Origin of the sequence: Xanthomonas sp. JAI131, from assembly GCF_013410075.1 — a bacterium.
Lineage (GTDB): Bacteria > Pseudomonadota > Gammaproteobacteria > Xanthomonadales > Xanthomonadaceae > Xanthomonas_A > Xanthomonas_A bonasiae.
Map to the genome: position 1 here is coordinate 916,988 of NZ_JACCCN010000002.1, position 57,671 is coordinate 974,658.

The 57,671-nt window shown below is 69.5% G+C and carries 43 protein-coding genes and 1 riboswitch (2 of these 44 running past the window's edge); of the genes, 19 read left to right on the forward strand and 24 right to left on the reverse strand.

Annotated features, from left to right (window positions below):
• Nucleotides 1-948 carry the 5' portion of a glycosyltransferase gene (locus HDC36_RS10640; protein WP_179567000.1) on the reverse strand. 228 nt of this gene lie to the left of the window's left edge, so the window shows 948 of its 1,176 coding nt (coding positions 1-948); the start codon lies at nt 946-948; its stop codon lies beyond the left edge, outside the window.
• Nucleotides 949-1,480: 532 nt separating this feature from the next.
• Between HDC36_RS10640 and HDC36_RS10645 the strand changes: the two genes are divergently transcribed.
• On the forward strand, nt 1,481-2,353 hold the full coding sequence (locus tag HDC36_RS10645) for an ion transporter (protein WP_179567001.1): 873 nt from the start codon (nt 1,481-1,483) through the stop codon (nt 2,351-2,353).
• A gap of 4 nt (nt 2,354-2,357) precedes the next feature.
• On the opposite strand, the gene HDC36_RS10650 is transcribed toward HDC36_RS10645, so the two are convergent.
• From HDC36_RS10650 to HDC36_RS10675, 6 genes are all read right to left on the reverse strand, one after another.
• Entirely contained in the window at nt 2,358-2,780 is a 423-nt protein-coding gene (locus tag HDC36_RS10650) for a VOC family protein (protein ID WP_179567002.1), read from the reverse strand.
• Nucleotides 2,781-2,941: 161 nt separating this feature from the next.
• Complete coding sequence (locus tag HDC36_RS10655) at nt 2,942-4,015, reverse strand: ROK family transcriptional regulator (RefSeq protein ID WP_255432732.1); 1,074 nt, start codon at nt 4,013-4,015, stop codon at nt 2,942-2,944.
• A 383-nt stretch (nt 4,016-4,398) separates the two neighbouring features.
• On the reverse strand, nt 4,399-5,214 hold the full coding sequence (locus tag HDC36_RS10660) for an NAD(P)-dependent oxidoreductase (RefSeq protein ID WP_179567003.1): 816 nt from the start codon (nt 5,212-5,214) through the stop codon (nt 4,399-4,401).
• A gap of 338 nt (nt 5,215-5,552) precedes the next feature.
• The gene (locus HDC36_RS10665) at nt 5,553-6,701 is read right to left on the reverse strand and encodes a GGDEF domain-containing protein (RefSeq protein WP_179567004.1); all 1,149 of its coding nucleotides are present in this window, start codon (nt 6,699-6,701) and stop codon (nt 5,553-5,555) included.
• 77 nt (nt 6,702-6,778) lie between these two features.
• A complete protein-coding gene (locus HDC36_RS10670) occupies nt 6,779-7,441 on the reverse strand; it encodes an OmpW family outer membrane protein (RefSeq protein WP_179567005.1) in 663 nt (220 codons plus the stop codon).
• A 301-nt stretch (nt 7,442-7,742) separates the two neighbouring features.
• A complete protein-coding gene (locus HDC36_RS10675) occupies nt 7,743-8,417 on the reverse strand; it encodes a serine/threonine-protein kinase (protein ID WP_179567007.1) in 675 nt (224 codons plus the stop codon).
• A gap of 48 nt (nt 8,418-8,465) precedes the next feature.
• On the opposite strand from HDC36_RS10675, the gene HDC36_RS10680 reads away from it, so the two are divergent.
• Nucleotides 8,466-10,481, forward strand: a complete 2,016-nt coding sequence (locus HDC36_RS10680; protein ID WP_179567009.1) for a bifunctional DedA family/phosphatase PAP2 family protein — start codon at nt 8,466-8,468, stop codon at nt 10,479-10,481.
• 511 nt (nt 10,482-10,992) lie between these two features.
• On the opposite strand, the gene HDC36_RS10685 is transcribed toward HDC36_RS10680, so the two are convergent.
• From HDC36_RS10685 to HDC36_RS10695, 3 genes are all read right to left on the reverse strand, one after another.
• The gene (locus HDC36_RS10685) at nt 10,993-11,574 is read right to left on the reverse strand and encodes an LON peptidase substrate-binding domain-containing protein (RefSeq protein WP_179567017.1); all 582 of its coding nucleotides are present in this window, start codon (nt 11,572-11,574) and stop codon (nt 10,993-10,995) included.
• Between the two features lie 28 nt (nt 11,575-11,602).
• Nucleotides 11,603-13,090 (reverse strand): UDP-N-acetylmuramate:L-alanyl-gamma-D-glutamyl-meso-diaminopimelate ligase, encoded by a 1,488-nt coding sequence (gene mpl / locus HDC36_RS10690; RefSeq protein WP_179567019.1) that lies wholly within the window; start codon nt 13,088-13,090, stop codon nt 11,603-11,605.
• A gap of 1,404 nt (nt 13,091-14,494) precedes the next feature.
• On the reverse strand, nt 14,495-15,058 hold the full coding sequence (locus tag HDC36_RS10695) for an adenylate kinase (protein WP_179567021.1): 564 nt from the start codon (nt 15,056-15,058) through the stop codon (nt 14,495-14,497).
• 145 nt (nt 15,059-15,203) lie between these two features.
• Here HDC36_RS10695 and HDC36_RS10700 point away from each other — a divergent pair, with 145 nt between their 5' ends.
• Nucleotides 15,204-16,463: a 6-phosphofructokinase gene (locus HDC36_RS10700; protein WP_179567023.1), complete on the forward strand. Its 1,260-nt coding sequence runs from the start codon at nt 15,204-15,206 to the stop codon at nt 16,461-16,463.
• Between the two features lie 147 nt (nt 16,464-16,610).
• On the opposite strand, the gene HDC36_RS10705 is transcribed toward HDC36_RS10700, so the two are convergent.
• Entirely contained in the window at nt 16,611-17,186 is a 576-nt protein-coding gene (locus tag HDC36_RS10705) for a TetR/AcrR family transcriptional regulator (protein WP_179567025.1), read from the reverse strand.
• Nucleotides 17,187-17,322: 136 nt separating this feature from the next.
• Here HDC36_RS10705 and HDC36_RS10710 point away from each other — a divergent pair, with 136 nt between their 5' ends.
• Nucleotides 17,323-17,862: a hypothetical protein gene (locus tag HDC36_RS10710; protein ID WP_218848141.1), complete on the forward strand. Its 540-nt coding sequence runs from the start codon at nt 17,323-17,325 to the stop codon at nt 17,860-17,862.
• A gap of 141 nt (nt 17,863-18,003) precedes the next feature.
• Nucleotides 18,004-18,231, forward strand: a complete 228-nt coding sequence (locus HDC36_RS10715) for a DUF6434 domain-containing protein (protein WP_179567029.1) — start codon at nt 18,004-18,006, stop codon at nt 18,229-18,231.
• Nucleotides 18,232-18,426: 195 nt separating this feature from the next.
• Here the strand turns inward: HDC36_RS10715 and HDC36_RS10720 are convergent, their stop codons facing one another.
• Complete coding sequence (locus HDC36_RS10720) at nt 18,427-19,755, reverse strand: hypothetical protein (RefSeq protein WP_179567031.1); 1,329 nt, start codon at nt 19,753-19,755, stop codon at nt 18,427-18,429.
• Between the two features lie 94 nt (nt 19,756-19,849).
• On the opposite strand from HDC36_RS10720, the gene HDC36_RS10725 reads away from it, so the two are divergent.
• Complete coding sequence (locus HDC36_RS10725) at nt 19,850-20,077, forward strand: DUF6434 domain-containing protein (RefSeq protein WP_179567033.1); 228 nt, start codon at nt 19,850-19,852, stop codon at nt 20,075-20,077.
• Nucleotides 20,078-20,366: 289 nt separating this feature from the next.
• On the opposite strand, the gene HDC36_RS10730 is transcribed toward HDC36_RS10725, so the two are convergent.
• Entirely contained in the window at nt 20,367-20,906 is a 540-nt protein-coding gene (locus HDC36_RS10730; protein WP_241094155.1) for a hypothetical protein, read from the reverse strand.
• Between the two features lie 256 nt (nt 20,907-21,162).
• On the opposite strand from HDC36_RS10730, the gene HDC36_RS10735 reads away from it, so the two are divergent.
• A complete protein-coding gene (locus tag HDC36_RS10735) occupies nt 21,163-23,190 on the forward strand; it encodes a sodium-translocating pyrophosphatase (RefSeq protein WP_179567035.1) in 2,028 nt (675 codons plus the stop codon).
• A gap of 59 nt (nt 23,191-23,249) precedes the next feature.
• On the opposite strand, the gene HDC36_RS10740 is transcribed toward HDC36_RS10735, so the two are convergent.
• Nucleotides 23,250-23,735, reverse strand: coding sequence for a hypothetical protein (locus HDC36_RS10740; protein WP_179567037.1), 486 nt, complete (start codon nt 23,733-23,735; stop codon nt 23,250-23,252).
• Between the two features lie 194 nt (nt 23,736-23,929).
• Between HDC36_RS10740 and ppa the strand changes: the two genes are divergently transcribed.
• The gene (gene ppa / locus HDC36_RS10745) at nt 23,930-24,463 is read left to right on the forward strand and encodes an inorganic diphosphatase (protein WP_179567039.1); all 534 of its coding nucleotides are present in this window, start codon (nt 23,930-23,932) and stop codon (nt 24,461-24,463) included.
• Nucleotides 24,464-24,624: 161 nt separating this feature from the next.
• Nucleotides 24,625-25,740, forward strand: coding sequence for an HDOD domain-containing protein (locus tag HDC36_RS10750; protein ID WP_179567041.1), 1,116 nt, complete (start codon nt 24,625-24,627; stop codon nt 25,738-25,740).
• Between the two features lie 458 nt (nt 25,741-26,198).
• Here HDC36_RS10750 and HDC36_RS10755 read toward each other — a convergent pair whose 3' ends face one another.
• The 6 genes from HDC36_RS10755 to HDC36_RS10780 form a co-directional block, all read right to left on the reverse strand.
• On the reverse strand, nt 26,199-29,051 hold the full coding sequence (locus HDC36_RS10755; RefSeq protein ID WP_179567043.1) for a TonB-dependent receptor: 2,853 nt from the start codon (nt 29,049-29,051) through the stop codon (nt 26,199-26,201).
• 49 nt (nt 29,052-29,100) lie between these two features.
• A complete protein-coding gene (locus HDC36_RS10760) occupies nt 29,101-29,997 on the reverse strand; it encodes a helix-turn-helix transcriptional regulator (RefSeq protein ID WP_179567045.1) in 897 nt (298 codons plus the stop codon).
• 121 nt (nt 29,998-30,118) lie between these two features.
• Complete coding sequence (locus HDC36_RS10765; RefSeq protein WP_179567047.1) at nt 30,119-32,449, reverse strand: winged helix-turn-helix domain-containing protein; 2,331 nt, start codon at nt 32,447-32,449, stop codon at nt 30,119-30,121.
• Between the two features lie 253 nt (nt 32,450-32,702).
• A complete protein-coding gene (locus HDC36_RS10770) occupies nt 32,703-33,368 on the reverse strand; it encodes a two pore domain potassium channel family protein (RefSeq protein ID WP_179567049.1) in 666 nt (221 codons plus the stop codon).
• 69 nt (nt 33,369-33,437) lie between these two features.
• A complete protein-coding gene (gene thiC, locus HDC36_RS10775; RefSeq protein WP_179567051.1) occupies nt 33,438-35,315 on the reverse strand; it encodes a phosphomethylpyrimidine synthase ThiC in 1,878 nt (625 codons plus the stop codon).
• Between the two features lie 110 nt (nt 35,316-35,425).
• Nucleotides 35,426-35,526, reverse strand: a riboswitch (TPP riboswitch).
• Between the two features lie 217 nt (nt 35,527-35,743).
• Nucleotides 35,744-37,594 carry a methyl-accepting chemotaxis protein gene (locus HDC36_RS10780; RefSeq protein WP_179567059.1) on the reverse strand — a complete coding sequence of 617 codons (1,851 nt, stop codon included), beginning with the start codon at nt 37,592-37,594 and terminating at the stop codon, nt 35,744-35,746.
• A 462-nt stretch (nt 37,595-38,056) separates the two neighbouring features.
• Here HDC36_RS10780 and HDC36_RS10785 point away from each other — a divergent pair, with 462 nt between their 5' ends.
• A complete protein-coding gene (locus HDC36_RS10785; protein WP_179567061.1) occupies nt 38,057-39,634 on the forward strand; it encodes a BCCT family transporter in 1,578 nt (525 codons plus the stop codon).
• Nucleotides 39,635-39,716: 82 nt separating this feature from the next.
• On the opposite strand, the gene ggt is transcribed toward HDC36_RS10785, so the two are convergent.
• From ggt to HDC36_RS10800, 3 genes are all read right to left on the reverse strand, one after another.
• Entirely contained in the window at nt 39,717-41,432 is a 1,716-nt protein-coding gene (gene ggt / locus HDC36_RS10790) for a gamma-glutamyltransferase (RefSeq protein WP_255432681.1), read from the reverse strand.
• Between the two features lie 136 nt (nt 41,433-41,568).
• Nucleotides 41,569-44,319: a serine/threonine-protein kinase gene (locus tag HDC36_RS10795; protein WP_179567063.1), complete on the reverse strand. Its 2,751-nt coding sequence runs from the start codon at nt 44,317-44,319 to the stop codon at nt 41,569-41,571.
• On the reverse strand, nt 44,316-44,951 hold the full coding sequence (locus tag HDC36_RS10800) for an ECF-type sigma factor (protein ID WP_179567065.1): 636 nt from the start codon (nt 44,949-44,951) through the stop codon (nt 44,316-44,318). Before HDC36_RS10800 ends, HDC36_RS10795 begins: the two co-directional genes overlap by 4 nt.
• A 522-nt stretch (nt 44,952-45,473) precedes the next feature.
• On the opposite strand from HDC36_RS10800, the gene ilvC reads away from it, so the two are divergent.
• The 9 genes from ilvC (at nt 45,474) to leuB (ending at nt 54,680) form a co-directional block, all read left to right on the forward strand.
• Entirely contained in the window at nt 45,474-46,484 is a 1,011-nt protein-coding gene (gene ilvC, locus HDC36_RS10805) for a ketol-acid reductoisomerase (protein ID WP_179567067.1), read from the forward strand.
• A gap of 43 nt (nt 46,485-46,527) precedes the next feature.
• On the forward strand, nt 46,528-48,249 hold the full coding sequence (gene ilvG / locus HDC36_RS10810) for an acetolactate synthase 2 catalytic subunit (RefSeq protein WP_179567069.1): 1,722 nt from the start codon (nt 46,528-46,530) through the stop codon (nt 48,247-48,249).
• A complete protein-coding gene (locus tag HDC36_RS10815; protein WP_179567071.1) occupies nt 48,233-48,481 on the forward strand; it encodes an ACT domain-containing protein in 249 nt (82 codons plus the stop codon). The genes ilvG and HDC36_RS10815 overlap by 17 nt, the downstream gene beginning before the upstream one ends.
• Before the next feature lie 195 nt (nt 48,482-48,676).
• On the forward strand, nt 48,677-49,783 hold the full coding sequence (locus HDC36_RS10820; RefSeq protein ID WP_179568015.1) for a threonine dehydratase: 1,107 nt from the start codon (nt 48,677-48,679) through the stop codon (nt 49,781-49,783).
• Nucleotides 49,780-51,339, forward strand: a complete 1,560-nt coding sequence (locus HDC36_RS10825; RefSeq protein ID WP_179567073.1) for a 2-isopropylmalate synthase — start codon at nt 49,780-49,782, stop codon at nt 51,337-51,339. Before HDC36_RS10820 ends, HDC36_RS10825 begins: the two co-directional genes overlap by 4 nt.
• 84 nt (nt 51,340-51,423) lie before the next feature.
• Nucleotides 51,424-52,839 carry a 3-isopropylmalate dehydratase large subunit gene (leuC, locus tag HDC36_RS10830; protein ID WP_179567075.1) on the forward strand — a complete coding sequence of 472 codons (1,416 nt, stop codon included), beginning with the start codon at nt 51,424-51,426 and terminating at the stop codon, nt 52,837-52,839.
• Nucleotides 52,839-53,021 carry a hypothetical protein gene (locus HDC36_RS10835; RefSeq protein ID WP_179567077.1) on the forward strand — a complete coding sequence of 61 codons (183 nt, stop codon included), beginning with the start codon at nt 52,839-52,841 and terminating at the stop codon, nt 53,019-53,021. Before leuC ends, HDC36_RS10835 begins: the two co-directional genes overlap by 1 nt.
• Entirely contained in the window at nt 53,021-53,599 is a 579-nt protein-coding gene (gene leuD / locus HDC36_RS10840; protein ID WP_179567079.1) for a 3-isopropylmalate dehydratase small subunit, read from the forward strand. Before HDC36_RS10835 ends, leuD begins: the two co-directional genes overlap by 1 nt.
• On the forward strand, nt 53,589-54,680 hold the full coding sequence (gene leuB / locus HDC36_RS10845) for a 3-isopropylmalate dehydrogenase (RefSeq protein WP_179567081.1): 1,092 nt from the start codon (nt 53,589-53,591) through the stop codon (nt 54,678-54,680). The genes leuD and leuB overlap by 11 nt, the downstream gene beginning before the upstream one ends.
• A gap of 187 nt (nt 54,681-54,867) precedes the next feature.
• Here leuB and HDC36_RS10850 read toward each other — a convergent pair whose 3' ends face one another.
• Nucleotides 54,868-57,671, reverse strand: partial view of a ligand-binding sensor domain-containing diguanylate cyclase gene (locus tag HDC36_RS10850; protein WP_179567088.1) — the 3' portion only. 214 nt of this gene lie beyond the right edge of the window; only the last 2,804 of its 3,018 coding nucleotides appear in the window; the start codon falls outside the window, past its right edge — the gene reads right to left on this strand; its stop codon occupies nt 54,868-54,870.

Below are 57,671 nucleotides of genomic sequence, written 5' to 3' on the forward strand. Positions count from 1 at the left end.
CATCGCCATGCCGTGCAGCAGGCGCATGCCGCTCAGGCGCCGATCGCGGAAGGTCAGCAGGTTGTTGCACTGGAAATTCCAGCCCATCGCCGTACAGATCGCCAGCAACTGCGCCAGCCAGAAGGTCATGCCCAGCATCAGCAACGCGCCCAGCAACAGCAGGTGCACGCCCATGCCGCTGAGTCCGACCGCGAAGAACAGGCTCATGCGCGCCGGCAGCCAGCCGCGCGTGCGCTTTTCCAGCAGCAGTGCGGCCAGTTCGGCGACCACCCGCGTGTCGAGCTTGGAGGCGCCGCCGCGGCGGCGGCGCAGCTGCGTCGGCACCTGCACCGTGTAGGGACGCCGCCGCGCCGAGGCCAGCACGTCGACCAGGATCTTGAAGCCGACGCCGGACAGCTGCGGCCGCACCTGCCGATACCAGGACCGGCGCATCAGGAAGCAACCGCTCATCGGATCGGCCACGCCCAGCCCAAGCAGCGCCTGGCTCAGGCGCACGCCGACGCGGCTGAGCGCATGCCGGTGGCGGCACAGGCCGGAACCGCTCGCGTCCAGATAGCGGCTGGCGACCACCACCTCGGCCTCGCTGTCGCGCATGCGCCGCAGCATGCGCGCGATCAGCGCCGGATCGTGCTGGCCGTCGCCGTCCATGATCGCCAGGCAACGGCCGCGGGCGCTGTCCCAGCCGGCGATCGCGGCCGCGGCCAGGCCGCGGCCGCCGCGGCGGCGCACCAGGCGCACCGCCGGATTGTCGGCCGCATACGCGGTCACCGCCTGCGCGGTGCGCTCGTCGTCGGAGTCGTCGACCACGATCGCTTCGTAGTCGACGTGCTGCAGATGCGCGGCGAGTTCGCGCAATACCGGACCGATGGCCTCGTGTTCGTTCAAGGTACAGATGACGACGGAGACCGTCGGCGCGGCCTGCAACGCGGCGGGCGAAGACGAGGGCATGGACAGATCCAGGGGCGCGGGGGCGAGCGCCGAAGGGTCTGCAGCGGATGTGGCGGCGGATTGCCGTCGCATGCCGGTTTCGTGCATGCATGCGCATACGCTGCAACGCAACGTCACGCGCTGACGCAGAAAATGGCGAAGGCCTGCAAAGGCAAGGACGGCGAGCGTCGCCGCCCGGCTTGATCGGTGATGAACGGCCGGCGCGCGCGGATCGCGGTGGCGATGCCTGCGCAGCGTCTGCCGGTCGCGCGGCTGTGCATTTGCGCAGCCGCCGCCAGCGCAAAGCCGACTACCCTGCTTTCGATGCGCCCGGCGCGCCCCGGAGCGGCGCCTGCGACAGACTGCGCCCACGGCTGCGACCGTCCGCCATCTCCGCGAGCGGCGCCGCCTGCCGCGCTGCCCTGCCGTCGCCCCCCACCGGGGCCGCTGGCGCGTCCACGCCACCACCATGCCGGCGCCGCGCAAGGCTCCCACCCGCGGCCGCGCACAGACGGCGGGTCCGCCGAAGCCGGCGTCGGGTTAGCATGCGCGGATGCGACTGTTCACCGATCCCCAGCTCGCCCCCGCACGCGAGCACGGCTGGCGGCGACGCTGGTTCGACATCATCTATCGGCACGACACCCGGCCTTCGCGCAATTTCGACCTGCTGCTGGTCGCGGCGATCGTGGCCAGCGTCGCGGTGATCATGGCCGACAGCGTGCCGGCGCTGCACGCACGCTACGCCAGCTCCATGTACGTGCTGGAATGGGCCTTCACTGCGCTGTTCACCGCCGAATACGCGTTGCGACTGATGACGGTGAAGCGGCCGTTGCGCTATGCGCTGAGCTTCTGGGGCGTGATCGATCTGCTATCGACCCTGCCTACCTACATCTCGTTCCTGCTGCCCGGCGCGCAGACGCTGCTGGTGGTGCGGGTGCTGCGGGTGCTGCGGCTGTTCCGCATCCTCAAGCTGACCCGCTACGTCGAGGAGAGCAGCCTGCTGGTCGACGCGCTATGGCGCAGCCGGCGCAAGGTGTTCGTGTTCCTGTTCACCGTGATCACCCTGGTGGTGATCTTCGGTGCGCTGATGTACGTGGTGGAAGGGCCGGCCAACGGTTTCACCAGCATCCCCACCGCCATGTACTGGGCGGTGGTGACGATGGCCACGGTCGGTTTCGGCGACATCGCGCCGCTCACGCCGCTGGGCCGCGCCATCACCTCGGTGCTGATCCTGATCGGCTACAGCATCATTGCCGTGCCTACCGGCATCTACACCGCCGAACTGGCCAACAGCCTGCGCGACGCCGACCGCAGCCGCGTGCCGGATCAACGCACCTGCGCGCACTGCGGCCTGCAAGGCCACGACCGCAGCGCCGGCTACTGCCGGGGCTGCGGCCAGGCGTTGCCCGATCCCGCAGCGCCCTGAGTCCTCACCACACGCCGGTGTTGGGCATCGATGCCCACGGCTCGGCCGGGGCGAGCGCCTCGCCCTTCTGCAGCAGTTCGATCGAGATCAGGTCCGGGCTGCGCACGAAGGCCATGCGCCCGTCGCGCGGCGGGCGGTTGATGACGATGCCCTGCGCCTGCAGGTGCGCGCACAGCGCATAGATGTCGTCGACCTCGAACGCCAGGTGGCCAAAGTTGCGTGCGCTGCCGTAGTCCTCGTCCGACCCCCAGTTGTAGGTCAGCTCGACTTCGGCCTCCGGGTTCTGCGGCGCGCCGAAGTACACCAGGGTGAACTTGCCGGCTTCGTTGTCGATGCGCCGGGTTTCGCTCAGGCCCAGGCCCTCGGTGAAGAATTTGCTGGTCTTCTCCAGATCGTGGACGCGGATCATGGCGTGCAGGTATTTCATCGCGACAACTCCAGTGGATGGGGGAATGGGCAGGACCGCCGCGCCTTGCGGCGTTGCCGCCACGCGCAGCGCGACAGCGGAGTCCTTGCACAGGCGCATAGGGTAGCGCCCGCGGCGTGCAGGCGCAGGCAAGCCGCAGACGCCGCCGCTGCGCCCGCCGCTCAGCGGAAGTAGCAGGCCTTCAACGGCAGCGTGGCCGCGCCGACCGCGCTGGCGTCGGCCATCGCCGCGGCCGGCAGCAGCACCGGCAACGGCCGCGCCTGGCCGCGGCGCGGCTGGTTGTCGATGCGTAGCTGCGGGATCAGGCGCAGCGCCAGATCGCGCGGAATGCGTCCGCCGAACACCACCGCCTGCGGATCGAAGACCGCGGTGATCGCCGAGACGATCAGCGACAGGCCCGGCACCGCGCGCGCGATCCAGCGCTCGATCGTCGGCCAGGACGGGTCGTAGGCCGCCACCAGCGCGCTGACGTCGGCCAGCACCACCCCGTCCTCGCTTAGCATCTGCCGCAGCAGCTCCAGCGTGCCGCGCTCCAGGCCCGGCCCCGGCAGCATGCCGGCGAATTCGCCGGCATTGCCGTGCGCGCCGCGCAGGCAGGCGCCGTCGATCACCACGCCGCCGCCAAGACCGTAGCTGAAATACAGATAGGCGAAGTCGCGATACTGGCGGCCGACGCCGAGCAGGCTCTCGCCGACCGCGGCGACGCTGCCGTCGTTGTCCACCCACACCGGCAGGCCCAGCGCGTCGGCGAGCCAGTCGCCGATCGGCAGTTCGCCCAGCGCGCGCAGCGGATCGGGCGGGTTCATGCGCTCGGCGCCATCGACGAAGAACCCGGTCATCGCCACGCCCGCGCCCAGCCGCGGCCCGAGTCCGCGTCCGGCCTCGGCCAGCAGCGCCGCGTCGGCCTCGCGCAACTGCGCCAGCAAGGCCGCCGGCTCGGTCGAACGCAATGGGTGCTCGGCGGTGGCGCGGACCTGGCCGCTGAAGTCCAGCAGCGCCAGCGACAGCGCATCGGTGGCGATCGAATAGCCGACGGTGTGGCCGTGCGCGGGATTGAGCGCGATCGCCGCACCCGGCTTGCCGCGGCCGCCATGCGCCAGCGAGGCGCCGATCAGCACCAGCCCGCGTTCGGCCAGGCCATCGATCAGACGCACCGCCGATTGCACGGTCAAGCCGGTGATGCGGCTGAGATCGGCACGGGTGACGGTGCCGAACAGGCGCAGGCTGTCGAGCATGCGCCGCTCGTTGTCGCTCAGATCGGCATGCGTGGCATGGGCAGGGCGGGAAGCGCGCGGCAGCGAGACGGCGACGGGAGCGGGCATGAGCGAGGATCGGCGGAAGGTCGGGAAAGCATAGCGGGCAATGGTGAAATATTTAATTCACCCTTAGTTATTAGAATCCGGCCATCGCCATGGAAGATCGCCTCTTCGTAACGTGGCCGACGCTCCAGAAGACCGGCGCTTCATCGGTCCCCGGCCGCACCTTGCAAGGAAAGCCGCTCTGCGGCGACCAAAGCAATGGGAGTTTCCAGTCCGGGAACACGATCGGAGCTGAAACCCTTCCTGCGGTCACCGGCGCGAAGAACGCATCGTCGCCGCGCGACCGGCGCCTGCCCCGCTCAATCCAGGAACAGATCCGGCAACAACGGCTGCGCCGGATCCAGCGCGTAGCCGGACAGGTCGGTCACGCCGGCCGCGGCCAGCACCTCGTCGTCGATCAGGAACTGCCCATGGAACCCGGCCGCGGTGCGCGTCAGCACCGCATGCGCCGCATCGGCCATGATCTCCGGACGCCGGCCGTTGCCCGCATCGACACCGGGAATCATGTTCAGCGCCTCGGTGGCGATCAGCGTGCGCGGCCACAACGCATTGACCGCCACGCCCTGCGGGCCGAATTCGCCGGCCAGGCCCAGGGTCACGAAGCTCATGCCCATCTTCGCCAGCGTGTAGCCGGTATGCGGCGCCCACCATTTCGGATCCAGCGACGGCGGCGGCGCCAGGGTCAGGATGTGCGGATTGGCGCTGCGCAGCAGATGCGGCAGACAGGCCTGCGCGCACAGGAAGCTGCCGCGCGCATTGACCTGCTGCATCAGGTCGAAGCGTTTCATCGGCGTGTCCAGCGCGCCGCGCAGCCAGATCGCGCTGGCGTTGTTGACCAGGATATCGATGCCGCCGAACGCCTCGACCGTCGCCGCCACCGCCGCGCGCACCTGCTCCTCCTCGCGGATGTCGCACTTCAGCGCCAGCGCGCGGCCGCCGGCCGCCTCGACCGCCGCCGCGGCGCTGTGGATGGTGCCGGGCAACTTCGGATTGGGCACCGCCGACTTGGCCGCGATCGCCACATTGGCGCCATCGCGCGCCGCACGCAGCGCGATCGCCAGACCGATCCCGCGCGAAGCGCCGGTGATGAACAGGGTTTTGCCTTTCAGCGTCATGGAAATCCCGAAGAGAACGGCGATCACGTAGCTTAGCAAGCTGTTGGACTGCGCTGCGCATACGTTTCGCGCAATGCCGCTGCCCACATCCGGCTGCAACTGCCGGTCAACCCGACTCGACTTCAGCTATTTGCCCATACGGGCGTCCGCATTGCCCGATAGCAGTGCGGGGGGATGGCTCGCGATCGCTGTCTTCCATCTTGGCCGCAACGGCACTGCACCGCGTCGATGCCTGGTACGGCGCCCACTCCATGCACTCGTCGAAGCGCGCTGTGTCCGATTGTGCGGAACGCTTGTGTTGAACTCCGGCGAATTGACGCGTTACCGGCGCGCCGCCTTCATTCGAGCGGACCGGCAGACCGGCACACCCGGTTGCGCCCCTCGCGCTTGGCTCGATAGAGCGCCCTGTCGGCACGCAAGATGACCGCGTCGAAGCTGAGGTCGGCGGGATCCATTTCGGCAACGCCCAGGCTGAGCGTGATCGCAAGCTGTCGCCCCTCGACCTTGAAAGGCTCTGCCTCCATCAGCGCCCGCAGACGCTCTGCAGAATTTTCAGCGTCGTCGATGCCGGTATCGGGCAGCACGACCAGAAACTCCTCGCCGCCCCAGCGCACCGCCTCGTCGCGCTTGCGCAGGCCACCGCTCAAGCGTTGCGCGATGGACACAAGCACAGCGTCGCCCACGTCATGCCCAAAGCCGTCGTTAACGTGCTTGAAGTAGTCGACATCGGCGAGCAGCACGCTGCACCGCCTTCCCGAGGCCAGCCGCGCGTGTAGCCGCTCCAGCATCCGGCGGCCGCCGCGCCGGTTGGCCAGATTGGTCAGCGGATCGCTCTCCGCCTGCCGTTTCAAGCCGAGGTTGGCGCGTTCGCCGGCCATGGCGATGTAGCCGAAGTAGACCAGGATGCTGCTGGCCTGGTCGAAGATGATAGGTATCCTTTCGCTCTTGCGGATGTCCAGCACCAGACCGAACGTCATCAATGCGGCCGGCACGGCAAGCGTCAGGAAGTAGCAGCCAAACGCCAACGCAACAACGTACTGCGAGAGCAGCCGACGGTCGGGAGCGATCAGGATTTCGTAGAGCACCAGGGCGGCCGGCAAGGCGGCGCTGAAATAGATGAAGGGCAGCGTTATCCGCTCGGTTACGCCGGCAACGGCGGCGGCGGCATAAAGCGCGCTCGGCAGCACAGACAGCAGCAAGAGCGTGCGGACGGACACCGTTCGTCCGTAGAACAGCCTCATGCCGCTCCACGACAATGCGAGGCTCGAAATGAATAGCGTGTAGACCAACAACGCCATCAACGGTGGCAGCGCGTCGCCATGGCGAGTGATCGTCAGCAGCGATCCGAAGGTGGACGCGAGCAACGCAACGGTCCAGTGATGGAGATAGCGCTCCTTGGGCCGGCTCAACACGGTGACCACGAAAATCACCAGAAAGGCTGCACGACTCACCGTGCTGCTGAAGTAGAGTGTTTCGATGTCGAGCATGGCGATCGGCTCTCCGCGAAGCGATGCTTAGACGCCGGACGCCTGGTTTGTCGCACTTGCGGAAGTAACGGTCTTATTCAAAATCGATACCCCACCCCAAGACCCAACACCAGCGTGCTCACCTTGACGGTGGCATTGAAACCCTGACCCTCGAAGCGGTAGGCCGGGCTGATCACGTAGCGCACGCTCGAACTGAAGTACCAGTTTCCTGCCAAGCGGTAATCGAATCCCAGGTTCGCGATGCCGCTGGCGATGGCATCGACCCGAAAATCGGGAATCCCGGCGGCAGGGCGGACCTTGTGCTCCCACGCGTAATTGACGCCCAGCCCTATATACGGATTGAGCGCGGCATGGGGGCGGAAGTGGTATTGGGCGGTCAGCGAGACGGCACCGCTTTCGACGGTGCCCACGTCGAAAGCGCCGATGCTCGACTTCGAGATCCGATACTCCCGCGCGAACAATCCGCCTTGGAACTCGATCGCCCAGTGATCGGTGACGAAGTAACTCAGATCCAGACCTGGCACGAAATCGCTGGGCGTATCGACTTCGCCGCCGATGTAGGAGATCTCCGAGTCGAGATTGAGCGGAACAATCTCCAGCGCCATTGCGCGAATCAACCAATTGCCTTGCCGCGGTGCCGACAACAGGACCTCTGCCGCCATCGCACTCGCCGGAGCCAGCGCGACAATGCCAGGCACCGCCAGATACACCGGCCAGATTCGCCCCAATTCACGCATCATGGGTTGTCCTATCTGATCCGGCAGGAATGGACCGTGTGACGCACATGGGGTATCGGCCCCGGCGAACACAACTTTAGGCGCCATGGCGGAGTGTTCTTGGGCGTAGCGACGCGCCTGGACATGCGGCCCATCGACGGTCGGCAGAAGCCATCGGGTCGCGGGACAGGATCGAGCCGATAGCCGGATCGCTGCGCGAAACGCCTTCCCGTCACGCCGTCGCACGTCAAGCCCGCGACCGCGTTCCCCCTCCCTATCCAACATCCCTGCCTTCAACAGCCGAATGGCCGGCCCTACCGACCTCTCAAGGCTTAGGCCCCTGCCCTTCGTTGTCTTCCCACTTCAGCAGGCGCCGGGTCACGAACCGGTAGACCGGCTTGCCGGTGGCGAACCACAGTTCGCGCACCCAGGAGTGGCGCTTGAGCAGGCGCAGTTCGATCGGGGTCAGCGCCTGCCGGCAGTACATGCGCTTGTGCTTGAGCAGGTGGCGCAGGTCCTCGCGCGCCAGCAGCCGCATCCAGCGCGAACGCGGCGCGCCGCGCACCGCCAGCTGGAAGTCGATCAATGCCGGGCTGCCATCCTCCAGCACCAGCCAATTCGCTTCCTTGGCCAGATCGTTGTGCGCCACGCCGCGCCGGTGCACCTGTTGCAGCAGGCGCCGTGCGGCACGGAAGTAGGCCAGGTCGCCGCGCGGCGGGCGCTGGTACATGGCGTCGCCGGCCAGGTAGCTGCGGTCCAGGAAGGTGCCGTCCCAACCGCGCAGCTGCGGCGTCGCCGCCATGCCCGACAACTGCTGCAGCGCCCGCGCCTCGCGCCGCGCCAGCCACCAGGCCGGCAGGCGCAGCCACCATGGCGCGGCGGTCAGGTCGCGGCGCACGAACACGTGCTCGCCGTCGCCGTCGGCTTCGCGTACCAGCAGGATGCGTCCGAAGCTGTCGGACTTGAGGATCTGGGTGGAAGCGGCCGGCGCGCGTGTCATCGCGCCAGTTTAAGCGGAACGCCATGCTCGCCCACTTATAATCCCCCCATGAATGCATCATGGATCGACGCCACGCTGGAGTGGGTCGCAACGCATCCCATCCTGGCCGGCGCGGTCATCTTCGCGATCGCGTTCTGCGACGCGGTCATCGTGCTGGGCACCATCGTGCCGGCGTTGCCGCTGCTGTTCGCGATCGGCGTGCTGATCGGATTGGGTCAGATCTCCGGCCCGTACGCGGTGGTCAGCGCCGCCCTCGGCGCGCTGGCCGGCGACGCGCTCAGCTACTGGGTCGGCCATCGCTGGGGCCACCAGCTGCGCAACTACTGGCCGTTCCGGCGCTATCCGCAGCTGCTGGATCGCGGCGAGGCGATGTTCCGCCGCAATGCCTTCAAGAGCATCCTGGTGGCGCGCTACGTCGGCGCGATCCGCCCGTTCGTGCCGGCCGTGGCGGGGATGATGAAGATGCCGCTGCGCCGCTACTTCGTCGCCAGCGGCGTCGCCGCGGTGACCTGGGCGCTGCTGTTCCTGGGCCCGGGCTGGCTGCTCGGCCAGGCCTACGATGCGGTGGCCGCGGTCGCCGGGCGCCTGTTCCTGGTGCTGGGCCTGCTGGTGCTGGCGCTGGGCCTGGTCTGGGCGATCGTGCTGTACGGCTATCGCTGGTCGGCCGGGCACATGGACGCGCTGCTGGCGCGCGGTCTGGACTGGTCGCGCCGGCACCCGGTGCTGGGCCGCTATTCGATCGCGGTGTTCGACCCGCAACGGCGCGAGTCGGTGCCGCTGGCGATGCTGGCGGTGATGCTGCTGGCGCTGGGCTGGGGCTGGTTCGCGCTGCTGATGGTGGTGGTCGGCCACGGCGAGCCGCTGCGGCTGGACCTGGCGGTGCACGACCTGATGCTGGCGCTGCGCAATCCGCTGGCCGACTACCCGATGACCGCGCTGGCCTCGCTCGGCGACTGGCAGGTGCTGGTACCGGCCACCGCGCTGGGCCTGGTCTACCTGATCTGGCGCCAGCGCTGGATGGCCGCGGCGCACTGGCTGGCGGCGCTGGCCTTCGGCCTGGCGCTGACCAAGCTGCTCGGCACCACCGTGCACGTGGTGCGCCCGCCGGCGGCCAGCAGCGGTTTCGGCTTCCCGTCGGTGGCGGTGACCATGGCCACGATCAGCTTCGGCTTCTTCGCCGTGCTGATCGCGCGCGAACTGCCCGGGCGCTCGCGGGTGTGGCCGTACCTGCTGTCGGGCGTGGTGGTGACCCTGATCGGCTTCGCCCGCCTGTACCTGGGCGCGCACTGGCTCAGCGACGTGGTCGGCGGCATGCTGTTCGGCATCTTCTGGCTGCTGGTCCTGGGCATCGCCTACCGCCGCCGCTTCAACCGCGCGTTCTGGATGAAGCCGCTGGCCTGGCTGTTCTATGGCGGCTTCGTCGCCGCGGCGCTGTGGTACGCGCCGCGCAACCTGGAGCAGAAGCTGGCCAAGTTCGAACCGCCGCCGCCGGTGCTGATGGATCTGGCCGCCGCCACGTGGTGGCAGGACGAATGGCGGCTGCTGCCATCGCGGCGCAACGAGTTCGACGACGACCAGCGCTGGCCGCTGGACCTGCAGGTGGCCGGACCGCTGGCGCCGCTGCAGCGTCAGCTCGAAGCCGCCGGCTGGCGCGTGCAGCCGCAAGCCGGCTGGCAGCAGGCGCTGCAGTTGCTCGACTACAAGACCCAGGCCGAACGCGTCCCGGTGCTGCCGGCGACGCTGGACACCCGGGTGGAATCGCTGCTGATGCTGCGCAGCGGACCGCGCCCCGGCGAACTCTATGCATTGCGCCTGTGGCCGGCCCCGGCGCGGCTGCAACCGGGCAACGTGCCGCTGTGGCTGGGCAGCGCGCAGAGCCTGCGCTACGAACGCCACTTCAACCTGATCGGCCTGTGGCGCCCGCTGCGCGGCGCCGATCCCGCGCTCAACGCGGTCACCGACGCGCTGCACGCGCTGCCCACGCGCAAGGACATGCATCGCCCGTCGGATGTGCCGGTCTTGCTGGTGCGCAGCGAGGGCGAGGCGCCGGTCGAGGCGCCCTGAGCGCTTTCGCGGTCGGCCGAAGACCAAGGCCACCCGGTGTGCCGTGCCGCCCATCATGGCCAGGAGCACCCGCTCCCAGCCATGTGGGCGAACGGCGATGCATGCAGGAATGCATTCGATTGGCCTCGTGCCATCGGCCCGCGACGCTTGCGCGACCGCGCAATCCCATACGTCGTATATCGCATCCGGCTCCCGACCCCCGGCTCCATTCCGGACCGCAGCGCAGTGCTACGTCCAACTCCACGCCGCAGCAGACACGCGAACACACAGCGAGACGCGCCCTCGTGCTCCGAGTCAGATGCCGTCGAGACGACGGCCGGCTTGCGCGCTGTTCATGGCCAGAGCGGCCTCGATCGCGACAGATAGTCCAGGTAGAGCGCGTCGCGACTGAAGTCGCTCCCACAAACGGGCATTACCGGACGAACATGCTGCTGTAAACCGCAGGCTGCCCTCAACGCATCCGCCGCCAGCACTCCTGCGAATCCCGAATCCCGAATCCCGAATCCCGGCTTCAAGGAATCCACCCCAGCAACTGCTCCAGCCGCTCGTGCGGATCGTCTTCCTGCAGCAGCGCCAGGCGCTGGCGCTCGTCCAGCGGCAACAGTTCGGCCAGGCGCCAGCCGACCCAGGCGGCCTGGTCGAGCAGGCGCGGGCCGACCACCGGATACACATCGGCGGCCTGGTCCAGAATGCTGTCCAGCACGGTCGACAACAGCGCGTGCTGCGGCTGCAACTCGTCGTCCTCGTCCGGCTCGCGCCAGTGCACGTCGCCGACCACCAGGCCGTTGTCGCGGACCCGGCTGCGCAACACGTGAAAGCGGCGTTCGCCGCGCAGGCTCAGCACCAGCACGCCGTCGGCACCGACATCGAAATCGACGATGCGCGCCTCGGTGCCGTACGCCGCCGGCACGGCCGGGACGCCGGTCTCGGCGCCCTCCAGAATCAGACACACACCGAAGCCGCTGCCGCTGCGACCGCAGTCGCGCACCATGTCCAGGTAGCGGCGTTCGAACACGCGCAGCTTGATCGACGCACCCGGCAGCAGCACCGCATGCAGCGGGAACAGCGCCAGCGTGCTGCGCTCCTCGCTCATGCAGGCGCCCCATTGCACGGCACGACGCTCATTGCAGCGCCGCCAGGAAGCGCCGCGGCGCACCGTCGAAGCCGCCGTTGGACATGAACACCACATGGTCGCCGGCACGCGCCTGCGCCTGCAGCGCCGCCAGCAGCGCATCCACGTCCGCGGCGGCGCAGGCCTGGCCGCGGACCGCGGCGATCACCTTGCCGGCGTCCCAGGCCAGCTCCGGCCGCTGCAGGAACACCACCGCATCGGCCGCCTCCAGCGCCGGCGCCAGCGCTTCGGCATGCGCGCCCAGCCGCATCGAATTGCTGCGCGGCTCCATCGCCACCACGATGCGCGCCGCGCCCACGTTCGCGCGCAGCCCTTCCAGGGTGGTGCGGATCGCGGTGGGGTGATGCGCGAAATCGTCGTAGACGGTGATGCCCTGCGCCTGGCCGAGCACTTCCAGGCGCCGCTTGACGCTGCGGAACTGCGCCAGCGCCGGCATCACCTGCGCCGGCGCCACACCGACCGCGTGCGCGGCGGCCAGCGCCGCCAGCGCGTTCATCACGTTGTGCCGGCCGAGCAGCGGCCAGCGCACTTCGCCCAGTTCCTGGCCGCGGTGCAAGACAGCGAAATGGCTGCCGTCGGCGGCGAGCGGACGCGCGCTCCATTCGAACGCCGGATCGAAGCCGAAGCGCTCCACCGGCGTCCAGCAGCCCATCGCCAGCACCTCGCGCAGATGCGCGTCCTCGCCGTTGACGATGAGCCGGCCGCGCCGCGGCACGGTGCGCACCAGATGGTGGAACTGGCGCTGGATCGCGGCGACGTCGGGGAAGATGTCGGCGTGGTCGTACTCGAGGTTGTTGAGGATCGCCACCAGCGGCCGGTAGTGCACGAACTTGCTGCGCTTGTCGAAGAACGCGGTGTCGTACTCGTCGGCCTCGACCACGAACAGCGGCCGCTCCTGCGCGGCTGCGGCTGCGGTTTCGCTGACAAGCGCGCGCGGGCCGGTGGCGACCGCTGCGTGCTGGCGCGCAGCGACGGCCTCGGCGACCGGATCGCGATGCGCACCGCCGGCCGAAGACGCCGTGCCGCCCAAACGTGCGGACACGCCGAAATCCTCGGCCACGCCGCCGATCAGGAACCCCGGCTCGCGGCCGGCCGCCTGCAGCAGCCAGGTCAGGATGCTCGTCGTGGTGGTCTTGCCGTGGGTGCCGGCCACCGCCAGTGTGTCGCGCCCGGGCAGCACCCGCTCGCTCAGCCACTGCGCGCCGGAGGTATAGGCACGGCCGGAATCCAGCACCGCCTCGACCGCGGCATTGCCGCGCGACAGCGCATTGCCGACGATCACCTGCGCGCAGTCGGCCCCGATGTGCTCGGGCAGGTAACCCTGCTTCAGCGCAATGCCCAGGTGCTCCAGTTGCGTGGACATCGGCGGGTAGATCGCCTGGTCGCTGCCTTCGACCTCATCGCCGAGTTCGCGCGCCAGCGCGGCGACACCGCCCATGAACGTACCGGCGATGCCGAGAATATGGATCTTGCTCATGGCGCGATTGTCGCCGATCCCCCGACGCGCGCAAACCGGCACGCTGCGGCCGCCGGCCCGCGGCGCGGCGCCGCCGAAGGGCGAACGCCCACGCCCGGCCCTCGAAACGGCGGCCACGTCAAGTTAGGAAATCCCCCACACCCACCGAAGAAAGTTCCCGATAGGCAAGTCGGGAGCCAACATCGAAAATGAACAAGCCAGCCGCAACACCCTACGGTCCTACTCCCCAAGAGGCCATCCCCAAGGGAGCTCATGTTGTGGGGCCCTGAGCAAGCCCGTTCGCTGGCACCTAACGTTTCCGGCCTCCCGCCCGCGCCCACGCGTGGCGGGAGGCATGGTTTTGTTTTGCCCTGCCCGCCCTTGGCGACGGATATAGCTAAACCCTGGCGCAGAACGCGGCTCGCCGACCAGGTGGCACGGACGCGCGGCAGCCGGAGTGGGTCGACGCCCTGGCGGGCTTGAGCCCTGCGCGCGCGCCGCACACGCCGGCCTTGCGTCCCTTTATCCCTTGCAGCAGCGGTTTCAACCCCGACAAGCGCAGTGTGAGAGGTACGGACTTCGGACACAGCCTGTCGGGGCTGAAGCCCCTCCTACAGTGCACCCAGTCAGCTTGCCACAAGTCCCTGTAGGAGCGGCTTCAGCCGCGACGAACGAAGCGGCGTGCTTTCCGGCAGCGCAATGCGTCGGGACTGAAGTCCCTCCCACAGTGCACCCAGTAAGCAGGCCGCAAGTCCCTTAGGGAGCGACTCCGCTGGCCTCGCTATCAGTCGCGACGAACGAAGCGGCAGACCTGACACGGCGTCGGGCAGTGCGGGGGCCGAAGCACTCCCCACAACGCACCCAACCACCAAGCGCATTTTTTCCCTGTAGGGGCGGCTTCAACCGCGATCAGCGCAGCAGCGCGCCTTCCGAGGTCGGAAACCGTCGGGGCCGAAGCCCCCCCTACAGTGCACCCAGTCAGCTTGCCGCAAGTCCCTGTAGGAGCGGCTTCAGCCGCGACGAGCGAAGCGGCGTGCTTTCCGGCGGCGCAATGCGTCGGGAATGAAGTCCCTCCCACAGTGCACCCAGTAAGCAGGCCGCAAGTCCCTTAGGGAGCGACTCCGATGGCCTCGCTATCGGTCGCGGCGAACGAAGCGGCAAACCTGACACGGCGTCGGGCAGTGCGGGCCGAAGCACGCCCACTACGCACCCAACCCACCAAGCACATGTTACCTGTAGGAGCGGTTTCAACCGCGATCAGCGCAGCAGCGCGCCTTCCGAGGTCGGAAACCTCCGAGGCCGAAGCCCCTCCTACAGAGCGCCCAGCACGATGGCGGCAGGCCTGCGAAGCAGGGGCTACGGATGCGTCGGACCAGCAGGCGCGCCGAGCGCCGCAGCGAGGCGGCCGCTCGACGCAGGGCCTGCTCAGCGGCCGATCGCCGCCAGGATGCGCGTCAGCACGTCGTCCAGCGAACCGACGCCGTCCACGCGCGCCAGGGTGCCGCGCTTGTCGTAGAAACCGATCACCGGCGCGGTCGAATCGTTGTACACCTGCAGGCGCTTGCGCACCGACTCGGGGTTGTCGTCTTCGCGGCCTTCGGCCTTGGCGCGGCCTGCGATGCGCTCGACCAGCAGCTCGGTGGCCACGTCCAACTGCACCACCGCGTCCAGCGGCTGGCCGATCTTGGCCAGCAGTTCGTCCAGCGCCGAGGCCTGGGCCAGGTTGCGCGGATAGCCGTCGAGGATGAAACCGTTGGCGACGTCGTCGCGGCCGAGCCGCGATTCGAGCATGCCGAGCAGGATATCGTCGGAAACCAGGTCGCCGCGCGCCATCACTTCCTTGGCCTGCACGCCCAGCGGAGTGCCGGCGGCGACTTCGGCGCGCAGCAGGTCGCCGGTGGAAATGTGCGGGATCTGCAGCTTGTCCTTCAGGCGGCTCGCCTGCGTGCCCTTGCCCGATCCGGGCGGTCCCAACAGAACCAATCGCATCAACCTGACTCCTCGAGGAAATTACCGTGCGCGGCCGGCGGCGTTAGACTCGGGGGCCACGCCTGCGCTGTACCGCAAGGCCCCCAGCTTAACGCATCCGGGCAATGTCCCGGCAATGTCCCCACCCCAGGAGCGAGTCCCGACCATGGCCCAAGGCACCTTGCTGTATGCCCAGTCCGGCGGCGTCACCGCCGTCATCAACGCCAGTGCCGCCGCCGTGATCGGCGAGGCGCGCGCACGCAAGGTCAAGGTCCTGGCCGCGCGCAACGGCATTCTCGGCGCGCTGCGCGAGGAACTGATCGACACCTCCAAGGAGTCGGCCGCGGCGATCCGCGCGCTGGCGCACACCCCCGGCGGCGCGTTCGGCTCGTGCCGCTACAAGCTCAAGTCGCTGGAGGCCGACCGCGCCAAGTACGAGCGCCTGCTGCAGGTGTTGCAGGCGCACGACGTGCGCTACTTCCTCTACAACGGCGGCAACGATTCGGCCGACACGGCGTGGAAGGTGTCGCAGTTGGCCGACGCATTCGGCTATCCGCTGCACTGCATCGGGGTGCCCAAGACCATCGACAACGACCTGGCGGTCACCGACACCTGTCCCGGCTTCGGTTCGGCCGCCAAGTACACCGCGGTCTCGGTGCGCGAGGCGGCGCTGGACGTGGCGGCGATGGCCGAGACCTCGACCAAGGTATTTGTCTACGAGGCGATGGGCCGCCACGCCGGCTGGCTGGCCGCCGCGGCCGGCCTGGCCGCGCAGTCGCCCGACGACGCGCCGCAGATCATCCTGTTTCCCGAACGCGCCTACGACGAAGCCGCGTTCCTGGCGCAGGTGCGCAAGGTGGTGGACAAGGTCGGCTGGTGCGTGGTGGTGGCCAGCGAAGGCATCCAGACCGCCGACGGGCGCTTCGTCGCCGATGCCGGCGGCGGCACCGACGCGTTCGGCCACAGCCAGCTCGGCGGCGTGGCCTCGTACCTGGCCGGCAAGGTCAAGGCCGAACTCGGCTACAAGGTGCACTGGACCCTGCCCGACTACCTGCAGCGCTCGGCCCGCCACATCGCCTCCAAGACCGACTGGGAACAGGCGCAGGCGGCCGGCAAGGCCGCGGTGCAGTTCGCGCTGAAGGGCATGAACGCGGTGATGCCGGTGATCGTGCGCAGCAGCGATGCGCCGTACCGCTGGAAGATCGAGGCCGCGCCGCTGAGCAAGATCGCCAACCACGAGAAGAAGATGCCGCCGGCGTTCCTGCGCAAGGACGGCTTCGGCATCACCGAGAAGGCGCGCCGCTACCTGCAGCCGCTGATCCGCGGCGAAGCCTATCCGCCCTACGACCGCAGCGACGGCCTGCCGAAGTACGTGGCGCTGAAGAACGTGGCGGTGAAGAAGAAGTTGCCGGCCTGGGAGGGGTGAGGCATGGCGCGGGTGCCGGGGCGCGGGCCCCGGCGTCCAGCGCGCTTCGGTCATGGCCGCCGGGACAGTGCCGCTTTCGCTGCGGCCGGGTCCCCGACGCCACATCTCCTGCACCCGACGCGCTGTGCCGGTTGAGCGCCGGGCGGATCACCCTGGCGGGCGCAGAAGCTTCTTCAGACCGCTTTGGACGATCTCCGCGAACACCTTCGGTTCGCCATAGGCGCGCGCGGTGAGCATCGCGCCGTACACGATCGACATGAACGCTTCCGCCTCCAGGCGGGCGGAGCCTTGCAGCTGGAACCGGCCCAGTTGCGCGCCCTTGGTCAGTACGATTTCCAGCCAGTTCGACAGGTCGCGGAAGTGCGCGCGCACATGCTCGGCCAGATCGTCGGGCAAGGTGGGCAATTCGCTGGCAAGCATGCCGGCGACGCAAAAAGGGGCGGACGCGTCGGCGATGCACCGCTCCCAGTAGCCGGTATAGAAGCCGAGTTGCTGCTCGGGATCGAAGACGCCGCTCTCCAGCATCCGGGTCTGTGCAACGATCAGGGCGCGGGATTCCTCCACGACCGCACGCGCCAGATCGGCCTTGGCGGGAAAGTGGTGGTGGATGCTCGCCTTGCGCACCTGTACCTGTTCGGCGACATCGGCGTAGCTGAAGCCGTTGTAGCCCCGGGTCTGGATCAGGTAACGGGCCGAATCGATCAGTTTCTGCTGTGTGGTCATGGCTGGATTCTACCACCTGGTAGGTAGCCACTCGATCCATCAAGCCCTGTATGGCCTTAGATCAAGGGATCTCAGGAATGCGTTGACTATTTGCCTACCAACTAGTAGGTTGATATCTCTTCCGAGGATGTCCTCCATGAACGCACTTCGCAATTTCTACTTCCTGCGCGCCGCCGCCGCCTTTGCCTGGGTTGCCGCGGTCCTCCTTTCCTCGCCCGGATCCGCGGCGCTCGCCGGGACACTCCTGGTGCTTTACCCGGCCTGGGACGCGCTCGCGAACGTTCTGGATGCGCGGCGCAGCGGCGGACTTCAGGCCAACCCGGGGCAGACGTTCAACGCGCTGGTCAGTGCCGTCACCGCCGTCGCCATGGCCATCGCGTTCGCGCTGCACGGCAACCCGGGCGGCGTCCTGGTCTTCGGCGCATGGGCGCTGCTCGCCGGACTGTTCCAGCTCGCCGTCGGCATCCGCCGCCGCAAGCTCGGCGGCCAGGTCTTCATGATGCTCAGTGGCGCCCAATCGGCGCTCGCCGGTGTCTTCTTCGTCGTCCAGTCATTCGGCGCCGCGCCGACCCTCGCCCAGCTCGCGCCCTACGCTGGATTCGGCGGCCTCTACTTCCTGCTTTCCGCTCTGTGGCTGAGCTTCCGGAAGCCGCGTCCGGCGCCCTCGACTTCCTGAGGCGCCTGGCGAGAACACGCTCCCCGCCTTGGATAATGGTTGTCCAGGCGCAAGGGTGCTGCGGATTCACGGCGCAGGAGGCGGTTACGCTATCGCACGGCAACCGGCATCCGTCCTGCAAACCCGCGACAAGGAACCGGAATGGGCGTCGATTGGCACAACGGTCCGATCACGCACGCAACGCCGGTGGACGAGACCTACCGCAAGACGCAGGCCGTGCGCCGGTTCCTGGCCGGCGCGTGCGGGGCCGGGTTCAAGTTCGATCGCGCCTTCATGGCATGGATCATGGACGGCGCGCCCAAGAACATGGGCGACGTTGCCGCCGAATGGCTGCGCCGGCAGCGGGCAGGACTGTCGCCAGCTCGATAGCTGCGTGGGTTCGCGTGGCCTATATGTTCGACCACGCGTGCGTGGCCTGTGCGTTCGATTAAGAACTGGCGACAAAGAACGCAGTGGCATCAGTTCTCCAACCTGCTGCCAAGTGCGGCTGCGCAGCGCAGCCTCGCGACTGCCCAGGACCTGGCGACGCGATTGGGCCAGGCGGTGCCGATCGCGTTGCAGGCCTTAGCGCGCGTCGCGTTCCTGCACGGCATAGCGAACCGGCAGCGACGGCAGCATCAACGCGGGAGCTGCGGTTCCCGGCGCGACCAGCACCTGGTCCAGCGCGATCGCGTCGTCGCCCTCGCGCGCGACGAAAGCCTGGACCAGGCGGGTGCCGGCGGTCGGCAACAGCGCCTGCGGGATCGGACTCGGCGTGCGGCCCATGCCCGCCAGCCATTGCGGACGCCCGGCGACGAGCGTCGTGCGCGGGTGCACGACCTGCAGATCGACCGAACCCGCTAGCAGGCCCACCGTCAGCGGCTTGCCGTGCCGCATCAAGACCACGGAGCGGCCATGTGTCTTGGGTTCGGCGATGGCGTACAGGTCGGCGTCGGGCCGATTCATCGGGATCGGCGACAGGCCCGCCTGGTCGATCGTCAGCGGATCGATGCCCGTGGCGCGCTTGAGCCGCTGCGCCATCATCTCGACCTTTCCGCCCTCTGCGGCGATCGGCCGTTCGGCGGCATGGTGTTCGCCGGCATAGATCAGGATCTTGCTGGCGGGAGCGTGCTTGAGCGCGCGCCGGATGAGGTTGTCGGCCTGGTCCTGCTCCCGCTGCGCCTGGGCCTCGCCGGGATCGGCGGCGTAGTCCGTCCGCGTGGTTTCGTACGACACCAGACGGTAGCCCAGCGCGAGCGACTGGCGCAGGAAATCGGCGAAGACCGGATCGTGCAGGTAGTAGCCGCTCGTCTGCCGTGGGTAGCCGTCCTTCGAGAGCGCCGCCATCTTGTCGCGCGAGACCGCATCGTCGGCATCGCGCTTCAACGCCTCGGCCGCCAGCACGGTGTAGCCGAGCGGGCGCAAGGCGCGCGCGACCTCCAGCCCGAACGCGCGGCCGCGCGGATCGAGATGGTTCTCGTCGAGGATCACGATGCTGGTGCGGCGCGCGCGGCGCACGATCTCCGCAAGCGCGGAAACGCCGTGCGCGGCGCGCAGGTCAGCGAGCTGTTCTTCGGGCACGTGGAAGTCCGCCGCCTTCGCCGGATTGAACGTCGGCATGCCGGTCATGCACGACATCACCTGCGCCCATTGGTCGAACACATCCGCATCCTGGATATCGCCCGCCGAGGCGACGCCGAGATGCGCCAGCAGGCCGAACGAGGCATCCAGATAGCGGCCATGCATGGCGTCCTGAACGGACTGGTCGTTGGCGGCCTGGACGCGCGCCGCCGCATCCGGCGCGGGCGCATCCGGCACGGCCGGCGAGGCCGTGGCGGAAGGCATCGCGGCCGTACTCGCAGCCGTCGCCGCCATCAGCCACAACAAGCCGCCGACAATCGATTGAAACCGCATGGATGCTCGGACCTTTTAGCGCGTGCAGGAGTATTGCCAGGAGCGCGACGAAAGACAAGATCGCGACCGGCGCGCACGATCGGCAAGGAACGAGATGAGCTTCGACTGGCAAAACGGCCCGATCACGCGCGCGACGCCGGTCGACAAGACCTATCGGAATACGCAGGCAGTACGCCGCTTCCTCAGCGGCACATGCGGCGCCGAGTTCAAGTTCGATCGCGGCTTCATGGCGTGGATCAAGGACGGCGTGCCCAGGAGCATGGGCGAGGTTGCCGACGAATGGTTGCGACGGCGGCGACAAGGGCCGGAAGCGGCGCGCTAGGCCTGCACCGGCTCGAATGCGCCCACGCGCCGAACTGCACACCTGAAACAACGGCAGCGCGCATCGGCGGCGGGGCGCGACAGTCCGAGACAGCCGCCAGCGGCGCTGGACGCGATGAAGCTTGCGAGCATGCGCATCGCACCAGGCGAGGACGCGCCGCACCCGCCGATGTCCATGCATGGCATCGGCGGCGGCGTGTGAGCGGGCGCGCAGCGGGCGACGTCCCGCAAATCTCGCCGGAACCAATTGGGGATGCCGCGCGCGGCGAAATACCGCTCCGCACCCCGACTCAGCGGCAGGCCTTGCCTTCCAGCGTCATCTGCGCGGCGAACTGCGGCACCTGCGCGATCGCGCCGGCCGCCGCCTGCTTCTTCGCCTCTTCCAGATAGATCCGCGACTGGCCCTGGCCGTCGAGCTCCGCCTTGGTCGCCACCGGCTTGCGCCACACCCGCACCACCGCCTGCTGCGACGGACAGGCCGCGCTGGGCACGCGGATCACGTCGTTGAACTTCCAGCCGGTGGCTTCGCTGGGCTTGGCCTGGTCGAACTCCACCAACTTGGCGCGCGGCTGGCAGGTGGGGCTGCTGCGCACCGCGGAAAACTTGTAGGGCTGTGCCGCATCGCCGGTGTAGACGCCTTCGAAGCGCACGCAGGCCTCGGGGATCTGCCGGATCGTGTGCACCACGCCCACCGCCTGAGGCGCGCCGGGCTGGCGCTGCAGTTCCGGGACCGGATCGGCGGCCAGCGCCGCCAGCGGCGCGCAGGCGCACAGGCCGAGGGCCAGGGTCGAAGCGAGTGCGCGCACCCGCGCCGGGATCGTCGATTGCATGGGCTTGCTCCTTGGAAGCGATGCGCAACGCTGCCACGCGCCGACTGAACGCGGCGCCAAGACAGCGCAGGCGCCTGCCGCTGGCGATGCGTAGGACCCGGGCGCATACTCGGGCCGTTCAGGCCAGGTCGCACATTGCGATACGCACCACCGGCGCGTTGCGGCCGCGGAGTCGTTGCATGCCTCAGGCTCCTTTCGGTGTGATCCCGTTGTACGTCCCACCGCTTGGGCGACATCCACATCCTTGGGAGGGGTCATGCTGGAACGATATGCGGTCACCGTGGCACTGGCGTGCGCGGTCTTGGCAGTACTCTACGGCGTCGTGTCCACGCGCTGGATCCTGGCGCAGCCCGCCGGCAACGAACGCATGCGGCAGATCGCCGATGCAATCCAGGAAGGCGCACGCGCCTACCTCAACCGCCAATACCAGACCATCGCCATCGCCGGCGTGGCGCTGTTGCTGCTGGTCGGGTTCTTCCTGAGCTGGTACACCGCCGGCGGCTTCGCGATCGGCGCGGTGCTGTCCGGCGCGGCCGGCTACATCGGCATGAACCTGTCGGTGCGCGCCAACGTGCGCACCGCCGAGGCGGCGCGGCGCGGCCTGGGGCCGGCGATGGACGTGGCGTTCCGCGGCGGCGCGATCACCGGCATGCTGGTGGTCGGGCTGGGCCTGATCGGCGTGGCCGGCTATTACGGCGTGCTGCAATGGCTGGGGCGCAGCGTCGAGGAAAGCCTGCATGCGCTGGTCGGCCTGGCCTTCGGCAGTTCGCTGATCTCGATCTTCGCGCGGCTGGGCGGCGGCATCTTCACCAAGGGCGCCGACGTCGGCGCGGACCTGGTCGGCAAGGTCGAGGCCGGCATCCCCGAGGACGATCCGCGCAACCCGGCGGTGATCGCCGACAACGTCGGCGACAACGTCGGCGACTGCGCGGGCATGGCCGCGGACCTGTTCGAGACCTACGCGGTCACGGTCATCGCCACCATGCTGCTCGGCGGGCTGATGGCGGCCGAGGCCGGGCGCAACGCGGTGCTGTATCCGCTGGTGCTCGGCGGGGTGTCGATCGTCGCCTCGATCGTCGGCACCTTCTTCGTGCGCGTGCGGCCCGGCGGCTCGATCATGGGCGCGCTGTACAAGGGCGTGATCGTGTCCGCACTGCTGGCCGCGGCGGCGTTCTGGCCGGTGACCCAGCAGCTGATGGGCGACACCGCCGCCGGCGCGACCAAGCTGTACGGCTGCGCGCTGATCGGCCTGGTGCTGACCGGCCTGATCGTGTGGATCACCGAGTACTACACCGGCACCCAGTACAAACCGGTGCAGCACGTGGCGCAAGCCTCGACCACCGGCCACGGCACCAACATCATCGCCGGGCTCGGCATCTCGATGAAATCGACCGCACTGCCGGTGATCGCGGTGTGCGCGGCGATCTGGGGCGCGTTCGCGCTGTCGGGCCTGTACGGCATCGCCATCGCCGCCACCGCGATGCTGTCGATGGCCGGCATGATCGTCGCGCTCGACGCCTACGGGCCGATCACCGACAACGCCGGCGGCATCGCCGAGATGGCCGAGCTGCCGCCGGAGGTGCGCGCGGTGACCGACCCGCTGGATGCGGTCGGCAACACCACCAAGGCGGTGACCAAGGGCTACGCGATCGGTTCGGCCGCGCTGGCCGCGCTGGTGCTGTTCGCCGACTACACACACAACCTGCGCGCCGCGCATCCGGGCGAAACCTTCGCCTTCGACCTGTCCGACCACACGGTGATCATCGGCCTGCTGCTCGGCGGCCTGATTCCCTATCTGTTCGGCGCGATGGCGATGGAGGCGGTGGGCCGCGCCGCCGGCGCCGTGGTCGAGGAAGTGCGGCGCCAGTTCCGCGAGATCCCCGGCATCATGGAAGGCACCGGCAAGCCGCAGTACGACCGCGCGGTGGACATGCTGACCCGTTCGGCGATCCGCGAAATGATCGTGCCGTCGCTGCTGCCGGTGGCAGTGCCGGTCGTGGTCGGGCTGCTGCTCGGCCCGCGCGCGCTCGGCGGCCTGTTGATCGGCACCATCGTCACCGGGCTGTTCGTGGCGATCTCGATGACCACCGGCGGCGGCGCCTGGGACAACGCCAAGAAGTACATCGAGGATGGCCACTTCGGCGGCAAGGGCAGCGAGGCGCACAAGGCCGCGGTCACCGGCGACACGGTCGGCGATCCGTACAAGGACACCGCCGGCCCGGCGATCAACCCGCTGATCAAGATCATCAACATCGTCGCCCTGCTGATGGTGCCGCTGCTGTAGCGGCACGCGCCCGGCACCGGCGCTGGCGATCCGCCGGCGCCGGGCCGCACGCAGCGCCACTACAGGCAATCGATCAAGCCGTCGTTGACGCTGCGCTGGCTGTGCGGCAGCGCCGCGAACAACGGGTGCTCCCCTGCCAGCGCCTGGTACAGCGCGACCAGCCGGGTCTGCGGCAGCAACGGCGTGGGGCACTGCCACAGCTTCGCATCCACCTGCACCTGGCCGGTGGCCGGGTCGATGCTGGCCTCGCTGGCCCCGAAGGTCCACACGCACTGGCCGATCGCCCCATCGCGCTGGCGCACCGAGCAGCGGTAGCGCAGCGGCTGGTAGTCGCTGTACTCGCCCTCGCAGAAGGTGTCGCCGCAGCTCTGGTCGAAGTCCTCGGCCAGCCGCCGCTCCAGGTCGTCGAACGCCTCCCAGCCCGCGCCCGCGGTGGGATAGTCGACCGCATCCACGTAGACCTGCTGCGCCTGCGCCCGGGATGCGCCACAGGCCAGCAACACGACCGCCAGCAGCGGGCCCATCGAATACCGGATTCCTTTCATCGCCTTGCTCCTTGGGTGGACTGTGGACACAGGGTCGCCCCGCAGGCGGCCGGGCACTATCGGACACCTGCCCATGCGCAGCGGTACGGAGTCCGAAAGCCTTGTAGGAATAGGCTTAGCCGCCCGCGCTGCATTGCAACAGCCAACCGACTAGAATGCAGGCCTCTTTGAAGCCACTCCACTGGAGCTAGCGCATGGGTCTGGAACTGGTCACCTCCGGCAAGAATCTCCCGGAAGAAATCAACGTCGTCATCGAAATCCCCAAGGATTCGGAGCCGGTCAAGTACGAAGTGGACAAGGCCAGCGGCGCGATCTTCGTCGACCGGATCCTGTCCACGCCGATGCGCTACCCCTGCAACTACGGGTACGTGCCCAACACCCTGTGCGGCGACGGCGACCCGGCCGACGTGCTGGTGGTGCTGCCGCTGCCGCTGGTGCCCGGCTGCGTGGTGCGTTGCCGCCCGGTCGGCGTGCTCAAGATGAGCGACGAGGCCGGCAGCGACGAGAAGATCCTGGCGGTGCCGGTGGCCAAGGTGTTCGAGGGCTACGGCCACATCGAGGACATCGCCCAGGTGTCGGGCCACTGGATGGAGCGCATCGGCCACTTCTTCGAGCACTACAAGGATCTGGAGAAGGGCAAGTGGGTCAAGCTGGACGGTTGGGGCAACGCCGCCGAGGCCAAGCAGATCCTGCTGGACGCGGTCGAGCGCTACAAGGCCGGCGCCTGACCCGACCAACCGACGCCGCGGCGGGGGGAGCAACCGCCGCGGCTGACTCGCTTCACGTTTTACGAATGCGGACGCTGCCGCATTCTGGGGTTTAGAGTACATTGCTGAACGAATGTCCGGGCCGGTCGAGCGTGAACCGGCCCCTCTTGGGGGGTAGTCTCTTGCGTATCCTGTTCGTCGGCGACGAGGCGAGCCTGCCGGCCGAAGTCACCGAATACATCCGCGAATTGGGCGAGGACTGGCAGGTCCAGACCGTGACCGACGGCAATGCCGCCATCGCCGCCGCGGCGACCGTGCACCTGGATGCGGTGATCGCCGCGCCGGCGTTGCCGGACCTGACCACGGCCACCCTGCTCGGCCAGATCCGCACGCTGAGCCCGGAAACCATCCGCATCGCGCTGATCGACGCCGAACAGAGCAACCGCGCGCCGCCGGCACGCATCATCGGCGTGGCGCATCGCTTCCTGCCGCTGCCGCTGTCGCCGGAAATGCTGCTCGAGGCGGTCACCAGCATCGAGGAACTGCAGGAGCTGCTCGGCGATCCCAGGCTGCGCGCCAGCATCGGCCGCATCGAGAAGCTGCCCTCGCCGCCGCACCTGTACCTGAGCCTGATGCATGCGTTGGAACAGGACGACGGCAGCAACGCCGCCGACCTGGCCAAGCTGGTCTCGGCCGATCCGGCGATCGCGGCCAAGGTGCTGCAGCTGTGCAATTCGGCGTACTTCTCCAACGGCCGCACGATTTCCGACCTGCGCACCGCAGTGACGCGGCTGGGCATCGCCACCTTGCGCGACCTGGTCCTGGCCAGCGAAGTGTTCTCGGTGCAGGCGCTGTCCAATGCCGAACGCAACGCGTTGCAGCAGCGCTCGCTGCTGGCGTCGAAGCTGGCGTCGAAGATGCTGCCGTCCTCCAGCGCCGAACTGGGCGCGACCGCCGCGCTGCTGGCCGACATCGGCCTGCTGCTGCCGGGCATCCGCAACGAGCGCGAGCCGGCCGTCGAAGGCGACGAGGAACGTCCCGGCCATGCCGAGGCGGGCGCCTACCTGCTCGGTCTGTGGGGCCTGCCGATGCCGATCATCGAGGCGGTGGCGTTCCACCGCGAGCCGCAGCGGTCCAGCACCCGCAGCTTCTGGGTCACCGGCGCGGTGCACGTGGCGATGGCGCTGGCCAGCGGCTCGGAGATCGACGAGGACTACCTGGCCAAGACCGGCACGCTGAACAAGCTGCCGACCTGGCGCGAACAGGCGGAAAACCTGATGGGGCTGACCTCGGCCTAGCCGGGGCGGCGCTGCCCTCGCAGCGCAGGGAGGTGATGGGAAAGCGGTTCTCTTCCGCGAGAGCCGGCCCCATCGCGCATAGGATCGAAAGGAATGAAATGCGCAGCGCCCCATGCGGCGCTGCCGCTGGCGGCTTGCCGGCAATCCGGCGATGCATCGCCGGCACAGGCCATCCAGGTAGAAACAACATGGGTGCAGCCTCGCTGCGCCCGGCCACGCTGTGCGCACCACCGCCATGACGGCTGCGCAGGGGGCAACAGGGCGTCGGCACTGCTGCCGGTTCTGCGGGAGCGACCTCGGTCGCAACACGCATTACCGGGAAGGCCGTCGCGACTGAAGTCGCTCCCACAAAAAAAGCGACTCCTCGCCTCCTGGCCGCCGCAACGTTCGGCAGAAGTGGCAAACAAAAAAAGACGGGCCTTGCGGCCCGTCTTGTTTCTTGCTCAAACGCCGGTGGATCAGAAGCGCTGGGTGTACTTCATGTACATGTAGCGACCGATATCGAAGCCGCCGTAGTAAGCGAAGCTGCTATCCGGCGCCGAGTACATCAGCGGACCACGGTGATCGAACACATTGTTCGCGCCGATGGCGATCGTCGCATCCCACGGCGCCTTCCAGTTGACCTGCAGGTCGTGGAAGGTGTTGGAGCCGGTGTGACGCAGCGGATCGGACTCGCCGTTGGCGAAATGGTCCGGAGCGTCGCAGTAGCCCTGCGCCAGGGTGATGCAGCTTTCCTTCATGCCCGAGTAGTAGCGCAGGGTGTAGTTCACACCGAAGTCGCCCATCGACCAGTTCACGCCCAGGTTGGAGCGCACGCGGAAGATGCCCGGCTCGCCGACGCGGCCGATCATGATGTTGTCGCCGGCGCTGTTCTGGCCCGCTTCGTCGTACTTGCTGACGTAGCTGCTCTGCCAGTCGATCAGGATGTTGCCGATGCCCATTTCCGGCAGACGGTACTTCACGCCCAGGTCGTAGCCTTCGGTTTCCATCTGGCCGAGGTTGGCCACGCCGTAGGTCATGGCCGAGATGTGGCCGTCGGCCGCACGCGTCACGCCCGCGCAACGCGAGGCGTCGCCCAGCACGTAGCAGTCGCGCAGGATGCGGTCGACGCTGTCGGCGATGATCATGTCCTTGATCTCGTAGCGGTACCAATCCAGCGAGATGTCCAGGCCCTGCACCCAGCGCGGGCTCCACACCAGACCGGCGGTCTTGCTGGTGGAGGTTTCCGGCTTCAGGTTGGCGTTGGCGCCGCTGATGAACTCGTCGGGGGTCTGGCACGGATAGGTCGTGCACGGCACGTAGCCCTGGCCCAGCTGGGTGTAGCCGACCGGCACGCCGGCCGCGCCGCACGCCGCGTTGCCGTTGACGCTGTTGGGAGCGCCCACGCCGCATGGATCCACATACGACTCGAAGCTGCTGCTCAGGCCGCCGTACAGATCATGGATGGTCGGAGCACGGAAGCCTTCCGCGTAGGTGCCACGCACCAGCAACTCGTCGATCGGCTTCCAGGTGAAACCGAACTTGGAATTGACCGTGTCGCCGAAGTTGCTGTAGTCCGAATACCGGCTGGCGGCGTTGATGGTCAGTTCCTTGGCGAACGCCATGTCGCTGAGGATCGGCACGTTCAACTCGAGATAGAACTCGTCCAGCTTGTAGTTGCCGGCCGTGGTCTTGGACCCCAGGCCGGTGCTCTCGCCCGACTGCGCGAACGCGTCCGGCGCGAAGCGGCCTTCTTCCTTGCGGTGCTCATAGCCCACCGCGATGCCCAGGTCGCCCGCGGGCAGGGTCGCCAGCGTGCCGCTCAGGTTGGCCGTGTAGCTGTTGGTCTTGGTCAGGCCGGTATCGGTGAAGTCGGGGAACAGGAAGCTCTGCAGATCGGGATCCGCCAGCGAGCCCTGCCCGGCCACGCCGTACGGCAGCAGCGGGTTCCACGGACGGCACGCGCTCAGCGGCACCGGGTTGGCGGCGGTGCCGCACTGGGCGACGCCGTTGGCGTTGATGAAGGACGAGCCCAACGCCTGACGCGAGCCGATCAGGCTCATGTCGCCATGACCGATCTTGGTGCTTTCGTTGCGGTTCCACAGGGCGCCGACGTCCCAGTCCCAGGTCTTGCCGGCGAATTCGAAGTAGCCGCTGACGGTCGGCGCGAAGCGCGTGGTCTTCAGCTTGCTTTCGGTGGTGCGCGGCACTTCCCACAGGCGGCGGCGGAAATCGATGTCCTGGCCGATCGGGTTGAACGCGCTGTCGCCGGCCAGCGGCGTGTCGAAGGACGCGGACTGGTACGGATAGCCGGCGATCTGCTGATCGGTGGTGCGCTCGTTGTAGAGCACGTCGGCATTGAACACGATCGCATCGGTCAGGTCGTAGTTCGCGTTGGCGAACACCGACTTACGCTCGATGCCGGTCTGCGTCATCATCTGCTGGTTCGAGTTGGAATACTCGGACGGGGTCAGCGTGTGGTAGTCGGCCGGATTGTTCGGATTGCCGCCCCGATTCAGGGTCTGCCACACCGCCGTGTCCGGATCGGTGCAATCGACCGCGAGCGGGTTGCACCAGGAGCCGTTCTGGCTGATCGGGCTCCAGCTGTTCGGGGTCGAGTTCGGACCACGGCTGCCGTCGCGGCTGAACCAGCGGTTCTTGGCGAACACCGGATCCTGCTTGGAGTATTCGGCCGACAGGGTCACGCCACCGCGCTCGCCCTGCGAACCGATGGTGAGCGAGTACTGCGAGGTGCCGCCGTCGCCCTCGCCGAACTGGCCGTACTCGACCGAGGCCTCGGCGCCGTCGAAGCGCTTGCGGGTGATGACGTTGACGACGCCGGCGATGGCGTCGGAGCCGTAGATCGACGAGGCGCCGTCCTTCAGCACTTCGATGCGCTCGATCGCGGCCATCGGAATCTGGCTGAGGTCCTGCAGGCCGTAGGTGGTTGCACCAAGGCGCTTGCCGTTCACCAACACCAGGGTACGCTCGGCGCCCAGGTTGCGCAGATCCACGTAGTAGCCGCCGACGTTCTCGCCGGAAGCCAATGCGTCGGCACGCGAGATGGCCGGGGAGCCGGCCGAGGTCAGGTTCTGCAGCACGTCGGCGACCGACGTGTAGCCCTGGCGCTCCAGTGCCTGGCGGTCAAGGGTCAGGATCGGCTGCTGCGTCTCGACGTCGGCACTGCGAATGCGCGAGCCGGTGATCTCGATGCGGTCCAGGGTGGTGGTCGACGCGGCGGCTTCTTGCGCGCCGGCCATGGCCGGCGTCAACGCGATCGCGATGCTGGCGGGCAACAGGCCCAGCCGCACTGCGGAAGTGCGAAGGTTCATTCATCTCTCCAGGGGTAACGTTAGGGGCGTGTTAAGCGCCCTGGGCACGTTACGTTCCGGTGAGCACCGGCGCTTTGCTGCGGCCGTTCGCAGACTTTGCCGACTCTGGCGGCACGGTCGCCGCCTGCCGATATTGCGAAGCGGACACGCCGAAGCGCGCACGGAAGGCGCGGGCGAAGCTGCAGCAATTGTCGAAGCCGCTGGCCGCGGCGACCTCGCCGATCATCATCGCCGTATCGCGCAGCAGATCCGCGGCGCGCTCCAGGCGCAGCCGCGCCGACAGCGCCTGCGGGCTTTCCTCGTACAGGCACTGGAAGGTCTTGGACAGATACCAACTGGAGAAGTTGGTCAGCTCGGCCAGTTCGCTGATCCGCACCACGCGGTCGCGGTGCCCTTCCAGGTACAGATGCGCGCGCTGCATGCGCCCGAACACCTGGCGCTTGCGCACCCGCGAACGCCCGGGGCAACGCTGCACGCGGTGCGACAGCTCGCCCTGCATCGAGGCCAGGTGCAGCAACACCGGACGCATCGCCAGCACATCGCCCGGCCGCGCCGCCGCCTGCCGCCACAGCCGCAGCGCGATCCGCGCCTCGCGCGGCGGCAGCACGCCACGGCCGGCATACAGGGTCGCATCGGCCATGCGCCCCAGCGCCTTCAATGCGTCGGCATCCAGGCTCAGGCCGATGCACAGCCCGTCGCGATCGGCCTGCACCAGCGGCCGCGAATCGCGCTCAAAAGCCAGCCACTGGCCGCGCTGCAGTTCGAAACGGCCCTCCTTGGCTTCGATCCAGGCGCTGCCGCGCAGTTGGATCCAGACCGTGAACGCGGCGGCCGAGGCCTGCAGGCTACCCAGGCGCGCCGCGCCCAGGCAGGCCGAGCCGGCGGGCGCGTCCTCGTTGTCCAGCATCCGTTGCTGCCCACGATCGGCCAGGAAGACTTGTCGCATCCGATGCACCCACTTTGCGTTAACCGGCGCGCAGTGTTGCCGGATGTGGCGGCAGGGTCAGGACGATGTGGCGATATTTGTCCGAAATCGGCACGAAGCCGTCACGAATGACTTACGAAGCTCATTTTCCCTTTTTCAACAGCCACTTGGAGGCGATCACCGAGAACCAGCCGGTGCTCTCGGGCATGCGCATGAAGCCGATGTCGCTGCCGTCCTCCACCGCCAGCGACGCGTACACGTCGCCGCTGCGCCGATCGATGCTGAAGCCGTTGACCGCGCTGAGCCGGTCGCGATCCAGGCATACGCTGTCGCCCAGGCCGCCGCCGATCCGCGCCAGCCGGCTGGCGCACTCGCCGGTCGGGAACAGGTAGCGCACCTCGCCGTCCGTCCCGAGCGCCCAGGTGCGGTAGCGCCACAGCGATGGCACCGCCGCGTCGACCGCCGCCACGCTGGCCGGGTCCAGGGTCGCGTCGGCGCGCCACAGGCCGCTGCGCGCCAGGCGGGTGAACAGCACCCGCCCGCTGCCCGGGTCCACGCGCAGTTGCGAGACATCGTCCAGCGACGCCAGCCGGCGCCACGGCAGGCTGCGCCGGTCGTACAGCTGCAGACGGGTGCGGCCGTTCTCGCCGAGCAGCACCAGCAGTTGCGCCGGATCGCCGGTGTACTCCGCCTGCAGCGGTTCGCCGGACGGCACCGGCAAGGGCACGACGCTGCCCGACTGCGGCCGCACTTCGTAGATCACCGAGCGCCCTTGCGCATCGCGACCGCTGACCAGCAGCGACTGGCTGTCGGCCGACCAGGCCGGCGCCTGCCCGGTTTCCGGGCGCACGCCCTCGATCAGGCGCAGCGACTGCGGCCGGGTCACGTCGCCCCACCACAGCGCAAAGCTGCCGGAGCGGTCGGAGGTGAAGACCAGCTGGCGGCCGTCGGGCGCGATCACCGGCTGGCTGTCGCGCCCGGTCGAGGCGAACAGGCGCTGGCTGTCGCGCTTGCCGGAACGGTCCGCGGCGGAGATGCGATACAGCGCGAACTGCGGGCGCCGGTGCACGAACGCGAGCCGCTCGCCGTCGCGCGACAGGGTCGGCGACTGCGCGTCGCCCAGGTCCAGGTCGCGCAGGCGCTGCGAGGCGGCATCCAGCCGGTACAGGCGCGTCTCGCTGTCGACCCGGCGCCCGAACACCAGGCCGCGGCCGTCCTGGGTCCAGTCCCAGCCACGGATCTCGGCGAACTCGCGGGTCAGCGGCTCGGCGCGGCCGCCGCCGGCCGGCATCCGCCACAGGCCGCCCATCTGCGGGTTGCGCACGAACGCGATCCACTGGCCATCGGGCGAATAACGCGGCGCGTAGTCGAAATCGCCCGCCGCGAGCGTGTAGGGCAGCGCGCGCCAGTGGCCGCTGGCCAGGTCCAGCACACGGATCCCGCGGCTGGGCTGGCGCCCGGTCATGCTGCCGAACAGCAGGCCGCGCCCGTCCGGCGTCCAGTCGAAACTGAGCAGCTCGGTGCCGTCGCAGCGCGTCGCTTCGCGCGCCACGCCAGGCCTGTCGGCGGCCACCAGCAGCACCTGGCACTGACCTTCCGGCCCCAGCCGGGCGAAGGCGATGCGGCGGCCATCCGGCGACCAGGCCGGCAAGCGGTCGGAATAGCCCTTGCCCGGCACGCCGAGCGAGCGCGGCGGCGCGCTGCCGGCCGCACGGCCGGTCGCCTGCACCAGCAGTTGCGTCCCCGCACGGCCCTCGATCCCGGCGGCATACGCCACCTGCGCGCCATCCGGCGACAAGGCCGGCTCCAGCTCGAAGCCCGGCATCGTGGTGATCAATCGGTACGGCCGCTCCGGGCTGCCGACCACCCGCTCCTGCTCGCTGCCGGCCGGGTCCTGGCCGCCCCGGGGCAGCCACCAGACCAGCATCGCCAGCAGCATCAGGCCGGCGCCCGCGGCGGCGGCCAGCACCGCCTGCAAACGGCGCGACGGCGGCGCAGGCACGACCGCGGCCGGCGACGGCGCTGCGTCGGCGACCGCCGGCACGGCGACGTCGGCATCGGTATCGGCGCGCAGGTCCTCGCTCGCCAGAGCAGCGGTATCGGCCTCCACCTCGGCCAGCGCCTGTACCGGCGCCACCAGGCGATAACCGGTCTTGGCCAGGGTCTCGATGTAGGCCGGCGCATCGCTCTTCGCGCCGGCGGCGAACGCCTTGCGCAATTGGGTGATGGCCTGGGTCACCACATCGTTGGTCGGCTGCGTGTCCGGCCAGACCTGGGCCAGCAAGGTCTCGCGCTCCACCACCTGCCCCGGCTGCGCCAGCAGCACGCGCAGCACGCCCATCGCCTTGGGCGTGAGCCGCTGCGGCCGCCGCGCGCGCGGCGCATGCACTTCGCGCAGCGACAGCAGCACCAGGCAATCGCCGACCTGCAACCGTTCCGGAAGCAGTGGAGTGGCGGAGGATGGAGAGGACATGCGACTAAGGCAACGACGATCCGCGATGGAGTGGGAACCACGTCGCGGCAAAATGGCGCCGCGTGGCGTCAACGGGCAGATTCGGCAAACCAATGCGACGAATGCAGCCAGGCGTGGCGACGCCGACAAATTCTACCCTAGTCGTTGCCGCCGCCAACCGCGGCGAAGCACTACAGGCTCTCTCTCCGCCGACGAAACTCACATAAACGTTGCAAGATTACGCGCCACTTGGCGCGTTTTTTTTAGCCACAGTTCAGGCTCTTGATTTGCGTGTGACGCTGAGCCCAATCAGTCGCGACACCACCAGGGCGATATACATCACCCCGGCGAACTGTTCGAGCATCACCAGCGAACGCGCCAGCGGCAACACCGGCAGCACGTCGCTGAGGCCGACCCCGGACAGCACGCTGAAACTCAGGTACAGCAGTTCCATCCAGGTCCGCGGCGACTGCGTCGTCTGCGCGCCGATGAAACTGCCCGGCAGCCATTGCTGGCACACCGAGAACGCGAAGGCGAACGCCCATGCCAGCAAGGTGAAGGTCGCGCCTGCCGCATACAGTTCGTCGCGGGTGACCTCGTGGTCCTGCAGCATGTACGCGATCAGGCTGGCCGCGGTATAGAAGTACAGCAGGCTTTCCAGCAACTGCGCGAACGCGCCGAGTCCGGGACTGTGGCGCAGCGCCGCGGCGATCGACAGCACCACCGACGGCACCGCCAGGCACCAGGCGATCCACAGTACCGACGGGCTGCGGTTGACCACCCACAGCGCCAGGCCCAGCACCACGATGCCGAACGCGCCGAACAGCGCGCGCCCGGCGGCGGTGTCTTCCATCAGCGGATACAGCAGCAGGCCCAGCAATTGCACGCCCAGCAGCAACGCGGACGGATGGCGGCGCAAGGCGAGCGCGTAGCGGAGCATGCGGAATTCCGGAGGTGGCGTGCGCGCATCATAGACAAGCGCACGCCACGGCGGCGGCATGCCCCGGACTTACCCCTGCCGATAGACCTCGGCGCCGGCGTCCAGGAACTGCGCCGATTTCTCGGCCATGCCGGCCTGCAGCGCGTCGCTCTCGCCGACGCCGTGCTCGGCGGCGTAGTCGCGCACGTCCTGGGTGATCTTCATGGAACAGAAGTGCGGGCCGCACATCGAACAGAAATGCGCCAGCTTGTGCGCGTCCTTGGGCAGCGTCTCGTCGTGGAATTCCTTGGCCTTTTCCGGATCCAGCCCGAGATGGAACTGGTCGTCCCAGCGGAATTCGAAGCGCGCCTTGGACAGCGCGTTGTCGCGCACCTGCGCGCCCGGATGGCCCTTGGCCAGGTCGGCCGCGTGCGCGGCGATCTTGTAGGCCATGATGCCGTCGCGCACGTCCTGCCGGTTGGGCAGGCCCAGGTGTTCCTTGGGCGTCACGTAGCACAGCATCGCGGTGCCGAACCAGCCGATCATCGCCGCGCCGATCGCCGAGGTGATGTGGTCGTAGCCGGGCGCGATGTCGGTGGTCAGCGGCCCCAGCGTGTAGAACGGCGCCTCGCCGCATTCGCGCAGCTGCTTGTCCATGTTCTCCTTGATCAACTGCATCGGCACGTGGCCGGGGCCTTCGATCATGGTCTGCACGTCGTGTTTCCACGCGATCCTGGTCAGCTCGCCCAGCGTTTCCAGCTCGCCGAACTGCGCCGCGTCGTTGGCATCGGCGATGCAGCCCGGGCGCAGCCCGTCGCCCAGCGAGAAGGCCACGTCGTAGGCCTTCATGATTTCGCAGATGTCCTCGAAGTGGGTGTAGAGGAAGTTTTCCCTGTGATGCGCCAGGCACCACTTGGCCAGGATCGAGCCGCCGCGCGAGACGATGCCGGTGACCCGCTTGGCGGTCAGCGGCACGTAGCGCAGCAGCACTCCGGCGTGGATGGTGAAGTAGTCCACGCCCTGCTCGGCCTGCTCGATCAGCGTGTCGCGGAAGATCTCCCAGGTCAGTTCCTCGGCGCGGCCATCGACCTTTTCCAGCGCCTGGTAGATCGGCACCGTGCCGATCGGCACCGGCGAGTTGCGGATGATCCACTCGCGGGTCTCGTGGATGTGCTTGCCGGTGGACAGGTCCATCACCGTGTCGCCGCCCCAGCGGATCGACCACACCAGCTTTTCCACTTCCTCGGCGATGCCCGAGCTGAGCGCGCTGTTGCCGATGTTGGCGTTGATCTTGGTCAGGAAGTTGCGGCCGATGATCATCGGCTCGCTTTCCGGATGGTTGATGTTGTTGGGCAGGATGGCGCGGCCGCGGGCGATCTCGTCGCGCACGAACTCGGGGGTGATGACGTGCTGGATGCTGGCGCCGAACGCCTCGCCGGGATGCTGCTGGCGCAGCAGCGCATCGCGCACCGCCTCCAGCCGCTGGTTCTCGCGGATCGCGACGAACTCCATCTCCGGGGTGACGATGCCGCGGCGCGCGTAGTGCATCTGGGTGACGTTGGCGCCGGCCAGCGCGCGTCGCGGCAGGTGCCGGGCCGGGAAGCGCACCGCGTCCAGCCGCGCGTTGTGCTCGCGGCCGCGGCCGAAATCGGAGCTGAGCTGGGCCAGCGCCGCGGTGTCGCCGCGTTCGGCGATCCAGCGCGCGCGCAGCGGCGCCAGGCCGGCGCGCAGGTCGATGGTCGCGTCCGGATCGGTGTACGGCCCGGAGGTGTCGTACACGGTGACCGGCGGATTGTCTTCGCCGCCGAACAGGGTCGGGGTGCGGGTCAGCTGGATCTCGCGCATCGGCACGCGCAGGTCGGGACGCGAGCCTGGCACGAAGATCTTGCGCGAACCGGGGATCGGCCGGGTCACCGACTCGGACAGGGTATCGGCCTGCTGCAGCAACGGGCTGGGTACGGCATTCATCGGCATTCGTCCTATTTCTGAGAGCCTGCAGGGAGTGCAGGCGGTTGCGAGCGAACTCGCATCACGGACGAAGCGGCGGCGCGGGCACGGCCCGGCGCGAACGGCGCACGGACCAGGCTTGCGAAGCTTCCCTACGCCGGTATCAACCGGATCAGGTTCGAAGGGACTGTCTCAACCGCGGCCTGCGCCGACGGTACCCCCGCTTCTGCGGCTATTAGACCCGTTTCCGCGGCCGCAGCCAACCGCGCGCAGCTGAATCGGTGCACAACCGGATCCGCTTCTTGTCAGCGCCGGCACGCGCGCACGCCATTGCGGCAAACCCCGGCGAAATACCGGGCCTAGCCTGGGTCCCACAAGAACGACGTCTCTCTCTCCCTGCCGCCGGCTCACCCCGGTGGCGTTTTTTTGTGCGGCGTTCGCCGCGACGCTCATTCCAGCACGTAGGCCACGCGCAGCCCGCCCCAGTGGCGGCCGCGCACGTGCACCGGCACCGACAGGTCGAACAGGATCTGCCCGGTGTCGCGCCGATACACCTGCAACAGATAGGGCTGGGTATGGCGGCCGACGCTGCGCCCGACCCGATCGGTGAACATGCGCTTGGTGCGGTTGCCGACCAGATCGCGGGCGCGGTCGCCGCTCAGCGGCTGGCTGAAGCGCAGGTTGTGGGTCGGCACGTAGCCGTCCGGATTGGCGCAGATCGCGAACACGATCCACGGATGCGCAGCCAGCAACGGTTCCTGCAGCGGCGGCAGCAGTTCGTCGCACAACGCATCGAAAGCGGTGCGGTACTTGGGCGGATCGATGCCCGCGATCGGCGTGTAGTCGGTGGAAAACAGCGCGTCCTCGCCGATGCGGCCGCGTGCGACCGCATCGGCCAGCGCCTGCCCGATCCTGCCGGCGGTCGCCGTGGCCAGTTCGCGGATGCGCGCGTGCCGCGGCTGCTGCATCGGATCGGACGGCAAGCGGAACAGGCCCACGCAGTCGTGCAGCGTGGTGCTGCCTGCGGCCAGCGCCGCGCTGCGCTCGACCACGCGCGCGACATGCTCCAGGTTGCTGCGGCTGAGCCCGACCACGTGCTCGACCGCGCGATCGATGCCGCCGATCTCTTCGCCTTGCGCGGCGACGCGGGTGGCCACGGTTTCCATCGCCGCACTGGCGCGGCCGAGCAGTTGGCCGATGCCGCCGAGCACCTGCTCGGTGCGCTGCGCCGAGGCGGCGCTGTCGTGCAAGGCGCTGCCGGTCTCGCCGATGATGACGCGCACGTCGCGCGCAGCGGCGGCGGCGCGTTCGGCCAGGCGCCGGATCTCGCTGGCGACCACGGCGAAGCCGCGCCCGGCGGCGCCGGCGTGCACCGCCTCGATGCTGGCGTTGATCGACAGGATGTTGGTCTGGAACGCGACCGCGTCGATCACCTCGATGACCTCGGTGGCGCGCGCCGAACGCCGCTCCACTTCGCGCATCGCCTGGCCCAGCGCACGCGCCGCTTCCACGCCCTGGCGCGCGCTGTCGTCGGCGCTGGCCGCCACCGCGATCACCGCGCGCAGCTCCTGGTCCATCTCATGCAGGCCCTGCAGCAGCCGCCGGGTGGTCGCCACCACCGTCTGCAGCGCCTCCATCTGGGTCTGCGATTGCTGCGCCAGTTCCTCGTTCTCGGCGACCACGTGCGGCACGTCGGCGGCGATCTGCAACGACAGCGCCACCGCCTGGCGGATCGCCTCGGCCAGATTGCCGAAGCCGGCCGACAGGCGCCGCCCGGCCATCGCCTCGGTTTCCTGCGCGGACAGCGGCGTGCTCAGTCCCAGGTCCAGATCGCACCCGGTCAGGCGCTCGCCGACCCGGTCCAGCAAGGCCTGCGCCTGCGCACCGGCCTGCAGCCGCTGCGCCAGCGCCTGCAGCGCCGGACTGATGGCGTCTTGCGCCTGCCCGGCGCCGAGCAGGGCGACGTCGCGCAGCAGCGCGGCGGTTTCCGCATGCGGCAGCGACAGCAGCCAACCGTCGCCGTCGCGATCGCGTTGATAGCGCACGCGCCGCGCCGGATCGGCGTCCGACGCCAGCCAGCTGCCTTCCGCACCGACCAGCGACGCCAGCGGCAGGCCCCACACCGCTTCGCTGGGTTCGCCGAGCACGGCCTCCGCGTGCACCCCGAGCAGGTCCAGCGCGGCACGATTGGCGGCGCAGACCCGGCCTTGCGGGTCCAACCGCAGCAACGCCACCGGTGCGTCCGGCAGGGCTGCGGCATGTCCGGCATCGGCGTTCGGACCGCGTGTGAACAACGACATCGTCTTCCCCTCCAGGAATTCTTCCGCCATGGTATCGGCCGCCGCCGTGCAACCTGAGCGGAGACATGCGCAACCGGGATCGGCGTCATGTCCGGGCTTTGGCGGAATCAGGTGCCGATGGCCGCGCCACGATGGCGAGAATCACAGCCGATGGGCGCGGACAGCGTCGTGAAGGGAGCCGGCGCCGAGTGCGTGGGACGCGGCGGACCCGGCTGCGTGCGGTGTGGCCTGGTTTGCCTGAAGGAAAGAACCTTGCATCCGCACCGCTCCGGCACCGGCCGCAGCGCACCATAACGGTACCGTGACGATGCGCCCGGTATCGTTGCCGGCCTCGTTAGTGACCGCCGCTTCGCTGCCGCTGCAGCGATTCCGGACCGGCAACCGCCGCGTGCCGCCTGCCCTTGCGCATCGCTGCAAGGCCGGCGCGCTCCCCCTCGACCCCTTGCCCGGAGACGCTGCTCCATGGTGTTCCGTATTTCCATCGCGCTGGTGGCCTTGCTGGTGCTGATCGCGGGCATCGCGCCCGGCCCGTTCAACGACGTGGTGCAAGCGACGCTGCTCCAGGTCATCCGCGGCGCCGGCTGGATGTACCTGCTGGTGGTGTTCCTGACCCTGGCCTTCATGCTGTATCTGGCCTTCGGCCGCTTCGGCCATCTGCGCATCGGCGGCGAGGATGCCGAGCCGGACTTCTCCCGCGCCAGCTGGCTGTCGATGCTGTTCGCCGCCGGCATGGGCATCGGCCTGGTGTTCTGGGGTGCGGCCGAGCCGATCTCGCACTTCCTCAAGCCGCCGGAAGGCTTGCCGCCGCAAAGCATGGAGGCGGCGCGCGCGTCGATGCGCTACGCGTTCTTCCACTGGGGCCTGCATCCCTGGGCGATCTATGCGCTGATCGGCCTGGCGATGGCCTGGTTCCAGTACAACCGCAACGGCCGCGGGCTGGTCAGCGACATGCTGCAGCCGGTCATCGGCCGCCATCATCGCGGCTGGATCGGGCAGGCGGTGAACATCGCCGCGGTGGTGGCCACCGCGATCGGCGTCGCCACCACGCTGGGCTTCGGCACGATCCAGATCGCCGCCGGCCTGCACCGCGTGTTCGGCATGCAGGCGAGCATCCCCGTGCAGATGGCCATCATCGCCGTGGCCTTCGTGCTGTACATGGCCTCCACCGCCAGCGGCGTGGAGCGCGGCATCAAGTGGCTGTCCAACTTCAACCTGGCGCTGGCCGCGCTGCTGCTGGCCGCGGTGCTGGTGCTCGGCCCGACCGGCTTCATCTTCGACACCTTCACCACCACGCTGGGTTCCTATCTCAACCAGCTGGTGACGATGAGCCTGCGCATGTCGCCGTTCTCCGGCAGCAAGTGGGTGGCCGAATGGACCATTTTCTACTGGGCCTGGTGGATCGCCTGGGCGCCGTTCGTCGGCGCGTTCATCGCCCGCGTGTCGCGCGGACGCAGCATCCGCGAGTTCGTGGTGGGCGTGGTGCTGGCTCCCACTCTGCTCGGCTTCGTATGGTTCTCGGTGTTCGGCGGCACCGCGCTGTGGTCGCAGCTGTTCGGCCACGTCGACATGCTGCAGGCGCTGGGCAACGGCTACGAAACGGTGCTGTTCACCCTGTTCGACAGCCTGCCGGGGTCGCTGCTGCTGTCCGGCCTGGCCTTGCTGTTGCTGATGATCTTCTTCGTCAGCTCGGCCGACTCGGCGGTACTCGTACTGGCCAGCATGTCCACCGACGAGGCCGGCGACCCGCCGCTGGCGCGCAAGCTGGTCTGGGGCGTGGCGGTGGCGCTGATCGCGGCGGTCCTGTTGCTGGCCGGCGGCCTGGACGCGCTGCAGGGCATGATCACCATCGCCGCGCTGCCGTTCGCGCTGCTGATGGTGCTGGTGATCGTTTCGCTCTACCGCGTGCTGGACGCCGAGCACACCCGGGAACGCCGCCGCGCGCGACGCGCCAGGCACATGATCGAGGCATGGATCGCGCGCGAACAGGCCGCGCAGGAGCAGACCCGCACCGAGGTGCGCGGCGCGCAAGCGCAGGAGTGAGCGCGCCGGCGCCGGCGCGCGCAGCGCCGCAGCGCGCCGGCTACCGCATACGAGCGGGCCGCGGCACTGCCGCGGCGCAGGCTCAGTAGCCTGCGGCCTGCCCGTCCTTGCGGCTTTCCGAGGCGCCGTAGTACACGCCGCTGACCGGGTCGCGCGCGATCGCCTGGTAGCCGCCGTACGGGCCGTCGGCGAAGATCACGCGGTGGCCCTTGCGCATCAGCGCGCGGATCGCGTCGTAGGAAAACCCGGTTTCCAGATTCAGTTCGCCGCCGTCGCTCATCGCCGTGGCCTGCCCGGTCGGTTCGGTCGACCCTTCGTGCTGGATCCGCGGCGCATCGCCGGCTTCCTGCAGGTTCATGTGGAAATCGATCAGGTTCATCATGATCTGCACATGCCCTTGCGGCTGCATCGCCCCGCCCATCACGCCGAAGCTGAGCCACGGCTTGCCGTCCTTGGTCACGAACGCCGGGATGATGGTCTGGAACGGGCGCTTGCCCGGCGCGTAGCCGTTGGGATGGTCCTTCTTGAGCACGAACATCTCGCCGCGGTCCTGCAGGATGAAGCCCAGCCCCGGCGGCGCCATGCCGCTGCCCATGCCGCGGTAGTTGGACTGGATCAGCGACACCATCATGCCGTCGGCATCGGCCACGGTCAGGTAGATGGTGTCGCCTTCCTCCAACTGTTTCGGCGTGCCCGGCTGCACTTCCTTCAGGGCCTTGTCCATCGAGATCAGCGCACGGCGCTGCGCGGCGTAGTCCTTGGAGATCAGCTTGGCCAGCGGCGCCGGCTGGAACGCCGGATCGGCGTAGAAGCGCGCGCGGTCGGCGAAGGCCAGTTTCTTGGCCTCGGCGAACAGGTGGATGTGCTCGGCCGAGCCGAACGGGATCTTGGAGAAGTCGTAGCCCTCCAGGATGTTGAGCATCTGCAGCGCGGCGATGCCCTGGCTGTTGGGCGGCAGTTCCCACACGTCGTAGCCGCGATAGTTGCTGCTGACCGGCTCGACCCATTCGCCGTGGTGGCTGGCCAGGTCGTCGTAGCTCAGGAAGCCGCCGTTGGCCTTGAAATAGGCATCGATGGTGCGCGCGATCGGCCCCTTGTAGAACGCGTCGCGGCCGCCGTCGGCGATCTGCTGCAGCGTATTGGCCAGGTTCGGGTTCTTCCACAGCTCGCCCTTGCGCGGCGCATGGCCGTCGATGGTGAACTGTTCCTTGAAGCCGGGATACTGCGACAGCCGCGGCACCGAGCGGTCCCAGTAATAGGCGATCGTCTCGGCCACCGGGTGGCCCTCGCGGGCGTAGCGGATCGCCGGCGCCAGGTTCTGCGCCATCGGCCGGCGTCCGAAGCGCTCGTGCAGCGCGAACCAGCCGTCCACCGCGCCCGGCACCGACACCGGCAGCGGCCCGGTCGGCGGAATGTCCTTCAAGCCGCGCCGCTGGAACTCGGCCAGGGTCAGCGATTTGGGCGAACGGCCCGAACCGTTGTAGCCGTAGAGCTTGTGGGTCTTCGGATCCCACACGATCGCGAACAGGTCGCCGCCGACGCCGTTGCCGGTCGGCTCCATCAGTCCGAGCGCGGCGTTGGCGGCGATCGCCGCATCCACCGCCGAACCGCCGGCCTTCATCGTGTCCAGCGCGATCTGCGTGGCCAGCGGCTGCGAGGTGGCGGCCATCGCGTGCGGCGCGATCACTTCCGAGCGCGTGGCGAACGCCTGGCCGGTGACGCGGTCGGCCGCAGCGGCCAGCGACGGCAGGCCCAGCGCGAGCGCCAGGCATGCCACGGAAAACTTCGAAACGGACATGCGCATTCCCCACAGCGGATACCGCGCCACCCTACCCGAGCGGAGCCGCGCGCGCAGCTGCGGCGGCGTATCCGCCCTCTCGACGGGAGCGCCTGCGACCGCGCACGTATCGGCGCTGCGTGCGCCGCGCGCCCGCTCAGCGCAGCGCCAGCGTCTGTTGCCCGGCGTCCAGCCGCCGCAGCAACTCGGCCTGCGGCGCCAGCTGCGCGACCAGCACCGGACGCGCCTGTTGCAGCTGCGCACGCGCTTCGTCGCGCCGCTCCACGGCGAGCAGGGCTTCGGCCAGCGACACCCGCGCCATCGCGGTGGGCACCGCCGCGCTGCCCAGTTCGGCCTGGTTCGCCTGCACCACCCGTTCCCAGCCGCGCAGCGCCGCGGCGCGGTCGCCGGCGCGCTGCGCCAGTTCCGCGGCCAACATGTCGCGGCGCCGCTGCAGCTGCGTCGATGGCCAGCCGGCCGCCGGCCGCAGCGCGTCCAGTTCGCGTTGCGCGCGCGCCAGCTCGCCGCGGCGCATGCGCAGCTCCACCTGGCTCAGGCGCTGCACCAGTTGCCGCGGATGATCGGCGGGATACAGCCGCGCCATGCCCGCGTAGGCATGCCGCAGCAGCGGCTCGGCCTCGCCCAGCCGGTCCTGGCGCATCAGCATGCGGCCGAGGTTGCCTTCGGCGTTGAGCGTCATCGGATCGTCCGCGTCCAGACGCTGGCGGCGGATCTGCCAGGACTGCCGATACAGGTCTTCGGCCGCCGCCAGGTCGCCGCGCGATTCCTCGAGCGTGGCCAGGTTGTTGAGATAGCGCGCATGGTCGACGCTTTGCGCCAGGCCCAGCGCCGGCAGCATCGCCAGCGCCTGCAGATAGTGCGTGCGTGCGGCGGCGAAATCGCCGGCATCCTGGTACACCGACGCCAGTTCGTTTTCCGCATCGGCCAGCAGCGGACTGTGCGCGCCGTACAGCGCGCGCGCCAGCTCCAGGTTGCGCTGCATCAGCGCGCTCGCCTCGGGCAAGGCGCCACGCGCGGCCAGCGCCTTCGCCAGGCCTTCGGCGCTGTGCAGGTAGTCGACGCTGCGCACGCCGAATTCGCGTTCCTTCAGCGCCAGCGCGCGCCGGTACCACTGCTCGGCCTGCGCCTGGTCGCCCTTGGCCTTGAACACCTGGCCGAGGTTGTGCATTGCCGTCGACGGGCCGCCGTCGGTCTTCACCCCCGGCTGCATGCGCAGCGCCAGCGAACGCTGCAGCATCGCCACCGCCTCGTCGGCGCGGCCGACACGGCTCAAGGCCAGGCCCAACGCATTGGTCGCCTTGGCCAGGGGGTCGCGCGCTTCGCTGCGTTCGGCCAGGCGCAGCGCCTCGGTCGCCGCGGCCAGCGCCGCATCGCCATGATCCTGGTTGTACAGCAGCACCGCCAGGTCGCTGAGCGCCTGCGATGCCGACGCCGGTTCGTCCACCTGGGGGCTGCGCAGTTCGCGCGCGGCCTGGCGCAGCAACGCCTCGGCACGCGCTTCCTGGCCCAGGTTCAGGTAGGCGCGGCCGAGCGTGGCCCGCAGCCGCGCGCGCACCGCCGGCGATTGCGCCAGGCCCCGGTCGAGCTGCGCGGCGGAGCGGTCCAATACCTGCTGCGCGCTGATCGTCGCGGTGCCCTGCGCGCCGCGGCTGCGCGGGTCGGCGGCATCGAACGCGTCGGTCATGAACTGGCTGACCTGCTGCGCGATCGCCGCCTCGCGCTGCGCCTGCGCGCGGGTCTCCAGCAGGCGCCACATGAAGCCGGCGCTGAGCAGCAGCACCGCCGCGGCCACCGCGCTTTCGCGCCAGCGCCGGCGCAGCAGGCGGGCCAGCGCATAGCGGCGGCCGCCGCGGCGCGCCTGCACCGGGCGGTGGCCGAGATGGCGCTGCAGATCGGCGGCCAGTTCGGCGACGTTGGCATAGCGCTGCGCCGGATCCTGCGCGCAGGCCTTGGCCGCGATCGCGTCGAGATCGCCGCGCAGGCGCCGGCGCAAGGCAGGAAGCCGCGCCAGCGCGCTGGGCCGCGGACACGCCGCGCCGGCCCCGGTCTGTGCCGGCAGGCGCTGCCCGGACAGCACTTCGATCAGCATCACGCCCAGGCTGTAGACGTCGCCGGCCACGCCCACCGGCTGCCCGGCCAGCAGTTCCGGGCTGGCGTAGGGCGGCGTGCAGAAGCGGCCGCGCTCGGCGCCGTCGGCCGCGTCCTGCAGCCGGGCGATGCCGAAGTCCAGCAGCACCGGCTCGCCGTCGGCGCGCACCAGCACGTTGCCCGGCTTCAGGTCGCAATGCAGCACCAGGCGCTGGTGCGCCGCCTGCACCGCGCGACAGATGCGCAGGAACAGCTGCAGCCGCGCCGGCAGGTCCGGCGCCTGCTCTTGCAGATAGCGGTCCAGGGCGATGCCGTCGACGTACTCCATCACCAGGTACGGCTGCCCGCTCGGGGTGGCGCCGCCGTCGTACAGGCGCGCGATATTGGGATGCTGCAGGCTGGCCAGGATCTGCCGTTCGGCGGCCAGCCGCTGCGCGGTCAGCGCGTCGGGCAGGCCACGCAGCAGTTTCACCGCCACCTGCTGCTGATACTGCTCGTCCGCGCGCTCGGCGACGAACACGCTGCCCATGCCGCCGCTGGCCAGGAAGCGGGTCAGCCGCCACGGGCCGAGCCGGTCGCCCACGCCCAGTTCCGGCGCGGCCATGCGTCCGGCCAGCGCCCGCAACGGCGCGGCCAACTGCTGCAGCTGCACGGTCTGCGCGGCGAGCAGGGCCAGCGCCTCCTGCACCAGCGCCGGATCCTGGCTGAGCCGCTCCAGGGTCGGCTGCCACTGCGCCGGCGGCAGGTCGCAGACCGATTCGAACAGCTGGCGCACCTGTTGCCAGCGGTCCTCGCTCATGGGCGGCCCGGATCGGCGCTGAGTTCGCGCTTGAGCCAGGCGCGGGCGATGCGCAGGTCGCGCTCGACGGTCGGCACCGACACCTCCAGCAGGCAGGCGATCTCGTCATGGGTCATGCCGCCGAAATAGGCCAGCTCCACCGCATGCGCCGCGCGCGGGTCGAAACCGGCGAAGCGCTGCAGCGACTGGTGCAGGGCCAGCACCTGGTATTCCTCGCTGGGCGCGGCGCCGTCGCGGTCGGCATGCGACAGGGTCATCATCATCGCCCCGCCGCCGCGCTTGGCGGCCAGGTTGGCGCGCGCGTAGTCGACCAGCACCGCGCGCATCTTCAGCGAGGCCAGGGCGAAGAAATGCACCCGGTCGCGGTACTCCACGTCGGCGTCGAGCATGCGCAGCAAGGCTTCGTGGACCAGCGCGGTCGGCTGCAGCAAGGCGTCGCCCTGGCGCGCCGCCATGCGCGCGGCAGCCATCTCGCGCAGCGCGGCATAGACCAGTTCCAGCAATTGCGCTTCGGCCTGCGCGTCGCCGCTGCGCCAGCGCTGCAGCAGCCTGGTGACCTGCTCGCTCTCGGCCACGGCCGACGCGGAGGCCTTGCGCGGAGCGACCGCCACGGGAAGAGATTCGGAATGCATGCGCCGGATCGTCGAACGGGAGTGATTGAAGGTGGTCGGCAACGGCCGGGCCGTGGCAGCCGCGCCAGATTACCGCAGGAGGGCGGCCGCCTGTTGACGCCGCGTGGCAGGCCCGGGACGCGCCGATTTTCCGCGCAATCGGCCGCGCGCGCACTGCGCCGGCGCACCGTTTCAGGCGTAACGATGCTGTGTTGGTGCGGCTTTCGGCACATTCGCGGTTGCGCGCCGGCGGCAGGGTTGACAGCCCCGCAAAGGCCATGTTTATCTCGCTGCATGTTGCATCGCCACACCAGCCCGAAGCCGACCCGCCTGCCCGCCCCGCTGCGCGCGGACGCCGCCGCGTCGCTCCTCGTACTCGTGCTTATTACCTCGCCCACAAGTGCGGGACGAACCGGCGTGTAAGCGACAAGCAGCCTGGATTCGATCAGACCCCGCACCGGCAACGGCGCGGGGTTTTTCATTTTAGTAACCGCGAAACACACGTTCCCTTCCTACCCACACCGTTCCGAGGACATTCGCCCCATGACCAGTTCCGCCCAGCCCACCACCAAGATCGCCATCGTCGGTTACGGCAGCCAGGGTCGCGCGCACGCGCTGAACCTGCGCGAGTCCGGCTTCGATGTCACCGTCGGCCTGCGCGCGGGCGGCCCGACCGAAGCCAAGGCGCAGGCCGACGGCTTCGTGGTGAAGAGCCCCGCCGAGGCGGTCAAGGACGCCGACCTGGTCGCGGTGCTGACCCCGGACATGGTGCAGAAGAAGCTGTACGACGAGGTGCTGGCGCCGAACATGAAGCAGGGCGCCTGCCTGCTGTTCGCGCACGGCCTGAACGTGCATTTCGACATGATCAAGCCGCGCGCCGACCTGGACGTGGTGCTGGTCGCGCCGAAGGGCCCGGGCGCGCTGGTGCGCCGCGAGTACGAGATCGGCCGCGGCGTGCCGTGCATCTGGGCGGTGTACCAGGACAAGAGCGGCAAGGCCGAGCAGTTCGCGCTCGAGTACGCCGCCGGCCTGGGCGGCGCGCGCGCCAACCTGATCAAGACCACCTTCAAGGAAGAGACCGAGACCGATCTGTTCGGCGAGCAGGCGGTGCTGTGCGGCGGCGCCTCGTCGCTGGTCCAGGCCGGCTTCGAAGTGCTGGTGGAAGCCGGCTACCAGCCGGAAATCGCCTACTACGAAGTGCTGCACGAACTGAAGCTGATCGTGGACCTGTTCTACGAAGGCGGCATCACCCGCATGCTGGAGTTCGTCTCCGAGACCGCGCAGTACGGCGACTACGTCAGCGGCCCGCGGGTCATCGACGCGGCCACCAAGGAGCGCATGCGCGACGTGCTGACCGACATCCAGAACGGCACCTTCACCAAGAACTGGGTCGCCGAGTACGAAGCCGGGCTGCCGAACTACAACAAGTTCAAGCAGGCCGACCTGGAGCACCCGATCGAAGTGGTCGGCAAGCAACTGCGCGCCAAGATGGTCTGGCTGAACGGCGACGCCGCTGCTGCCGCCAAGCCGGCCGCGACAGGCCAAGCCGCGTAACCCGCGGCTCCCCCACCCGCTTCCACCGAAAGGTCGCCACCGTATGAACTCCTCCGCTCACGGCACGCCCCGCAACGGCGCGCGCTGGCTGACGCAGGCCCTGGAAGCCGAAGGCGTGGACACGCTGTTCGGCTATCCGGGCGGCACCATCATGCCGTTCTACGACGCGCTGGTAGACAGCCAGCTCAAGCACATCCTGGTCCGCCACGAGCAGGGCGCGGCGCTGGCCGCCAACGGCTACGCCCGCGCCAGCGGGCGGGTCGGGGTCTGCGTCGCCACGTCCGGCCCGGGCGCCTCCAACCTGGTCACCGGCATCGCCGATGCGATGCTGGACTCGGTGCCGATGATCTGCCTGACCGGGCAGGTCGCCACGCCGCTGCTGGGCACCGACGCGTTCCAGGAACTGGACGTGTTCGGGCTGACCCTGCCGATCGTCAAGCACAGCTTCCTGGTGCGCCGCGTGGACGACCTGCCGCAGGTGGTGCGCGACGCGTTCCGCATCGCCCGCGAGGGGCGTCCGGGACCGGTGCTGATCGATCTGCCCAAGGACGTGCAGTTGGGCGACGCCTCGCACTTGCCCGACCACGTGCCGGCCGCGGTGCCGGCACCGCCGGCGCCGCACGCTGCGGCCCTGGCCGAAGCGCTGGCGGCGATCGCCGGCGCCGACAAGCCGGTGATCTACGGCGGCGGCGGCATCGCCCTGGCCAATGCGGTGGACGCGTTCCGCCAGTTCGTCGACACCACCCGCATTCCGACCGTGCTGACCCTGCGCGGGCTGGGCGCGCTGCCGCATGGGCATCCGCACTACCTGGGCATGCTCGGCATGCACGGCACCCGCGCCGCCAACATGGCGGTGCAGGAGTCGGACCTGCTGATCGTGGTCGGCGCGCGCTTCGACGACCGCGCCACCGGCAAGCTGGCCGAGTTCGCCCCGTTCGCGCGGGTCATCCATCTGGACGCCGACGCCTGCGAGATCTCCAAGCTGCGCCATGCCGACATCGCCGTGCCCGGCGACGTGGCCGAGGCGCTGCGCGCGCTGAGCGCGGCGACCAGCACTTGCGAGGCGTGGCACGCGCGCTGCATCGGCCATCGCGAGAAGTTCGGCGCACGCTACGACGCGCCGGGCGACGACATCTACGCGCCCGGCCTGCTGAAGCGGCTGAGCGAGCTGGCGCCGGCCGACACCGTGATCGCCTGCGACGTCGGCCAGCACCAGATGTGGGTGGCCCAGCATTGCCGCTTCAACCATCCGCGCAACCACCTGACCAGCGGCGCGCTGGGCACGATGGGCTTCGGCCTGCCGGCGGCGATGGGCGCGCAGTTCGCCTGCCCCGACCGCACCGTGGTGCTGGTCAGCGGCGACGGCAGTTTCATGATGAACGTGCAGGAGCTGGTGACCATCGCGCGCTGCAAGCTACCGGTGAAGATCGTGCTGCTGGACAACAGTTCGCTGGGCATGGTGCGGCAGTGGCAGGAGCTGTTCTTCGCCGAGCGCTACAGCGAGATCGACCTGTCCGACAACCCGGACTTCGCCGCGCTGGCGCAGGTGTTCGGCATCCCGGCCAAGCGCATCACCGCGCGCGGCCAGGTCGAGGACGGGCTGGCCGAGCTGCTGGCGCAGCCGGGTCCGGCGCTGCTGCACGTGGCCATCGACGCGCGCGCCAACGTGTGGCCGCTGGTGCCGCCGAACACCGCCAACAGCACCATGCTGGAGAGCAACCCCGCGACCCAGCGCCAGGAGATCCCCCATGCGATACCAGCTTGACCTGGTGCTGAAGCCGGCCGAAGGCGCGCTGCTGCGCGCGATCGGCATGGCCGAACGGCGCGGCTTCGCGCCGCTGTCGATCAGCGGCGCGCCGGTGGCCGACGATGCCGGCCGCTGGCACCTGCAGATGGTGGTGGACGGTACCCGCCCCGGCGAGAGCCTGCGCCTGCAGATGGAGAAGGTGTACGACTGCGAGTCGGTACGGGTGACTGCGTTGGACGTGGTGCCATGATGAAGCCGGGATTCGGGATTGGGGATTCGGGATTCGGAGGCTGCGCTGGCAGCTCCGTGGTTTCGGGCTTCATGCCGGCTGCGCGGCAGGGCCGGGCGCCGATGCGGAGGAGTCTTCTTCCAGGGAGGTCGCTTCTTCGGGCACAGGATTCGCATGTCGAATCCCTACTCCCCAATCCCCAATCCCGGCCCCTTCATGCCTGACACCGGCCGCCCCGCCCCGCAGGAACCCGACGTAGGCGACGTAGCGGTCAGCGTCGCCGACGTGCTGGCCGCGCAGGCGCGGCTGCGCCGCTACCTGCCGCCGACGCCGGTGCACTACGCCGAGCGTTTCGGCGTGTGGCTGAAGCTGGAGAACCTGCAGCGCACCGGCTCCTACAAGGTGCGCGGCGCGCTGAATGCGCTGCTGGCCGGGCTGGAGCGCGGCGACGAGCGCACCATCATCTGCGCCTCGGCCGGCAACCATGCGCAGGGCGTGGCCTGGGCCGCGCACCGGCTGGGCGTGCAGGCGATCACGGTGATGCCGCACGGCGCGCCGCAGACCAAGATCGCCGGCGTCGCCCACTGGGGCGCCACCGTGCGCCAGCATGGCGACAGCTACGACGAGGCCTACGCCTTCGCCCGCGAACTGGCCGAGCAGAACGGCTACCGCTTCCTGTCCGCGTTCGACGACCCGGACGTGATCGCCGGCCAGGGCACGGTCGGCATCGAGTTGGCCGCGCACGCCCCGGACGTGGTCATCGTGCCGATCGGCGGCGGCGGCCTGGCCTCCGGCGTGGCCCTGGCGCTGCGCTCGCAGGGCGTGCGCATCGTCGGCGCGCAGGTCGAGGGCGTGGACTCCATGGCGCGGGCGATCCGCGGCGATATCCGCGCGATCGACCCGGTGCCCACCCTGGCCGACGGCGTCAAGGTTAAAATCCCCGGGTTCATCACCCGCCGGCTGTGCGCCAGCCTGCTCGACGACGTGGTGATCGTGCGCGAGGCGGAACTGCGCGAAACGCTGGTCCGCCTGGCGCTGGAGGAGCACGTCATCGCCGAGGGCGCCGGCGCGCTGGCCCTGGCGGCCGGCCGCCGCGTCTCCGGCAAGCGCAAATGCGCGGTGGTGTCCGGTGGCAACATCGACGCCGGCGTGCTGGCGACGCTGCTGTCGGAGGTGCGCCCGCGCGCACCACGCAAGCCGCGCCGCCGCAATGCCGAGCGACTTCGCAACCAACGTGCCGCCGCCCCGCCCGCTCCCGCTCGCCCCGCGTCTTCGCTCTCCCATCCGCCAGCCACCGCCGCCGTAGAGGAAACCATCTGGTGAACACTTCTCCTTCTTCCCAGACCCCCCGCATCCGCATTTTTGACACCACCCTGCGCGACGGCGAGCAATCCCCCGGCTGCAGCATGACCCCGCCGCAGAAGCTGGTCATGGCGCGCGCCCTGGCCGAGCTGGGCGTGGACGTCATCGAGACCGGCTTCCCGGCCAGTTCGCAGTCCGACCGCGAGGCGATGGCGCTGATCGGCCGCGAACTGCGCGAGCCGACCCTGGCGGTGCTGTCGCGCTGCCTGGCCACCGACATCGAGACCTCCGCGCGCGCGCTGGAGGCGGCGGCCAAGCCGCGCCTGCACGTGTTCCTGTCGACCAGCCCGCTGCACCGCGAGCACAAGCTGCGGATGAGCCGCGAGCAGGTGCTGGAGTCGGTGCGCAAGCACGTGTCGCTGGCGCGCCAGTACGTGGACGACGTGGAGTTCTCGGCCGAGGACGCCACCCGTACCGAGGAAGACTTCCTGGCCGAAGTGACCGCAGTGGCGATCGCCGCCGGCGCCACCACCATCAACCTGCCCGACACGGTCGGCTTCACCACCCCGGAAGAGATCCGCGGCATGTTCGCGCGACTGATCGCCAGCGTGCCCGGCGCCGAGCGGGTGATCTTCAGCACCCACTGCCACAACGACCTGGGCCTGGCCGTGGCCAACTCGCTGGCCGCGGTGGAAGGCGGCGCGCGGCAGGTGGAATGCACCATCAACGGCATCGGCGAGCGCGCCGGCAACTGCGCGCTGGAAGAGATCGCGATGGCGCTGAAGGTGCGCAACGCGTTCTACGAGATCGACACCGCGATCAACACCCAGCGCATCGTCGCCAGCTCGCAGCTGCTGCAGCGGCTGGTCGGCATGCCGGTACAGCGCAACAAGGCGATCGTCGGCGGCAACGCCTTCGCCCACGAGTCGGGCATCCACCAGCACGGCATGCTGCGCCACCGCGGCACCTACGAGATCATGCGTCCGGAAGACGTGGGCTGGGAGTCCTCGCAGATGGTGCTGGGCCGCCACAGCGGCCGCGCCGCGGTCGAGCAGCGCCTGCGCGCGCTGGGCTACGTGCTGGAAGAGGCCGAACTGAACCTGGCGTTCGAGGCGTTCAAGGCGCTGTGCGAGCAGCAGCGCGTGGTCAACGACGCCGACCTGCAGGCGATGATGCAGGACGCGCCGGAAAGCCAGGGCTACCGGCTGTCGTCGATGACCGTCAGCGACCGCGGCCAGCGCGCCAGCGCGCAGGTCGAGCTGTCCGATCCGGATGGCCAGCGGGTCAGCGAGCGCGCCGAAGGCGACGGCCCGGTGGATGCGCTGTTCGCCGCGCTGGCCGCGGCCACCGGCGTGCAGCTGACCCTGGACAGCTACCAGGTGCACAGCGTCGGCATCGGCGCCGACGCGCGCGGCGAGGCCAACCTCAGCGTGCGCCACGGCGAGACCGAATACGACGGCAGCGGCACCAGCCGCGACATCATCGAGGCCAGCGCGCTGGCCTGGCTGGACGTGGCCAACCGCGTGCTGCGCCAGCGCCAGGGCACGCATGCCGGCGCCGCGACGGCGGCCGCCTGAGCGGCCACGCCAGCGTCATCGTCGCGATGCACCCTTCTCACCGCTCCCCATCCTTGCCCAGCGTCCCTGCCAGGTAGTCCCGTAATGTCTTCGACCCCCCGCACCCTGTACGACAAACTGTGGGACGCGCATGTCGTCGTCCCCGAAAGCGGCACCGCCCCGGCGGTGCTGTACATCGACCTGCACCTGATCCACGAGGTGACCTCGCCGCAGGCGTTCACCGAACTGAAGGCGCGCGGCCTGAAGCCGCGCCGTCCCGACCGCACCAAGGCGACGATGGACCATTCCACGCCGACCCTGCCGCGCGGCGCCGACGGCAAGCTGCCGTACTACACCAAGGCCTCCGAGGCGCAGGTGGACATGCTCGCGCGCAACTGCGCCGACTACGGCATCGAGCTGTTCGACATGGCCTCGGACAATCGCGGCATCGTGCACGTGATCGCGCCCGAGCAGGGCTTCACCCAGCCCGGCATGACCATCGTCTGCGGCGACAGCCACACCTCCACGCATGGCGCTTTCGGGGCATTGGCGTTCGGCATCGGCACCAGCGAGGTCGGCTACGTGCTGGCCACGCAATGCCTGCTGCAGCGCAAGGCCAAGACCATGTCGATCACCGTCGACGGGCCGCTGGCGCCGGGCGTCGGCGCCAAGGACGTGATCCTGCACATCATCGGCGTGATCGGGGTCAACGGCGGCACCGGCCACGTGCTCGAGTACCGCGGCTCCACCATCGAGGCGATGGACATGGAGCAGCGCATGACCCTGTGCAACATGTCGATCGAGGCCGGCGCGCGCGCCGGCATGGTCGCGCCGGACCAGGTCACCTTCGACTGGATGGCGAACACCCCGCGCGGTCCGAAGGGCGCGGAGTTCGACGCCGCGGTGCAGCGCTGGTCGCAGCTGCGCAGCGATCCGGGCGCGCGCTTCGACGTGGACGTGCGCATCGACGCGCGCGACATCCGCCCGACCCTGACCTGGGGCACCCACCCGGGCACCGCGATCGCGGTGGACGTGCCGATTCCGGCGGCGCAGGACGCGGCCGCGCAGAAGGGCCTGGACTACATGCATTTCGAATCCGGCCACGCGCTGATCGGCACCCCGGTGGACGTGGTGTTCGTCGGCTCGTGCACCAACGGCCGGCTCAGCGACATGCGCGAAGTGGCGCAGGTGCTGCGCGGCCGCCGCGTCGCGCCGAACGTGCGCATGCTGGTGGTGCCGGGCTCGGAGATCGTCAAGCGCCAGGCCGAGGCCGAGGGCATCCACGAGGTGGTGCGCGCCGCCGGCGCCGAGTGGCGCGAATCCGGCTGCTCGATGTGCATCGCCATGAACGGCGACCTGGTCGCGCCGGGGCAACTGGCGGTGAGCACCAGCAACCGCAATTTCGAAGGCCGCCAGGGTCCCGGCTCGCGCACCTTGCTGGCGTCGCCGATGACCGCGGCCTGGGCCGCGGTGAACGGCAAGGTCAGCGACCCGCGCACGCTGTTCGCGGAGGTCGCGTGATGGTGCCGCACATCGCCGCGTTCGCGGCCACGCTGACCTTCGTCGCCGCCACCACCCGCGCCTTCGCGCATCGCGGCAAGCCGCTGTTGCCGCCGCACGTCCCCACGCCGGCGCTGCCGCCGGCATCGCTGCCCGACGCGGCCGTCGCCGCTCCCGCCACCGTGTCCCAGGAGACCTGCTGATGGCCGGATTCGCCGCCCTCACCTCGGCCAGCGTGGTGCTGCGCCAGACCAACATCGACACCGACCAGATCATCCCGGCGCGGTTCCTGTCCACCACCGAGCGCGCCGGCCTCGGCCGCAACGCGTTCAACGACTGGCGCTGGCAGGCCGACGGCACGCCGAACCCGGAGTTCGCGTTCAACCAGCCGCACAACGCCGGCCGCCAGATCCTGCTGGCCGGGCGCAACTTCGGCTGCGGCTCCTCGCGCGAACATGCGCCGTGGGCGCTGACCGACCTGGGCCTGCGCGCCATCGTCAGCAGCGAGATCGCCGACATCTTCCGCAACAACAGCCTCAAGAACGGACTGCTGCCGATCGTGCTGGACGAGGCCGACGTGCAGACCCTGATGCAGCGCCCGGACGACGCGCTGACCGTGGACGTGGCCGCGCGCGAACTGCGCACGCCCGACGGCCGCGTCTATCCGTTCCCGCTCGACGAGTTCTCGCAGACCTGCCTGCTCGAAGGCGTCGACGAACTCGGCTACCTGCTGCTGCGCCAACCCGCCATCGAACAGTACGAGGCCACCCATGCACGCTGACATCGTCGTCCTGCCCGGCGACGGCATCGGCCCCGAAGTCGCCGCCGCCGCGGTCTCGGTGCTGCGCACCATCGCCCGCCGCTACCAGCACACCTTCGAATTCCACGAGCACGACATCGGCGGCATCGCCATCGACCGCCACGGCGAACCGCTGCCGGCGGCGACGCTGGCCGCCTGCCAGCAGGCCGACGCGGTGCTGCTGGGCGCGGTCGGCGGGCCGAAGTGGTCCGATCCCAACGCCAAGATCCGCCCCGAACAGGGCCTGCTGGCGATCCGCCGCGGCCTGGGCCTGTTCGCCAACCTGCGCCCGGTCAAGCCGCATCCGGCGGCGCTGGACGCCTCGCCAATCAAGCCGCACCTGCTCACCGGCGTGGACATCGTGGTGGTGCGCGAGCTGACCGGCGGCATCTATTTCGGCGACAAGACCCGCACCGCCACCGACGCCAGCGACCTGTGCCGCTACAGCGTCGAGGAGATCGAGCGGGTCCTGCGCAGCGCGTTCCGCCTGGCCCAGCAGCGCCGCAATCACGTCACCTCGGTGGACAAGGCCAACGTGCTGGAGACCTCGCGGCTGTGGCGCGACGTGGCCACGCGCATCGGCCGCGACGAATTCCCGGACGTGCGCCTGGAGCACCAGCTGGTCGACTCGATGGCCATGCACCTGCTGGCCAAGCCGCGCGAGTACGACGTGATCGTCACCGAGAACATGTTCGGCGACATCCTCACCGACGAGGCGTCGATGCTCGCCGGTTCGCTGGGCCTGCTGCCGTCGGCGTCGCTGGGCGAAGGCAAAATCGGCCTGTACGAGCCGATCCACGGCTCGGCTCCGGACATCGCCGGCAAGGGCATCGCCAATCCCTACGCCACCATCCTCAGCGCCGCGCTGCTGCTGCGCCATTCGCTGGGCCTGAACGCCGAAGCCGAGGCGATCGAGCAGGCGGTGGACGCCGCGCTCAACGCGCACGCCTTCACCGCCGACCTCGCCGCCCCGGGCCATGGCATTTCCACCAATGCGGCCGCGCGCGCGGTGGTGGAGCAGTTGCAGGCGCATGGGTCGGTGGAAGCCGAGATTCGGGAGTAGGGATTGGGGATTGGTAACTGCGTTCGGCCACTGCGCGGATAGGCAGCGGCCGAACGCTCACATCGGGCGGCGCGGATCTCTCCTGTCGGAGGGGCTTCAGCCCCGACAGGATTCCGCGCCGCAGGCTCGCCGTGCTGTGTGTCGCGGCTGAAGCGGCTCCTACAAGGGTGCACCTGCGCTTTACGCCCTAGCCGACCACCCGGTCGCGGCCTTCGTGCTTGGCCTGGTACAGGCGCTGGTCGGCCAGCACCAGCAATTCGCGCCGGCTCTGCAGCGCCGGGCTGACACAGGCGAAACCGACGCTGGCCGTGCACTGCACCGTGCGCCCATCGACATCGTGGACCACGATCGCGGCGACGCGGTGGCGCAGGTCGTCCAGCCGCGCCCGCGCCTGTTCGCGGTCCAGGCCCGGCAACACCAGCAGGAACTCCTCGCCGCCGTGGCGCGCGGCGAAGGCGTGTTCGCCCAGCGTGGCGCGCAGCACCTCGCCGACCCGGCGCAGCACTTCGTCGCCGATCTCGTGGCCGTAGCTGTCGTTGATCCGCTTGAAGTTGTCGATGTCCAGCAACGCCACGCACAGCGGCGATTGCGTGGCCCGCGCGTGCTCCAGCGCCGCGGTCAGGTGCGGATCGGCCGTGCGCCGGTTCGGCAGGCCGGTCAGCGCGTCGTGGCCGGCCTGGTAGGCGAGCTTGCGCACCAGTTCCTCGCGTTCGAAATCGGCCAGCTTCAGCGCCAGGTTCTTCGCGCGCAGTTCGTGGGTACGCTCGGCGATGATGCGATTGAGCCGGCGCTGGCGGCGCAGGTAGCGATGGCTGCGGCCGCGGTACCACCACAGCAGCAGGCCGCTGAACGCGATCGCCGCGATCACCACGAACGGACCGCGCTGCCAGAACGGCGGCACCACGTCCAGCTGCAGCGAGGCGCGCCCCACCAGATCGCTGCGCGACCAGTCCATCGCATTGGTGGTCGCCTGCACTTCCAGCCGGTAGTCGCCAGGCGGCAGGTTGGTATAGACCGCCTCCTCGTTGCTGCCCGCCTCGATCCACTGCCGGTCGAAGCCATGCAGGCGATAGCGGTAGCGCACCTTGTCCGGCGAGCGGAAGCTCAAGCCGGCGTAGTCGACGCTGAGCCGGCCGACGCTGCCGGGCAAGCGGTAGTCGGCGCGCAGCGGCTGCTCGCGGCCATCGACCTGCAACCGCTCGATCACCACCGCCGGTGCGCGCAGCGAATGCCGGCTGGGCAGCGCCGGGTCGATCAGCGCCAGGCCGGCGGAGGTCGGGATCAGCAAGGTGCCGTCGCGGCTCAGCCAGCCGGCCGGCGCGCTGCTGCCGTTGCCCTGGCTGCCGGGCATGCCGTCGCTGCGATCCACCACGTCCACCGCCAACTGCGTGCGGCGGCCGGCATCCAGTTGCGCGATGCTGTCGCGGGCGATGCGGAACACGCCCTGGTTGCTGGTCACCCACAGATGGCCCTGGCCATCGTCGATGACCCGGAACAGCTTGTCGCGCGGCAACCCGACGCGATGGTCGTAGGTGCGGAAGCGGCCGTCGCGCAACCGCAGCAGGCCGCGGTCGCTGGCGATCCACAGCGCGCCGTCGGCGTCCTCCAGGAAATCGAACGCGTTGTGCGCGGGGAACGCGGCGCCGGCGGGCCAGCGGCGCAGCGTGCCGTCGGCCGACAGCGCCGCGATGCCGTCGCTGGTGCCGATCCACAGCACGCCGGCGCGATCGCGGTACAGCGCCTGCACCTGCAGCGCCGGCAGCCCGTCGGCCAGGGTGTACAGGCGGGTGCGGCCACGGTTGCGATAGGCCAGGCCGGCGTTGCCGCCGACCCACAGCCCGCCGTCCGCATCCTGCAACAGCGCCCGCACCATGCCCTGCGGGATGCCGGCCTCGGTGCCGAGCCGTTGCCGGACCGCACCGTCGGGCGCCAGCAACAGCACTCCCTGGTTGTAGGTACCGACCCACATGCCGCCGTCGTTGGCCGCGGCCAGCGCCAGCACCGACGGATCGCGGCCGGCGGCGGCGATGCGCAACGTGGCGATGCGGCCGTGCTGCCAGCGATCGAGGCCGGCGGCATGGCCGATCCAGACCGCGCCATCGGCGCTCTGCTGCACTACGCGCACGTAGTCGCCGCCGAGGCCGTCGTGCCGGGTCAGGCCGCCGGCATCGCCCACGGCGATGCGGAACAGGCCGTCGGTGCTGCCGGCCCAGATCAGGCCTTCGCGGTCCTCGATCAGCGCCGGGCTGACCACGCCGGAGATCGACAACATCTCCTCGCTGACCCCGCTCGACGGGCGCCGCAGCAACTGGCCGCTGGACAGGCTCATCCACAACTGGCCCTGGCGATCCTGCAACGCGGCATCCACGCGCTGGCCCTGGCGCAACCACTGCAGCGCGCCGTCGGCGTGCAGCCAGAACACGCCGGCGTCGCCGGCGACCAGCAGCCCGCCGTCGCGGTCGCGGCTCAGCCGCCGTACCGGCGCCGTGCGCATCGCCTCCGTCCGCCCCCAACGCCGCGCACGGCCGGTGGCCGGGTCGAGGCGGAACAGCCCCTGCGCGGTGCCGACCAGCACGCTGCCATCGGTCTGCTGCAGCAGCGCGGCGATCCGGGTCTTCGGCAGCCCGGCGGCGGCACCGGCCGCGGTCAGGCGGCCATCGGCCTCGATCCGGAACAGGCCGTCCTCGCTGCCGACCCACAGCACACCGTCGCGGTCGCGCAGCATCGACGCCACCTGCAGCCGCTGCGCACGCGCATCGCCCAGGTGCTCCCAGGCGCCGCCGGCATAGCGGAATACGCCGTCGTAGGCGGTACCGACCAGCACCCCGCCGTCGCGTTCGGGCACGATCGCGAACACGCCGGACATCTCCATGCCCGGCGTGTTCTGCCGGTCGAACACGGTGAAGGCGCGGCCATCGAAGCGCGCCACGCCTTCCCAGGTGCCGATCCACAGCAGGCCGTCGCGGTCCTGCGCCAGCGCATGCACTAGGT

What these genes read in the sequence shown, in the direction of transcription:
- HDC36_RS10645 (WP_179567001.1), top strand. Translation starts at nt 1,481, where the DNA reads ATGCGACTGTTCACCGATCCCCAGCTCGCCCCCGCACGCGAGCACGGC.
- HDC36_RS10650 (WP_179567002.1), bottom strand. Translation starts at nt 2,780, where the DNA reads ATGAAATACCTGCACGCCATGATCCGCGTCCACGATCTGGAGAAGACC.
- HDC36_RS10655 (WP_255432732.1), bottom strand. Translation starts at nt 4,015, where the DNA reads ATGCTCGACAGCCTGCGCCTGTTCGGCACCGTCACCCGTGCCGATCTC.
- HDC36_RS10660 (WP_179567003.1), bottom strand. Translation starts at nt 5,214, where the DNA reads ATGACGCTGAAAGGCAAAACCCTGTTCATCACCGGCGCTTCGCGCGGG.
- HDC36_RS10665 (WP_179567004.1), bottom strand. Translation starts at nt 6,701, where the DNA reads ATGCTCGACATCGAAACACTCTACTTCAGCAGCACGGTGAGTCGTGCA.
- HDC36_RS10670 (WP_179567005.1), bottom strand. Translation starts at nt 7,441, where the DNA reads ATGATGCGTGAATTGGGGCGAATCTGGCCGGTGTATCTGGCGGTGCCT.
- HDC36_RS10675 (WP_179567007.1), bottom strand. Translation starts at nt 8,417, where the DNA reads ATGACACGCGCGCCGGCCGCTTCCACCCAGATCCTCAAGTCCGACAGC.
- HDC36_RS10680 (WP_179567009.1), top strand. Translation starts at nt 8,466, where the DNA reads ATGAATGCATCATGGATCGACGCCACGCTGGAGTGGGTCGCAACGCAT.
- HDC36_RS10685 (WP_179567017.1), bottom strand. Translation starts at nt 11,574, where the DNA reads ATGAGCGAGGAGCGCAGCACGCTGGCGCTGTTCCCGCTGCATGCGGTG.
- mpl (WP_179567019.1), bottom strand. Translation starts at nt 13,090, where the DNA reads ATGAGCAAGATCCATATTCTCGGCATCGCCGGTACGTTCATGGGCGGT.
- HDC36_RS10695 (WP_179567021.1), bottom strand. Translation starts at nt 15,058, where the DNA reads ATGCGATTGGTTCTGTTGGGACCGCCCGGATCGGGCAAGGGCACGCAG.
- HDC36_RS10700 (WP_179567023.1), top strand. Translation starts at nt 15,204, where the DNA reads ATGGCCCAAGGCACCTTGCTGTATGCCCAGTCCGGCGGCGTCACCGCC.
- HDC36_RS10705 (WP_179567025.1), bottom strand. Translation starts at nt 17,186, where the DNA reads ATGACCACACAGCAGAAACTGATCGATTCGGCCCGTTACCTGATCCAG.
- HDC36_RS10710 (WP_218848141.1), top strand. Translation starts at nt 17,323, where the DNA reads ATGAACGCACTTCGCAATTTCTACTTCCTGCGCGCCGCCGCCGCCTTT.
- HDC36_RS10715 (WP_179567029.1), top strand. Translation starts at nt 18,004, where the DNA reads ATGGGCGTCGATTGGCACAACGGTCCGATCACGCACGCAACGCCGGTG.
- HDC36_RS10720 (WP_179567031.1), bottom strand. Translation starts at nt 19,755, where the DNA reads ATGCGGTTTCAATCGATTGTCGGCGGCTTGTTGTGGCTGATGGCGGCG.
- HDC36_RS10725 (WP_179567033.1), top strand. Translation starts at nt 19,850, where the DNA reads ATGAGCTTCGACTGGCAAAACGGCCCGATCACGCGCGCGACGCCGGTC.
- HDC36_RS10730 (WP_241094155.1), bottom strand. Translation starts at nt 20,906, where the DNA reads ATGCAATCGACGATCCCGGCGCGGGTGCGCGCACTCGCTTCGACCCTG.
- HDC36_RS10735 (WP_179567035.1), top strand. Translation starts at nt 21,163, where the DNA reads ATGCTGGAACGATATGCGGTCACCGTGGCACTGGCGTGCGCGGTCTTG.
- HDC36_RS10740 (WP_179567037.1), bottom strand. Translation starts at nt 23,735, where the DNA reads ATGAAAGGAATCCGGTATTCGATGGGCCCGCTGCTGGCGGTCGTGTTG.
- ppa (WP_179567039.1), top strand. Translation starts at nt 23,930, where the DNA reads ATGGGTCTGGAACTGGTCACCTCCGGCAAGAATCTCCCGGAAGAAATC.
- HDC36_RS10755 (WP_179567043.1), bottom strand. Translation starts at nt 29,051, where the DNA reads ATGAACCTTCGCACTTCCGCAGTGCGGCTGGGCCTGTTGCCCGCCAGC.
- HDC36_RS10760 (WP_179567045.1), bottom strand. Translation starts at nt 29,997, where the DNA reads ATGCGACAAGTCTTCCTGGCCGATCGTGGGCAGCAACGGATGCTGGAC.
- HDC36_RS10765 (WP_179567047.1), bottom strand. Translation starts at nt 32,449, where the DNA reads ATGTCCTCTCCATCCTCCGCCACTCCACTGCTTCCGGAACGGTTGCAG.
- HDC36_RS10770 (WP_179567049.1), bottom strand. Translation starts at nt 33,368, where the DNA reads ATGCTCCGCTACGCGCTCGCCTTGCGCCGCCATCCGTCCGCGTTGCTG.
- thiC (WP_179567051.1), bottom strand. Translation starts at nt 35,315, where the DNA reads ATGAATGCCGTACCCAGCCCGTTGCTGCAGCAGGCCGATACCCTGTCC.
- HDC36_RS10780 (WP_179567059.1), bottom strand. Translation starts at nt 37,594, where the DNA reads ATGTCGTTGTTCACACGCGGTCCGAACGCCGATGCCGGACATGCCGCA.
- HDC36_RS10785 (WP_179567061.1), top strand. Translation starts at nt 38,057, where the DNA reads ATGGTGTTCCGTATTTCCATCGCGCTGGTGGCCTTGCTGGTGCTGATC.
- ggt (WP_255432681.1), bottom strand. Translation starts at nt 41,432, where the DNA reads ATGTCCGTTTCGAAGTTTTCCGTGGCATGCCTGGCGCTCGCGCTGGGC.
- HDC36_RS10795 (WP_179567063.1), bottom strand. Translation starts at nt 44,319, where the DNA reads ATGAGCGAGGACCGCTGGCAACAGGTGCGCCAGCTGTTCGAATCGGTC.
- HDC36_RS10800 (WP_179567065.1), bottom strand. Translation starts at nt 44,951, where the DNA reads ATGCATTCCGAATCTCTTCCCGTGGCGGTCGCTCCGCGCAAGGCCTCC.
- ilvC (WP_179567067.1), top strand. Translation starts at nt 45,474, where the DNA reads ATGACCAGTTCCGCCCAGCCCACCACCAAGATCGCCATCGTCGGTTAC.
- ilvG (WP_179567069.1), top strand. Translation starts at nt 46,528, where the DNA reads ATGAACTCCTCCGCTCACGGCACGCCCCGCAACGGCGCGCGCTGGCTG.
- HDC36_RS10815 (WP_179567071.1), top strand. Translation starts at nt 48,233, where the DNA reads ATGCGATACCAGCTTGACCTGGTGCTGAAGCCGGCCGAAGGCGCGCTG.
- HDC36_RS10820 (WP_179568015.1), top strand. Translation starts at nt 48,677, where the DNA reads ATGCCTGACACCGGCCGCCCCGCCCCGCAGGAACCCGACGTAGGCGAC.
- leuC (WP_179567075.1), top strand. Translation starts at nt 51,424, where the DNA reads ATGTCTTCGACCCCCCGCACCCTGTACGACAAACTGTGGGACGCGCAT.
- HDC36_RS10835 (WP_179567077.1), top strand. Translation starts at nt 52,839, where the DNA reads ATGGTGCCGCACATCGCCGCGTTCGCGGCCACGCTGACCTTCGTCGCC.
- leuD (WP_179567079.1), top strand. Translation starts at nt 53,021, where the DNA reads ATGGCCGGATTCGCCGCCCTCACCTCGGCCAGCGTGGTGCTGCGCCAG.
- leuB (WP_179567081.1), top strand. Translation starts at nt 53,589, where the DNA reads ATGCACGCTGACATCGTCGTCCTGCCCGGCGACGGCATCGGCCCCGAA.